The organism is Psychrobacter nivimaris, from assembly GCF_009812035.1.
GTDB classification, from domain to species: Bacteria; Pseudomonadota; Gammaproteobacteria; order Pseudomonadales; family Moraxellaceae; genus Psychrobacter; species Psychrobacter nivimaris.
In genome coordinates this window covers 1-57671 of sequence record NZ_VZIZ01000002.1, presented here as the reverse complement: position 1 = coordinate 57671, position 57671 = coordinate 1, and the positions used below count along the sequence as shown (strand labels likewise).

The following is a 57671-nucleotide window of genomic DNA, read 5'->3' as shown; positions in this document are numbered from 1 at the left end:
GTGGGTCTAAAAAGGATAAAGACGTCCACCAGTAGCCCATCATCAGACCGAAGCTGACTTGGAGCATCGGTAAAGAGATAGAGGTGCGCTTAAAAATAACAGGAAACAAGGCCCCGAGTAAAAAGGCAATCCCGCAGATTAATAAGAATAAGTTATATTTTTCAATCATAAGGTTTACGCACGTCGTTATATTTTAAGGGTCGATTTTATGAGGATAATTTTAGATATTGATGACAATTCACAGCAATAGTTGATAGTCAGTCACTGATACCCTTTATCATGACGTCAAAATAAAATAATTACCGCAAAAAATAGTTATCAAAACGACAGCTACGTTGTTTTTTGGTGAAAAAAAAGCCTGCATTGCGCAGGCTTAATACATTTTTATCAGTATGTCTAGAGCGTTGATAGCTTACAGACTAGCGCTCGACTTGGCTCACGTCACGTACGGCGCCAGTATCAGCACTGGTGGTCATAGCCGCATAAGCACGTAATGCTGGCGAGACATGACGATCACGGTTGACAGGTTTCCATGCATCACGTCCACGTGCTTCCATGGCTTCTCGGCGAGCAGCTAGGTCTGCATCACTGACTTGCATGTTGATAGTACGATTTGGGATATCGATATGAATACTATCGCCTTCTTCGACCAAACCAATCGCCCCGCCTTCAGCAGCTTCTGGGCTAGCATGACCAATTGATAGACCTGATGTACCACCAGAGAAACGACCATCGGTGAGTAGGGCGCATTCTTTACCCAATCCTTTTGACTTCAGATAAGTCGTTGGGTACAGCATCTCTTGCATACCAGGGCCGCCTTTAGGGCCTTCGTAGCGAATGATAACGACATCGCCTGCAACGATTTGATCAGCCAATACCGCAGCAACCGCATCATCTTGTGATTCAAATAGACGCGCGCGACCAGTAAAGGTCAAGATACTTTCGTCGACGCCTGCGGTTTTGACCACACAGCCCCGCTCGGCGATATTGCCATATAGTACGGCTAAGCCGCCATCTGTAGAGTAGGCGTGTTTGGCACTACGGATACAACCTGACTCACGGTTGACGTCGAGGTTTGACCACTCTTTTGATTGTGAGAATGCTTCCGTAGTACGTACGCCACCAGGTGCTGCAAGGAAGCGTGCTCGAGCTTCATGGTTGTCAGGGTTCATGATGTCCCACTTATCGATCGCTTCTTTCATCGTTGCGCTATGGATAGTTGGTACATCAGTTTTTAGTAACTCAGCGCGATCAAGTTCAGCAAGTAATGCAAAGACACCGCCAGCACGATGCACGTCTTCCATATGGTATTTCTGTGAGGCAGGGGCTACTTTTGCCAGACAAGGCACACCGCGACTCAAACGGTCAATATCAGCCATCTTAAAGTCGATCTCTGCTTCATTGGCCGCAGCAAGTAAATGCAAGATGGTATTGGTCGAACCGCCCATGGCGATATCTAAGCTCATGGCATTTTCGAAGGCGGCTTTGGTAGCGATAGAGCGTGGTAGCACAGAGTCATCATCTTGCTCGTAGCGACGCTTGGCTAATGACACAATGGTACGACCCGCTTCTAAAAATAGCTCGCGGCGCAATGAATGAGTAGCTAGTAGTGAGCCGTTACCTGGTAAAGCTAGACCTAAAGCTTCGGTCAAGCAGTTCATCGAGTTGGCGGTAAACATACCAGAGCACGAACCACAAGTAGGGCAGGCTGAAGCTTCGATAGCGGCGACGTCTTCATCACTGATGCTATCATCAGCAGCGTCCATCATCGCATCGACAAGGTCAAGCTTGCGAACAGCACTGCTGTCACTACTATCGGTATTATGGCTCTTACCAACGGTACTGGCTAAGATTTTGCCCGCTTCCATTGGACCACCTGAGATAAACACCACTGGAATGTTAAGGCGCATGGCGGCCATCAGCATACCCGGAGTGATTTTGTCACAGTTAGAAATACAAACTAGCGCATCTGCACAGTGAGCATTGACCATATATTCGACAGAATCAGCGATCAAATCACGACTTGGTAGCGAGTACAACATACCGCTATGGCCCATCGCAATACCATCATCGACCGCAATGGTATTGAACTCTTTTGCAACGCCGCCTGCTTGCTCAATCTCACGGGCGACCAGTTGTCCAAGGTCTTTTAGATGCACATGGCCGGGTACAAACTGGGTAAAAGAGTTAGCAATCGCAATGATTGGCTTGCCAAAGTCGCCGTCTGTCATGCCGGTTGCACGCCATAATGCGCGCGCGCCTGCCATATTACGACCGCCGGTAGAGGTTTTTGAGCGATAATCCATGTGATATTCCTTACAAATAGGCGGGGTTGTTAAAATGTGCACCCTCAGTTTTAATAGGGATAGTGTGCTTTTTATAGAGAGTGAGTACTAGTGAATAATACTAATTCGTTACCATACCATTAGATATGAATAACTAAAAACAATATGCTAATAACAGTGAATTAATAATAACGAATTAATAATAACGAATTAATAACCACAAGCGATGAGCAAAAAAAACAGTTATTTAAAATATCTATTCAATACGTTCTAATATGGCTTTGTCAAACCAAGGAAGATCGGCTTTGTCTGCTTCTAATTTCACAATAGTTGCAAGCGCATGAGTAGCCAGTAGCTGTTGATAATCACTACTAGCTTCAATCGTCAGCAATGATTCGGCAGGTAGTGCTTGCGTATTGGGGTTTTGCTCGTCAATACTAATTAATATTTGCTTAGTGTTTTTATACAGGACGTCTACACGACCAAAAAACTGCCAGTCTTTGAACGCCGTCGTAATTGCATCTGCAGCATCCTTGGTATATACCTGCTGCGTCTCTTTACCCGTATTGGTCCAATGTAGGCGTACAGCCAATTGCAATGCCTCACTAAATACCACCAACGAGCCGATAATTTTCACATGCCAAGGGCTGGTCAGCAGCTCCTCGTCAATGCCGATTAATTTGGCAGCTTCATGAGCCGACATGGGTGTATTAAATTGAAGCAGTAACTCAGGAGTGAGTGGGTGCGTTTGTTTGATTGCATCATCCAAACTGTCATAGTGATACAAAAAAGGCAGTGGCAAATCTTGCGTGACAGTCTTCTTTATAATTTTACAATTGTGTATCTGCCAGCTGATGGCTTTATCAGTCAATGCTTCTGCTAATATGATAGCGTTTGGATCGATAGTTTGAGTACCACTTTCCCTCTCAATATCAGAGTGTTCTTCCTGATTATCAAGGGTTGCGGTAGTGTTATCCATATTTGTTTGAGTTGGCAAAGTAGGCAAATCCATAAATATAGCGTTATTAAAATAGAGGGTTAATATAACATTTTAAGGGCATGGCCCGCCAATAAATTAGTGAGCTAGCATGGTTGGAATATGGCTTGATATTTTTCAAATTCGATTGTCATACTGACTTGTACTAAAACTATATTTCGTCCACTATATGACAGACACTTTTATCTATTTTTGATAGCTATTAAGCTATTAAGCTATTAATTAACTAATAATAAAACTCTTAAAGGAAGAAATAATGACTGAAGTAAATCCACAAACTGCTTATGATGACAATAACATTTTTGCCAAAATGTTAGATGGTGATATTCCATATCACAAAGTATATGAAGATGATAAAACGCTCGCCTTTATGGATATCATGCCACAAGCAGAAGGCCATGTATTGGTCATACCAAAACAGAAAGCCGTTGATTTGGCGGATCTTGAGCCTGAATATGCTGCTGCGGTGCTAATGACGTCTAAGAAAGTCATGCAAGCTCAGCGCCAAGTATTTGAGCGTGAAGGCGTTATCCAAATGCAGTTGAATGGCTCACAAGCAGGTCAAACAGTCTTTCATTATCATGTACATCTCATTCCATCAAGTATCCATGAATTGGGTCGTCATGCAGTAACCCAAGCTGATAATAATGATTTGGCAAATATTGCGCAGAAGTTGGCGGCAGTGATTGATGCTTAGTTAGGAAACAGATTGCTTCTGTTTAGGTACAACAAATACTGGTATTTATGAATTAGCGAGCATTTATAGATTATAAATTACCAAAGTAGAGTACATATACAATCCAAAGGCAGCTAGCAAGCTGCCTTTTTTATTTTCTTGGTAATAGTCATGTAACATTCGTTAAAGTCATGTTACGAGTTGAACGCTTGTCTAGGGTTTTGGAAAAGAGTGTGATAATTATTATAACCATTCACACACATTTTCTAATCTTTGCCTTAATTAAAAATTTTCATAAAAAGGCATCGTCAACTTTTGAGGATATTATCTTTCATGAGTAAATTACCTCGTTCGACTATTTTATTACCAGTCTTTGTACCTGCAGCCATTATTATGCTGCTATTGGTCATTGGTACGGCTATTAATCCTGAAGCAGCGGGTGCTCTGTTTAGTGATGTGCTTAGTTTTACGACTGAGACATTCGGCTGGTTTTATATGCTGGCAGTGGCACTGTTTTTGATGTTCATTATTGTACTGGCGTTTTCGTCTTATGGCAGTATCAAGCTGGGCCCTGATCATGCTGAGGCGGAGTATGGATTCCTTGAATGGTTTGCCATGCTGTTTTCGGCAGGTTACGGGATTGCGCTACTGTTTTATGGGGTAGCGGAACCAGTGATGCACTTTTCTAGTCCGCCAATGTCGGATCCGCAGACTATTGCTGCGGCAAAAGAGGCGATGCAAATTGCGTATTTTCATTGGGGTTTTCATATTTGGGCGATTTATGGTGTCGTTGGTTTATCACTGGCTTATTTTGCGTTTCGTCATGGTTTACCACTGTCAATACGCTCGACGCTATATCCGATTATTGGTGACAGGATTCATGGCCCTATCGGTCATACAGTCGATGTGTTTGCGATATTAGGTACGATGTTTGGTATTGCGACCAGTCTTGGCTTGTCGGTGTCGCAAATCAATGCGGGACTCAATTATCTATTGCCAGATATCATTCCAGTGAATACGACCGTACAGGTGATTGCCATTGCATTGGTGACAGCCGCGGCATTGGTATCGGTATTGGCAGGGATGGATAAGGGTGTAAAACGCTTATCTATTTTAAATATGCTATTGGCAACTGCGTTGATGCTGTTCGTATTTGTCGTCGGGCCGACCATTTTTATCTTGAATGCCTTTATGGAAAATACAGGCAGCTATTTGGGTAATATCGTTGAGCGTACCTTTAGCTTACAAGCGTATGAGAATAGCGATTGGATCGGTAGCTGGACCTTATTTATCTTTGCATGGACGATTGCATGGGCCCCCTTTGTCGGTCTGTTTATTGCCAAGATTAGCCGTGGTCGTACCATCCGTGAGTTTGTACTCGGTGTGATGTTGGTGCCAACGTTCTTTACGTTCTTCTGGTTTTCTGTGTTTGGTGATACCGCGCTACATATGATTATGGTCGATGGTTATACCTCATTAATCAGTGAAGTACAAAACAACCAAGCGATAGCTTTGTTTAAACTGTTAGAGAATCTACCGTTTACCGAATTTGTGTCGTCATTGACTATTTTGTTGATTATTACGTTTTTTGTGACGTCATCGGATTCTGGCTCATTGGTAATCGACTCGCTAGCGGCAGGTGGTCGCAGTGATACACCATGGTGGCAGCGTAGCTTTTGGGTAGTGACTGAAGGTGCTGTCGCAGCAGTATTGCTACTTGCAGGTGGTTTAGAAGCCCTACAGACAGCGGCTATCGTTAGTGCGTTACCTTTTGCGATTATTATTCTGATTTCTATGTTTGGTATGTGGCGTGCGTTACGTATCGAAGGACATCGTAATCAGAGCCTTGGTAATGACAACAGACTGCCGCCGCATTTACTCAAACCGTCTGCATGGCGCGAGCGTATTGATTATATGACCGATAAGCCAACGCGTGAAAAGGTTCTTAGCTATATTAAAGAAGTGGTTATGCCTTCGATGATGGAGGTGTCGTCTAAATTTGCAGAAACTGGCTGGACGACTGAGGTCAACTATGATGCGGTCAATAACCGAGCCGTATTAGAGCTACAGCGCGGTGACGATGTCGAGTTTTGGTATGAGGTACGCTTATCTGAGCATGATGCGCCTGATTATTATACTGAAGACAGCGCAGATACTTTGCCACAAGAGCACCATCATCGCGCTGAGGTGTATCTACGCCGTGGTGGTCAGACCTATGATTTATACGGCTACAAATCTGAATCAGTGATTAATGACATCATTGATCAGTTTGAGAAGTATTTACATTTCCTCAATGTATCGCCTGATAGTCTACCGTGGCGCATGCAAGAGCATGATGATGACATCACGCTAGAGCAGGGCAGTGTGCTTGATAAATAATGCATGGGATTTATTAAAAACGAGTAATGCTTATGCAAGCTATTCACGTTAATCGCTTGCATTATGTGCACGAATCCTTAGAATAACGGCTTGTTTTCTTTACAAATCAAGCCGTTTTTTATGTCTATTGATTCTCTCATTTTACCTTCGTCCTCGACTTTGTCTGATCATCCGCTATTACAGCCATTAAATATCGGTGGCCTGACGATTGAAAACCGTTTGATGGTTGCGCCGATGGCGGGCGTGACGGACAATCCTTTTCGCCGATTGTGCAAATCATTTGGCGCAGGTCATGCGGTCAGCGAGATGATCATCGCTGATACGGCACTTTATGCACGCAAAAAATCCCTATATCGTGCCAATTTCGACAATGAGATTGCGCCTATTTCTGCACAGATAGCAGGCGCAGAGCCAGACAAATTGGCTGAAGCGGCTCGTTATCAAATCGATAATGGCGCGCAGATTATCGATATCAATATGGGCTGTCCTGCCAAAAAAGTCTGTCGTAAGCTGGCAGGCTCTGCATTGTTGCAAGACGAAGATTTGGTCGCGCGTTTACTAGATGCAACGGTCAATGCCGTTGATGCACCTGTCACGCTAAAGACACGTCTAGGCTTTGAAAACGGTCGTGAAAATATCTTACGAGTCGCCAAGCGTGCTGAGCAGGCAGGCATTGCAGCGGTTGCTATTCATGGCCGTACGCGTGAAGACATGTATACAGGCAATGCACGCTATGAGCTAATACGCGAAGTCAAAGAAAGTATCAGTATTCCTGTTATTGCTAACGGTGATATAGATAGCGCGCAAAAAGCCCAACACGTCTATGAGATGACAGGCTGTGATGCGGTGATGATTGGGCGTGCTGCACAAGGGCAACCATGGATATTTCGCGATATTGAGCACTTTTTGCGTACTGGCGAGCGCCTAGAGGCACCAAGCGTCAGTGAGATAAAAGAGATCGTACTGGCCCATTTGCAAGAGCTCTATGATTTTTATGGGGAGTACTCAGGCTGCCGTATCGCTCGCAAACATATTGCATGGTATACGACAGGTATTCCAAACTCCAACGCCTTTAGACAGGCGATGTATGGCGAAGAGAGCACGGCTGGGCAATTTAAAGTGGTCGAGACTTTTTTGCAGGCGCACGAATAGCAAACGCTTAAATCTTGTTTTATAAACTCGTGCTAATCATGTCTATGCATCGCTTTTTGATGGCATTTTTGTCCAACAGCTATGTTTTATCAATTGGCACAGTATGATTGTCAGTATCAGACTGTTTATCAGGCGCAGGCTTTCTATTTTGCCAAGGGAACCGTCCTTCTAATTCAACCTGTAACGATAAGCTTAAAAAGGTTCGAATCAGTACGATAAAACCTAGCACCAGTACGCTGCGTAGCGATGGCTCGGTGACGACAGTAGCCACGATATCAGCGGCGATTAGCACCTCTAATCCTAACAATATAGACTTGCCTACGGTCTGCCTGATTTCAACATAAGTATCATTATTGAAATGCCCCGACGCTCGAAAAGCTTTATACAAGGCAAGAAATAGCCCAAAAAACATAATGAGGACGCCAATGACTTCGATCATTTTGGCAATTAAGTCGATATAGTGAGTTAGTGTTTCTATCAAAGCAGATACTCCTCATAATTGATCAAAAAAAAGCTTAGCACTTAACACTTGGTACTTAGCACTTAGCACTTAGTAATTAGTAATTAGTAATTAGTAATTAGTAATTAGTAATTAACAATAAGCTAAAAATGTATTTATAAATATTTATGTTGACGACGAAATTTGTAAAGATCCCGTCAGCTAATGCCCACTATGGTTTTGTTCACTCCATACAACATTTTTTTGCTATGCTATAACCGAATACCAATAACTATAGAATAAACGAAAAGGACTTTTTATGGCCAATCTCTCGAAAAAAGCAATCACCAAAGCCGTCAAAGGCAAGAATATTATCATCACAGGCGCTTCAAGTGGTATCGGCGAGCGTACGGCTTTTTTGCTCAGTGAATGCGGCGCGCATGTTATTTTGCTGGCCCGTACTGAAGATAAGCTAAAAATGGTCAAGGAAAATATTGAAACACTTGGCGGCGCGGCTAGCTACTATCCATGTGACCTCACCAATATGGATGAGATTGAAAAAATCAGCGAACAAATTCTTGCTGATTTTAAACATGTGGATGTATTGGTCAATAATGCTGGTCGTTCGATTCGCCGTTCGGTACATGAGTCGGTCAACCGTTTTCATGACTTTGAGCGCACCATGGAGATCAATTATTTTGGCGCGGTCAAAATTATTCTTGGTTTCTTGCCGACGATGATTAACCGCCAAACGGGTCAAGTTGTCAATATCTCTTCGATTGGGGTATTGGCCAACAGCCCTCGTTTTGCTGCGTATGTGGCGTCAAAATCTGCGTTAGATGCGTTTAGTCGTTGCTTAGCCGCGGAAGTCAAAGGCGATAATATCAAGGTCACCAATATCTTTATGCCCTTGGTACGTACCCCTATGATTGCCCCAACCAAACTATACCGTTATATGCCAGCTTTGATGCCTGATGAAGCCGCATTAATGGTCGCAAAAGCGATTGTCCATAAGCCAAACAGTATCGCCAGTAATATGGGCAAATTCGCCTCAGCGACGTACTCGTTGGTGCCAGCCTTTAACGTCGGTATTCAATCAATTGGTTATCGTATCTTCCCAAGTTCGACGGCAGCGCAAACGACTGATAGTAAGCCTAACTTTGCTCAGCGTGCCTTTGCCAGAATTCTCCCTGGTGAGCATCACTAAGATAGGTTTATTCTCAATTATTACGAAAACAAAAAAAAGGATACGATGGTATCCTTTTTTTATGCCTTAAAAATATGCTTAAGCAGTATAAAAGCCTCTTCGCTGCCATTGTGTGAAGGGCTTAGTTGTACGTTAAATAAATCCTTAAAAATTCCGCTGTTAAATTTCCTTTATATATCTAAGTTTCAGGAAGATGAATAAAATTCATCTTATGTTTAAATTGTATCGTTTTTATTCATGTTTAGATTTCGGTATGATTCACCTCATACACAGATTTGGTTTTATCTCAGATAAATAAGGTAGCGGATCACCATGAGTAAAGAATTCAATTGTTCAATTAAGCACATTCGTTTTGACGAAAACTATCAGCCTGCAGATAGCACGCGTTTGACGACTAACTTTGCAAATTTGGCACGCGGCGAGCACCGTCAAGAGAACTTACGCAAAACGTTAACCATGATTAATAATCGATTCAATGCATTGGCGCATTGGGACAATCTGACAGCAGATCGTTATTCTGTTGAAGTTGATATTATCTCTGTCGATCTAGATGTTAAAGGCAATGGTCAGACGTTTCCTATTATCGAAACGCTAAAAACCACGATTGTGGATCATAAAGAAAACAAGCGTATCGACGGTATGGTTGGCAACAGCTTCTCCTCTTATGTGCGTGATTATGACTTTAGTATTGTGTTACCAGAGCATCGCGACAAAAACCTAGCATCCATAACGCCAGATAATTTTGGTGAGTTGCATGGAAAATTATTTCAATACTTATTGAATTCAGAAGCTTACAACGCTCATTTTCAAAAAAAACCTGTGATTTGCCTGAGCGTGTCAACCAGCAAGACTTACTATCGTACTGTTAATCAACATCCTGTATTGGGCATTGAATACAAGCAAGATGAATACTCGTTGACCGACGACTATTTTCATAAAATGGGATTAACAGTACGTTATTTTAAGCCTGAAGGTAGTGCCGCGCCGCTAGCATTTTATTTTGCAGGGGACTTGCTCAGTGATTACACCGATCTTGAGCTGATTAGTGCAATCAGTACTATGGAGACCTTTCAGAAGATCTACCGTCCTGAGATTTACAACGCCAATTCAAGCGCTGGTCAAGTATATCAACCTAGCCTGAACTACCAAGACTATTCATTGACTCAAGTGGTCTATGACCGTGCCGAACGCAGTCAGATGGCAGTGACCCAAGGCAGATTTACTGAGACGCATTTTATTAAGCCGTATCAAACAATCCTTGAGGAATGGGCTGCAAGCTATGATGTAACGGGCGATACTGCTCAAAAAGAAGCTGCTGATAAAGAAACGTCTAGGAAGCAAGCCGCTTAACTGAGCATCACTCATCAACATAATAAAAAATAAATTAATTAGAAGATAAATCGTATGAAACTACTATTACCGACGTCTACCGCTGGCAGCTTACCAAAACCTTCTTGGCTAGCAGAACCCGAGAAAATTTGGTCACCTTGGGCATTAGAGGGCGAGCAGTTGCTTGAAGCCAAGCGAGATGCGCTGCGTGTATCATTGCAAGAGCAGCAGCATGCAGGGATTGATATTGTCAGTGATGGCGAGCAGACCCGTCAGCATTTTGTGACTACGTTCATCGAACACCTTGATGGTGTCGACTTTGAGAAGCGTGAGACGGTCAAAATTCGTAATCGCTATGATGCGAGCGTGCCATCAGTCGTTGGTGCGGTGAGCCGTCCGAAGTCCGTGTTTGTTGATGATGCCAAGTTTTTACGCCAGCAAACTGATCAGCCAATCAAATGGGCGTTGCCAGGGCCGATGACGATGATTGATACGTTATATGACGGTCATTATAAAAGCCGTGAAAAATTGGCTTGGGAATTTGCTAAAATCCTGAACCAAGAGGCAAAAGAATTAGAAGCGGCTGGCGTCGATATTATCCAGTTTGATGAGCCAGCATTTAATGTATTCTTTGATGATGTGAACGACTGGGGTATTGCAACTTTAGAGCGCGCCATTGAAGGCCTAAAATGTGAGACAGCTGTCCATATTTGCTACGGCTATGGCATCAAAGCCAATACCGATTGGAAAAAGACACTGGGTTCAGAGTGGCGCGAATACGAAAAAGCGTTCCCTAAATTGCAACAGTCGAAAATCGATATTGTCTCACTTGAGTGTCAAAACTCACGTGTACCTATGGATCTGATTGAATTGATTCGTGGTAAAAAAGTGATGGTCGGTGCCATTGATGTGGCAACCAACACTATCGAGACACCAGAAGAGGTAGCAGATACGCTACGCAAAGCGCTACAATTTGTCGATGCTGACAAGCTGTATCCTGCCACTAACTGCGGCATGGCACCTTTGTCTCGCCAAGTCGCACGTGGTAAGCTCGCGGCCTTAAGCGCTGGTGCTCAAATCGTTCGTCAAGAACTGACTGCTTAGAGTTGAGCCGTTTAGGAAATTCTATTTAAAGAATTTCCCTTGCAAAACTAAAATTGAAGCACAATTTTTTAACGTTATTTTTTAACGTTTCTCGGGATTGAAGCAATGATTAAAGATAGGATTGACGCGACCGACTTTAGAGATGCCATGTCTTTGCTAACGACTGCGGTCAATGTGGTGACCACAGCAGGTGCGACGGGCATGCATGGGTTTACAGCATCGGCAGTATGTAGTGTCACAGACACACCGCCGACCTTGCTTGTCTGTATGAATCAAACGTCTCGGTCACATGGCTACTTTCTGGAAAACAAGATTTTAAGTGTCAATGTGTTAGGCGCGCAACATGAGCAGCTGTCCAATGCTTTTGCCTCTAAATTGTGTTCAGAAGAACGGTTTGAATATGGTTCTTGGACACAATTACAAACAGGCGCTCCTGTACTGGAGGATGCCTTGGTCAGCTTTGATTGTGAGATTGAACAAATTCAAGAAGTCGGCACGCATAGCGTCTTTATGTGCCGCATTGTCGCCATCAATCAGGCTGAGCCACAAGGCGGCACTGATGAAGGGTTGGTTTACTTTAACCGTGCCTACTCTAGAGTGGGGCAAGTGGAACTTATTTAATCCAGTATTTATAGTCCAACACCTGAGCCTATGGGCTATTGCTCGTTCAACATTAAGCAGTCGTTTAACTATAATTATCATCTCATTAAATCTAAATAAGAAGTAACTATCCTGTGGAATTAATAACTTTTTTAGTAATAGGGGCGCTAGCAGGATTTGCTGCGGGGCTATTTGGAGTGGGCGGTGGGACTATTATCGTACCACTGCTATTTATTGTCTTTACGCAAATGGGTTACAGTCCTGACAGTATTATGCACTTGGCCTTGGGTACTTCACTGGCAACCATTATTGTCACGTCCATAAGCTCGCTCATGGCGCATAATAAGAAAGGCGCAGTCATGTGGCCTGTCTTTAAAAATCTGACGCCAGGCTTAGCAATAGGCTGCTTTTTAGGAGCAGGGATCGCAGGACAGATATCTGGTTTATATCTGCAGTTGATTGTTGGTGTGTTTTTGCTTTGGGTCGCTTATAAAATGTTTATGGGTGGTAAAAAGAAAGCAAATAGCGATGCTGGTAATGTTCATATAGCTTTGCCTTCAAAGCCTAAGCAATTAGCAGCAGGGGCGGGTATCGGTATTGCTTCTGCTATTTTTGGGATTGGCGGTGGTAGCTTAACCGTACCTTATCTCACACGTTACGGTGTGGTGATGCAAAAAGCCGTTGGAACCTCAGCCGCTTGTGGTTTACCTATCGCCATTGCAGGTGCGCTAGGATTTATGTTCTTTGGCATGCAAGCGCAAGTCGACGTGCCCAATACGATTGGCTTTGTCCATATCTATGCTTTTTTAGGCATTAGCATCATGAGCTTTTTCACCGCCAAGATAGGCGCAAAAGTCGCTCACGCATTATCGCCACAGTTGCTGAAAAAATGCTTTGCGGTACTGTTGACTGTCGTAGGCTGTTACTTCTTATATAAAGGGTTGCTCTGAGTAATTTGAGATTAATGGACGCTTGAAAGGATTCAAGGGTAGGTTTTCAATTAGCATACCGACTAGCTACATTCTTAAATTGTAGCTAGTCGGTATGCAGTTTTATAGAAGGTATGTTGATTCAGTCCTTTATTTAGCTAAATCACTTAACCAAATACTCGCCATAATATCCAAAATATTCCTATCATCAAGACAGCGATCACGAGCAATCGTTTTAGCCAATAAGGTAGTAGGGGTTTCTTATAGCCTAAGTCATTCAACTGACTATCGACACCATCTTGCAGCCCCTTAAACCCTTGACTCTGTTTGGTGGTTTTAACACGATTTTTTACCAATGGTCCAGGCTCTTCTTCCTCTTGCTCTCTATCAAAGCTGATGGCTTGATTTGGAATGCCTTGTTTACTAGCGATAGTATTGAGCTTCTGTTGTTGCTTTACTTTCAGCTGGGTCTCATAAGCATCAATTCTACTTTTGGCTTCATCCATACTGATGTTTTCGTCTGCCGCCAAAGTTTTGATGGCCATTACTAGGTTGTTTTTTTCGACCATCATAATGACGTCTTTTGGCAACTTGGTATTGACCGGTTTTGCGCTAGGGTCGGGGTTAAACATGACTGTCCTTATTACGGCGTATAAGTGCGAATGAGTTATATGCTCATTATAACCATGTTAGATAAGCAATGTTCAAGCAAAAAAAATACCGCGGCCACTATGGTGACTGCGGTATTTTATTATTTATCGTTATTGGCAGTTTTGCCAATATTTGATAATTATAGATCTTTCCAACGTTGGATAGACTCTTTGATAACTTCTTTCGCTTCTGCGACATCGCCCCAAGATTCAACAACCGTCGTACCAGCTTTTTTCAGGTCTTTGTAATGGCTGAAATGGAACTCTAACTGGTTGATTAACTGCTTTGGTAGGTCTTCTAAGCTGTTGTAAGCATTGCCTGTATCACGGTCATCAGCAGGTACGACAACGATTTTGTCATCTACTTCGCCATCATCAACAAACTTCATGACACCGATAACTTTGGCTTTTAAGAAAATACCAGTCGGTAGTGGCTGTTCAGTCAATAGCAATACGTCAAGCTCATCACCGTCTTCGTCAAGTGTTTGTGGGATGAAGCCATAGTTACAAGGTTTGGCAAAAATCTGTGGGTCAATACGGTCAAGCTCAAATACTGCTAATTCGCGATTCCACTCAATTTTATGGCTGCTACCAGCTGGGATCTCTACTACTACATTGATGATGCCGCCGTCTACGTCGCCTGCGTCCAAAATTTTGTTAAAATCTGCCATAAAATGCTCCAATTTGCTTTTGTTTTAGATGTTTGAATAAGGGGTTGAGCTAGGGATACAGCAAGGATAATTGCTGCGTCCAATTTGTACTGCATGCGATTATAGCAAGTTTGTACTGAATTTTCTCTTAATATTTAAGTCTAAGCGTGCAAGATATTATGCAAAAAAAGATTATGCAAAAATGGGCTCAAAACTTACTTGGGTGCGATAGCTCGCAACTCAATCAGTCCAGCATGGCGCTTGGCGATGTTATCGATAAGTTTTTGAGTGACTGTCTCATAGCTGAATGAATCGCTCATTTGCTGTTCGGTCTGCGCCTCTAGCTCTGTTTGCTCTGAATCTGTCTGCATGGCTACAAAGTCAGACAGTCGCAACATTTGCATGCCAGCATAGCCACAAGGATTGATAGCGTTAAATGAAGATAGGTCACAATTTAAATTAATCGCAATACCATGGTAGCTGAAGCCATGCTTAATCTTAAAGCCTAGCGAGGCCATTTTGCCCAGCATAATTTTATTATCAAGAGAACTGTCATCTGTAGCGGTGCTGTCATCTGTTGCAGCAGTATCTGCATATAGGTAGACACCTGGGGCATCGCGGCGCGCATGAGCACTGATATTGTCACTATTAGACGGTGAGCTACGCAAACAGTCATTGATGACGTCTTCTATCGCTTGCTCAGCATGGGAGACAAGATTGCGCACACTCCATTTGAGGCTGTCCAAGTCAAACAACCAATAGATAACCAGCTGTCCATGCCCGTGCCATGTCACCTGACCACCGCGATCGGTCTTGATGATAGGTGTATCAGTACGCTGTAATATGTGCTCTTCTTTACCTGCCTGTCCAAGCGTGTAGACATCGTTATGATCGACAATCCACAATTCATCAGGCGTACGCAGCCCTTGTTGTTTTTTTAGATCGATACGTTCGAGGGTGCGTGCCAGCATCGCATCGAGAGTAGGGACATAATCGGCCGCTGAGAGAGATTTGCTGACAAGCGTATCATTAAGGGGTTGTGTGTCATTTTGCATGAGAGTATCTGTCTTATTATTATCAAGTTTAAAATAAATAATGCTCATCGGTAGTGTAGCAGTTTTGGCGACTATCGCCCAAAGATATATACTGGCGCAATGTCTGTAAATGGCGTAAATGCTAATAGAAAACAGCTAGCAATTGATGATGAAATAATAGGTATAGAACAGTGGTAAGTCGCTTATAAAGGTACTGCTAGTACAGACGCAGTAGTCAACCAAAGGTGCTGTTCATTGCTCAGTCGATGCGCTACATTAAAGTGTGATGAATGGAATCTGATGAAGTTTATAGTCAGAGTAGGTTATCAAAGAGTGCACCTGACTAGAAAGAAAGATAGAGCCTCTAACCCAATATAGTATAGTGATTACAAACCTTATGACTATTATTATGATTATGACAAGGAAGACAAATGACAGATAGCAACCAAAGCGCCCATGAGCAGCCAGTGACCGAGACCGGTTTTGCGCTGCAGCGTGTGCCTGAAGCCCTAAGTACGGCGAAGACTATCGATGAGATGAAAGCGCAATTTGCACGCTTGCAAATGTTAAGCCGTACCCAGCCAATCAATGATTGGGGCACACGTACGACGCAGCTAGACAATCTAGAAGTGATGCTTAGCGATAACCAAGAGAGTTTTGCAAAGGCGATTAGTGCAGACTTTGGCTATCGTAGCCAGTCAGAGACGCAGTTTGCTGAGTTGTTTCCTAGCTTTACCGGTATCAGTCACGCCAAGAAACACGGCAAAAAGTGGATGAAAGCACATCGTGCGCCTATTTCAGCGCTATATATGCCAGCCCATAATGAAATTCAGCCGCAGCCATTGGGTGTGGTCGGTATCATGGTGCCTTGGAACTATCCATTATTTTTAGCAATTGGCCCGATGATTGATGCAATCACCGCAGGCAATCGCATTATGGTCAAGATGAGTGAAGCCGCACCGCAATTTGCTCAGACGTTTGCTGATGCCATTGCTCGTTATTTTTCGCCAGATATGATCTGTGTGGTGCTCGGTGAAGTTGAGATTGCCGCCGCCTTTAGTGAGCTACCATTTGACCATCTGCTATATACCGGATCGACTGCGGTGGGCAAAAAAGTCATGGCTGCGGCTGCGCCTAATTTAACGCCAGTGACGCTTGAGCTTGGTGGTAAATCACCAGTGATCGTACTAGATGATGCCAATCTAGAGTCTGTCGTCAATCGAGTGATGATGGGTAAGACACTAAATGCTGGGCAGACGTGTATTGCGCCAGATTATGTCTTGATTCAGCGCCAATACCATGACCAGTTTATCCAACTCGCAAAAGAGTGGATGACCAAGCATTATCCTAATATTGAAGAAAACCCAGATTACTCTCGCATTATTAATGGTGAGCAGTTCAAACGGGTAAATGGCTATCTAGATGCGCTAACAGGTGGCGAGGTACATGCGTTAACTGGCGCCGAACCCAATATAGAAACCCGTCTGATGCCGCCAGTCATCGTCAGCGAGCCTGCGCCTGATAGCGACCTTATGCAAAACGAGATTTTTGCTCCGATATTGCCGCTGATGCATTATGAGACGCTTGATGATGCCATTTACTTTGTAAATTCGCGTCCACGGCCATTGGCGCTATATGTGTTTAGTGACAACTACAGCAGTATCGAAAACGTTCGTAATAATACGGTCTCAGGTGGCTTATGTATCAACGAAGTTTTGATACATGTGGCTCAGCATGATTTGCCGTTTGGTGGTGTGGGTGACTCTGGTACTGGCGCATACCATGGTAAGGCCGGCTTTGAACGCCTCAGCCATATGAAGCCGATTTTTGTCCAAACCAAGCTCAATGGCCTGAATTTATTATTGCCGCCTTATGGTGGACTGTTTAAAAAGGCGATGGCGCTTTTTTTGAAATAACTGTTCTTGAAATAACAGTCTTTAAAATAACAATTCTTGAATTAGACATTTTATAGTAGCTATAGAAATTAATAGTGACCTTTTTTAGTCGATATCATAACCAATAGCACCTATCCAGATAGGTGCTATTTTTTTGTCTAAAATATGAATTTACAAACATAGATTTCTCAAATTAAGAGCGACGTGTCATAAGAGCTTTATCAAAATTATCGTAAATTTATCTAATGCGTTAATCGACAAATAAGCGTTTGTCATCACTTCTATAAATCGCTACACTTTGTAGTAAGTCTAAACAACAGTAGATAGTGGCTGAATGGTCTAGAGCTAGCATTGGTAAACTTGATATAGCGACGTTCAGCTATTTTTTAGTTCTATTGTTTTGATAGTGACTTCATGCCGATACAACATAATAATAGGAAAGAGTATGCGCCAATGGATTGCATTAAGCTTACTTTGGATGAGCGCGTTACTACTGCCTGTATCGGCGTCAGCGGCGTGTGAATCACCGATCAAATTTGGGGCGCTAACCTGGGAGAGTGGGCAGTTTACCTCTGGCGTACTCAGACATATCGTAGAAGATGGATACGGTTGTACGGTAGAAGAAGTGCCAGGAGCAGGGCCTGCACTTGATACAGCGCTCTCACAGAATGACATTCAGGTCATCGGGGAGCAGTGGGTTGGTCGCTCGCCAATCATGGAAAAATCCATTGAGCAAAATAAAGTAGCCATTATCGGCGATACGCTCAAAGGCGGTGCAACTCAAGGCTGGTACGTCCCGCGATACGTCTTGGAAGAGAATCCAGGACTTCGCAGCTATCAAGATTTGCCTAAATATACTGAGCTATTTAAAGACCCTGAAGATCCTGGTAAATCTCGCTTTATGAACTGCCCCTCTGGTTGGACGTGTGAGATTTTTAACACACGTTTGCTAAAAACCACCGGTCTAGACAGTCTTTTTAACAACGCACACCCTGGTACAGGTGCTGCTCTCGATGCCGAAATTGCCTCCGCTTTTGAACAGCATAAGCCACTGTTGTTTTACTACTGGCAACCCACTGGGCTAATGGCAAAATATGACCTTGCGCCATTAGAGTTTCCAGCTTATGAGGATGCTTGTTGGCAAAATCTGCTGCTCGCTGATGGTAAGATGGATTGCGTGTCAGGATTCCCAGTATCACCGTTAGGTATTGCTGTTTCTACCCCGTTTGTCGAATCCAATCCCGAACTAGCAGCTGTCTTTGAAAAGGTGCAATTTACCTCTGATGAGCTCAACGGTGCTATCTTGGAGATGAGCGAAAGCAAACGTACTGGCGATGAGCAAGCCATGGTGTTTTTGCGTGACAACCCAGAGGTTTGGCAAGCATGGTTATCCGATGAAGCCGCTACCAATCTTGCTACTAAGTTAGGCCTTAGCTCAACGGATGCTATCTCTACAAAAGCAACTGCATCTAGTATCAATGCGTCAGCGCTCGCCTCAAGCTTTCCTTCATGGTCGCTTGAGACCCCGCTTAATAATGCTTTAGCAAACGTCGTCCAAAACTATGGTGATGTATTTCGTACTATTAGCACGATGGCGCTTACTTATTTGCTACTACCTATTGAGAGATTATTAACGGTTATCCCGCCTTGGCTGATTATTGCATTTGTGACTGTGCTTGGCTGGTTTGGTGTCCGCAAGATTTGGTTCGCGCTGGCATGTGGTGCAGGGCTGTTTTTGATTGGCGCTTTTGGTTTATGGGGCGCACTGATTGATACTTTAGCGCTGCTTATCGTATCGGTACTGGTCACGGTAGTGATTGGTATTCCTATTGGTATCGCTATGTCAGGTAGCAAACTGCTACGCAAGATAGTGACGCCAGTGCTAGATATCATGCAGACCATGCCGAGTTTTGTATATCTCATACCAGTGCTGATGTTGTTTGGTATTGGTAAAGTGCCTGCGTTATTTGCGACTGTGATTTATGCACTGCCGCCCTTGATTCGTCTGACGACGTTAGGGATTACACAAGTCAATCATGAAATGGTCGAAGCAGGACGATCCTTTGGTAGTACGCATTTACAGCTACTTCTCTGGATTAAATTGCCACAAGCATTGCCCAGTATTATGGCAGGTATCAATCAGGCTGTGATGATGTCACTTGCCATGGTGGTATTGGCTTCAATGATTGGTGCTCCGGGGCTTGGTGAAGATGTATTGCAGTCTATCCAAACGCTCAATATCGGTCAGGGCCTACAAGCAGGTACGGCCATCGTTATCGTTGCTATTATCATTGACCGTATTACGCAAGCATTTGGTCAAGGTAAGCGTACCCGTCAAAAAACCATCGAAGCAGGCAGACGTCCGATTGGATAGAAAGTTGTCTAGTGGCATACGACTGAATCCATGGTAATTGACCGAAGCCCTAATGATAAAAACCACGTGAATAGTGAGAGCACCGATGAATCATATCCAATTGAAAAATATCAGTAAGATTTATAATGCCAGTAGTACGCAAGCACAGTCTGCATTGGCATTGCTGGCTGAGGGTATGGATAGCATCAAAGTAAAAGAGCAAACGGGCTATTCAGTTGGTCTTTATGATATCAATCTAGATATCAAGGCAGGCGAGTTGCATTGCATCATGGGACTGTCAGGCTCTGGCAAGTCAACGCTGATACGTCATATTAACCGCTTGATAGATCCAACCAGTGGCGAGATATGGGTAGATACTGCTTTGAATAGAGACCATGCTACCCACAAGATGGCTGATAGGCAATCAGCGACAGATAATACAAGTACGGTAGTAGAAGAGCGTTCTGCTACCGCTATTAATATTTTAGCGCTCAACGATAAGCAGTTGCAGCATTATCGTCAGCAGACCGTCAGTATGGTCTTTCAGCACTTTGGCCTCGTGCCACACATGACAGTTATGCAAAACGTCGCTTATGGTCTACGCGTGCGAAAAATGAGTACCAAAGATCGCCACGAAATTGCACGGTATTGGCTAAATGAAGTAGGTCTATCCAATTTGGAAAACAGCTACCCTGATGAGCTCTCAGGGGGAATGCAGCAGCGCGTTGGTTTGGCTCGTGCCTTAGCGACGGATAATCCAATTTTGCTAATGGATGAAGCGTTCTCTGCACTTGATCCGCTCATTCGCGCTCAGTTGCAAGACCAACTACTCGAATTACAAGATCGATTGAACAAGACCATTGTATTTATTACCCATGACATCGATGAAGCTGTCAAAGTAGGTCAGCGTATCAGTATGCTAAATGGTGGTCGACTCATACAAACGGGGACACCAAGCGAGTTGCGGCATAATCCTGCTGATGACTACGTCGAGCAGTTTATGAGTGCAAAATCATAGGTTGTGCTAACCATCTATGAATAGATTTTCAGGATAGACTTATACGATGCTTTTATGAATGGTCTGAGTAATTGTTTTATTGGAATTTCACTGTCATTTTACGGTAATCAAAAGTGAACTCTGAAATAAATACCAAACTTCGTTATACTGAACGGTTTATCGATGGCTCATAATGAATGAGCGTGTATTGTTTATCGTCCACATATGATGTCGCTTTGTCTATCAAATGACGTTTGTTTCTTATTTTGCACTTTTAAGGCCATAGCATGACCGTTTCTTATGCACCTATTATTACTTCATTGCTTGATAATGATTTGTACAAATTTACGATGTTACAAGCCATGCTGCATCAGTTCCCGCAAACCCATGGTGTTTATCGCTTTCGCTGCCGTAATAACAAAGATGCCGCCTATCCATTGGCTGATATCCAAAAAGATCTAGAGCAGCAACTAGACAGCTTATGCGAATTGCGCTTTTTGCCAGATGAGCTCGAGTACTTGCGTAGCTTACGCTTTATTCGCTCAGATTTCGTTGACTATCTAGAATTGTTTAAGCTAAAGCGTCGTTTTATTACGGTAAGTACAGACGATAAAGGTCGCCTGTTTATCGATATCGAAGGGCCGATGATTCAAGCGATGTTCTTTGAAGTATTTGTACTGGCTATTGTCAATGAGCTGTATTTTAATGCGCTATCTAATGACAGCGTGATTGAAGAAGGACAACGTCGCCTCGATGCAAAAGTGGCGCTATTACATCAGTATGCCGAAGCGCAAACCCAGTACGGTCAAGATACGCCGCCATTTATAGTCGCTGATTTTGGCACGCGTAGACGCTTTAGTCGACGCTGGCAAGCACATGTCGTAGAGACACTACATAAAGCTGAGCCAAAGATAGTCGGTGGTACATCTAACGTATATTTGGCCAAGCAACTAGGAATGACGCCAATAGGCACCATGGCGCATGAGTTTATGCAGGCGTTTCAGGCATTAGATGTGCGTCTGCGTGACTCACAAAAAGCCGCGCTTGAAGCATGGGTGCATGAGTACCGTGGTGATTTAGGTATTGCATTGACAGATGTAGTCGGCATGGATGCGTTCTTACGTGATTTCGACTTGTATTTTGCTAAGCTGTTTGATGGGTTACGTCATGATAGCGGTGACCCCTATATTTGGGGCGATAAGGCGATTGCCCATTATGAGAAGCTAAAAATAGACCCAAAAACTAAAATTCTAACTTTTAGCGATGGGTTAAATTTAGAGAAGGCGTGGGAGCTGCATCAATACTTTAAAGGTCGCATTAGAACGAGTTTCGGCATCGGCACCAATCTGACCAATGATATGGGTATTACACCGATTAATATCGTGCTTAAATTGGTAGAGTGCAATGGTCAGCCAGTTGCTAAGCTATCCGATAGCCCAGGCAAGACCATGATCAATAATGACACGTATCTTGCCTATCTGCGCCAAGTCTTTGAGGTTGATGAACCAGAGTAAACAGAATATCAAACGGTTGCGTTGCCAAATGTGCCAAATGAGATTGATGCGCTTGGCTTGGCCAAACAGCTGCTATCTAGTGGCTGTTTTTCGTTCAACTATCAACACTGCTGGTAGATTTTTCTTCATCAAAGGCGGCATCCAATGCTTGCTGTACAGCATTGATACGAGTCTCGCAAACACGATAAGCGGCAATAGATTCTTCGACCGTTGTCATTAGATTATCAATATCAGGCTCATCCTGTTGCTGTAGTTCAGCCGCATTGGTTTTTAAGATATCGTAAGCCGCCTTAAAGGTTTTTGGGGCGGCTTTTTTGCGTCGGCGAGTAGGGGTTGTCATAAAATTTCCTAATTTTTAAAGGTAAGTCGGTGAGTAATCTGTAGATATTATTATGTGGTTAAGTTAGAGCGCCTGAGGTTTCCGTTGCTTTCGTCGCTTTCTTATCCATAGTGATATCGATAATCTGCGCTTTTGCGTTGCCATCTTTTAAAATGATATTGACAGTTTGCTCAGGATACAGTTGGGTACTACTAGTGAGTATTTGCTTGTTTTGAGCATCCGTGAGCATGGTATAGCCCTGCTTGAGCACGCGAGAGGGGCGATGTAATAGCACGATGTCACGTAGATGTTCGCTATCGCGCTGTGCTTGCACAATTTGCTGCTGCGCGTTCTGCATGATTGTCTCTTGATGACTTTTGCTATTGGTAGCGGCTTTTGCGAGCTGTTGACGCGCCAAGGTTTGCGTTTGTGTGTATCGCTCAGCCGTCAGCCTGACTGCTTGCTTTACTTGGCGCTGGGCACTTTGTTGAATACTGCGCCATGCATAGTCACTGTCTTTTCGTAGAGCGGTGAGCTGCCCAATCGTTTGCGACTGTATTTGGCTTAACTGGCGTGCGGTTTGTTGCTCAGCAATATTCAATTGACGCTGAGCCGCTTGCTTGATTTGCGCTTGATATTGTAGCGTCTGAGTGACGAGCTGGGCTAAATGGCTATGGATGGCAGCAATCACCTTTGAGGGTGTGTCAAAGCTGATATGCGCCACTTCATCTAAGATGACTTTGTCACGCTCATGACCGATACCTACCCAGACAGGAATAGGCTGTTCGGCAACCAAAGCTGCTAGCTCATAATCATTGAGATAAGCCAAATCACCAACCGCACCGCCACCGCGAATAATGACCAACAAGTCTGGTAGACGCTGATAAGTATCGTAAAACTGCTGCTGGGCGCTAACGATGGCTTGACGGATTTCAGCGGGCGCATGATTACCTTGAAAAGTCGCATTATGATAGTGGAACTGACACGCACCTGCACTGGCTAAGCGATCGGCATCTGCTTGAAAATCACCCAATCCAGCCGCCTTTTCAGGAGCGATGACCAGTACATGCTCGATATCAAAAGGGGCAGGTAGCTGTTGATTAAGATGTAATAGCCCTTCACCTGTTAGGCGGTCGACCATTTCTGCATATTGCCGTGCCAAGTCGCCTAGGGTATAACTGGGGTCGATATCTTCAATGGTGATTGAAAAGCCGTACTGGGCATGAAACCCTGCTGATACTTTAAGGAGTACGGTCAAATCACGCTCAAGCGGCATGCCAGTCGCACGTTCAAACTTAGCTAATACACGAGCAGCTTTAAAGCGCCAGAGATTGCCACGGCAGCTGGCGACCACTTTGCCATCGTTATCTTTTTCTGCTAGTTCAAAGTAGTAATGACCACCTTTACTCGACAGATTACGAATTTCAGCTTTTACCCAGACACGGTGGTCAAAAGTTTGTTTGATGACCATTTCAACCGCTGATAAGTAATCACTCAGGCGTAGGACCGTATCCTCTAAATGATCTTCCTGCTCAGCGAGTTCCGCCTCTAGAGTGGCCAAATCTTTGGCAGGTGCTAATACTTTGGCCTGTTTAATATTTGAAAGATTGGGTTTGCGCATAATATTAGACCAAAGATAATGAAAATATAAAGACTGACGAGGATGTGCTGAATACGATAGCGGATAGTTTAACTTAAAAAGGAGAGCACAAAAAGCGAAGCCAACAAGCTTTGATTGATATATTATCTATATCGCAGTTTGTTGGCTGTTTAATCAGAGAACGATTGTATGTCACTTCATGTTAGCGGTTAGATCGTAAACCTGTTTGCGTCTAAAAGAGATTGTCGTGTAGAGAAAAGTAGATATATATTTTTAGCTAGATATAGTCGGTTCGAGATAATTTAGATACAAGGAAGGCAAGTAAAAGTGCTACAAATAGTAGACTGAGTGAGCCTGACACTGTATCTGATTTATATGGTATTGACGATATTTATTGGCAACGGAAGTTAATGGTGTATTCATAATCATCGCTACGTGACAAATCTGGTGTACCTGTGCCAAATATCGAGCCAACGACAGCACCTACTTGACCAACCATACGACCAGTACGCTCGTTTAAGATGCCATTATATTTTACATTATCATCCATGATAATTACTTGCTTACTTCGGCAAGTTTTTTGAGCACTATCGATCGCATTTTGTTGTGCCTTGACCTTGGTATCAGCGATACCGGTTGTCTCATAGATAGAGTTGGCACGCTGAATCACTGGTGAGGAAGGTGTACTTTGACAGGCGCTCAAAGCAAGTGCAGCCGCTAACGTTGCCGTCAAACTGGCAGTTTTATTAAAAGTATTCATAAATAATTCCTGATTTATATAAGCAGAACGTCTTAGCTATAGGCAAAGCTTTATGAATGTAGCTTATCTAGATATTACCTGTCTAGACAGTTATTGTGTGCTGTATTACCGGTATATTGCCGATGAACCTTGCCTTAGATATAAACCAGTTTAAAACCTTAAGAACAGCAATATTTCAAAACGGCAGATAACCATTATTGACCAAAAATAAAACAAGTCGCATTCGTACACAGCAAATCACTTGAAATATAAATTGTATCTAGGATAATTGAGCCATTCATTTTTTATTAATAAGTAATACTATGCAATTGATTCCTGCTCCTGCTGGCGTGCTCGAGGTTGACGCACTGTGGCAAAATGACAATCCTAATGATCCAAATACAGACATTGTGGCGATGCTGTGTCATCCCAATCCGTTGTTTGATGGTACGATGAATAACAAAGTGGTCACCACCATGTATCGCTTTGCCCGTGATAATGGTATGCATGTGGTGCGCTTTAACTTTCGCGGCGTTGGTCAATCGACAGGCGAGCACGATTATGCGGAAGGTGAAGTGGTCGATGCAATGACCGTGCTACAATGGATTGCTGAACAAACCAATGCTCGAAAGCTATGGCTGGGTGGTTTTTCTTTTGGTGGTTATGTCACGGCACGCGTTGCTGAGCAAGTGCTTGAAGCCGCGCATATATGGGGACTGGGTGACTTTGAAGTAACGAAAATTGCCCTGATCGCACCATCAGTCGAAAAAAACGACAGTACTGATATTAGTTTGCCTGCGGATAGAACTTTTGAGGTTTATGGTAATGCGGATGAAGTGATTGAACCTGATAATATGCAGGCATTTGCAGACCGATTAGGCATTGAAGTCAGCGTGGTTGATGGCGCGGGTCATTTCTTCCATGGTCGCTTATCAGAGCTCAAAGGCTTATTAGACAAGCATAGCTTTGGGTAGGATAGCTAATTTATTTGCTACCTAGCTCAGCTTGATAGCTTCTGCTTTGATATGGTTTAGCATGGCTTGCTTGGCAGCACCAGTACCGTGCTAAATTACCCTACTATTTTGATATTTATTTAATTCAACGATGAGTCGTATTATGAGTTTATCTCCATTGCAACGTTACGAGAAAGCCGTCAGTACAGATGAGTTTACTCGGGATGAGCAGCAATTTCAGGCCATGAGCTATCTTGATGAGATATACCATCAGCTCATCAATAGCGCACCGCAAAAGAAAGGTTTTTTTGGCTTTTTAAAATCTAAGCCTGTCGCGCCAACGGGTCTTTATATGTGGGGCGGTGTCGGCCGCGGTAAAACGTGGATGATGGACATGTTTTATGACTCATTGACCATCGAGCGCAAGATGCGTCTGCATTTCCATCATTTTATGCAGCGTGTCCATAGAGAGCTTAACAAACTACAAGGTGAGAGCGATCCACTCGAAAAAGTCGCTGATATTATTTATAAAGAAGCGGTTATCATCTGTTTTGATGAGTTTTTTGTTTCTAATGTCTCTGATGCCATGATATTGGGCGATTTGTTCACTATGCTGTTCAATCGCGGTATTACTTTGGTTGCGACCTCAAACATTGAGCCAGCTGGTTTGTATAAAGATGGCTTACATCGTGACCGTTTTATGCCTGCCATTGCGGAAGTTGAAAGTCATACGACGGTAATGAATATCGACTCTGGAATTGATTATCGTCTGCGCGTATTGCAACAAGCTGAGCTATACGAAGCGCCGCTTACTAAGGCGAACTACCATTGGTTAGCCAACCGTTTTGCGAGCTTGTCGAATAATCAGAAAATCAGTAAAGAGCCCATTACTATCAATGGACGAGAAGTAAAAATCAACGCTTGTACCGAAGATATCTTATTCTGTGACTTCCGTCATCTCTGTATGGCACCGCGTTCAGCCGCTGATTTTATTGAGCTTGCCAAACGCTTTAGCACCGTTTTAGTTGACTCCGTGCCAGCACTAGATGACGACTTGCGTGATCCAACGCGCCGTTTCATTTATCTCGTCGATGAATTTTATGATCGCCGTGTAAAGCTATTGGTACGGGCAGAGCAGCCGATTCTAGACTTATATCAAGGAGAGAAGTTGGCGTTTGAGATTGAACGTACTCGTTCACGTCTGCTTGAAATGCAGTCGGAGGACTATCTACGCATGGATCATCGAGTCGAAGATGTTGCGTAGTTTATCGCTGAGTTGAGACTGCCTATGTGTAGCTCTCAACTGCTCTATAGCTGTTAAAAAATAAGAAAATGATATTATAAATAATAAGTAGTGACAGATAATAATAAATTAAGGATAAAACAATGACTACAACTGACAATGTTGATAATGAAAGCCAAGAAATAGAAGACAAAAAACTGTCTGTGAAGAACGTAGCAGCGAATGATATCTCATCTACCAGTGACGAGCTGATAGGTTGGATAAATTCAAGACGCAGTATGGGCAATCTAGATGAGCCAGCACCGACGCGTGCGCAGATTGAGTCTGCCATTGAATGTGCGGCAACTGCGCCAGATCATAAAAAATTGCGTCCTTGGCGCTTCATCGTGACGCAGGGTGAGGCGCGCCATGAGTTAGGCCGTGCCTTGCTCGAAGCTGCCCAAGCAAAAGCGCTACAAGATGGCGAAGAGTTGTCTGAAAAAACCATCACTAAAACTAAAAATATGCCGCTGCGAGCGCCGCTAATCATAACGGCTGTGACTCAAATGCAAGAACACAAAAAAGTACCGCCTTTTGAGCAGATGCTCAGTGCGGGTGCTGCTGTACAAAATCTAATTTTGGCATTAAAAGCTCAAGGTTTTAGTACGGTTTGGCGCACAGGGCTGCTATGTAATGAGCCTGCAATAAAAGCGTATTTTGGCGTAGGCGCAGATGATTATGTGACCGCTTTTGTTTATACTGGCACAAGTCCCAAGGATGAGTCCAAACGCAAACCTATCGATATCGAACCGCTAGTTCGCTTCGAGTCGTAATGTAGCTCATTACTGTCTATTTATAAGATTATAATTTCACAAAGTTATAATTCAAAGATAATAAGGCCAGTAGCTGAGCACGATAGATTCTATTGATAATACGTCAGTCAACACGGATAAAAGAACATGACAAGCCCTAACAATAGTAATAAAAACAACAGCAGTGCTAATAATGAAACGGACAAAGAGTCGTCTGAAAAGCAGAACGGTATGCTTGCAGGTATTTTTGAGCGAGCAACCAAATCAGGCCTAGGCCGTAAAAAATCAAACCCTAGCCCTGTTGAATCAGCTGTGGCAAAAGATATGGCCGACATTCATAGCAATCCTACCAAGCTACGTTTGGCGTTTTTAGGTGGTGGTAGCTTTGGTACGGCAATGGCAAATTTAGCCGCACGTAATGGCTGTGATACCACGCTGTGGGTACGTAATAAGCGTACCGTAAAAGCAATGGCCAAAACACAGACCAATAAAAAGTATCTACCAGGCTATAAGCTTGATGATCGACTGAAATATAGCCATGATTTGGCGGCAAGCGTCAAAGATAAAGACATTATTTTTATTGCTGTACCAGGTTTAGCCTTTCGCGAAACGCTAAAAAACATCGCGCCTTTTATCGGTGGTCAGTCCATTGTATCGTTGACTAAAGGCATGGAAAAAGACACCTTTGCGATGATGAGCGATATCATCAAAGAAGTGTTGCCAGAAGTGAATTTCGGCGTCATGTCAGGGCCGAACCTCGCTATCGAAATCATGAAAAATATGCCGTCTGCTACGGTTATCGCAAGTGAGTCGGAACCATTACGTCATGCCGTGCAAGCAGCATTACACAGTGCCTTCTTTAGAGTATTTGCCAGTGATGATATACGCGGCGTCGAGCTTGGCGGCGCGCTAAAAAACATCTACGCAATTGCCATGGGTATGGCGGCAGCTTATGAAGTAGGTGAGAATACTAAAGCGATGATTCTTACTCGTGCCTTGGCAGAAATGAGTCGTTTTGGTGTTGAGGAAGGCGCCAATCCGCTCACTTTCTTGGGCTTATCTGGCGTAGGCGATTTATATGCTACTTGTAGCTCAGAGCTAAGTCGTAACTATCGTATCGGTAATATGCTCGGTCGTGGTATGAGTATTGATGCCGCGGTCAAAAAGCTTGGCCAAACTGCTGAAGGGGTAAATACCATTCAGCAAGTTCATGAAAAGGCGACCAAAGCGGGTATCTATATGCCAATTACCCATGCACTCTATGCAGTTATTTATGAAGACAAGGCCGCTCTAGGCGTTGCGCTACATCTGATGGAAGCTGGATTCCGTAGCGATGTTGAGTTTGTCATGGCGCATGATCATAGCAATGCAGCACTTACCGCTCATCTGAAAACCTCGGGCAGTAATACCAAAAGCAAAGACAGCGATGCTGATAAGTAAGATATATTACTAGAAGACAATATCAAGAGAGTCGAACTTAGCGCTCCAAGGAAGGTTATGAAAATTATATTAGTACGTCATGGTCAAGCAGAAGACGAAACACGTCCAGATAGCGCGCGTCAGCTGACGGACTTTGGTCAGCAGCAGGCAGCACAAACGGCAGAATATGTGACCACTCACTATAGCCCAGATCGTTTTGTGGTCAGCCCTTATACGAGAGCACAGCAAACTTTATCTGCGTTCCAGTCGCGAGCGCCGCAAGTCGCCTTATCTGTGCAGGACAATGTCACGCCATCAGATGATGCTCGCCAAGCTCTGATAGATATTGCCAATGTTGAAACTGAGTGTTTGGTCGTTGTTTGTCATATGTCTATCGTCGCTTATATCGCGGGATTGCTGACAGGAGATTATCCAGAATCGTTCTCTTTAGCAGAAGCCAGAGTGTTTGACATGGAGTTTGTGATGACTGGCATGGCAACGGAAGTTGATCGTTTTGTTCCTGATCAGCCTTATTAGACTAGATTTCTAATATTTTGCTTAGAAACGATTTGCTAGAGCAGAATTGATTAGATATGACGGATTTAAAATGGTATTGGCGAGAAGCATGCCAGCTATTAATCGTATAAAGTCATTCAGTTATTTTAAAAACCGTATCAACCTTAACAATATTTTGATAACCGCAGCAATAATTGAGGACAGGTTTAGTGTTACATGTTTGGTTACGAGCGCAGCATAGCCCGCTAGCTGTCTGGCACGAAGATATACAGCAATGGCAAATGGTTGATGGTTGGCAACAGCTACAGACAATCTATGGTAACTATAAGTCCAATAGCCAAAAGGCGCTTTGTCTATATTTTCCCTCAAGTCATGCGTTGCAAGTAGACACGGCACTTAATGCTGCTCAGCTTAAACAGCTGGGTAATGGCGGCAAGCAATACTTATTTGAAGAAACTTCATTAACACCTATTGAGCAATTAAACATCCGCCAATTGAGCCATGCTGATACGACGCAATTGTATGCACTGGCACAAAACGATATTGAGGCATGGCAGCAAAGTGTGCAGCTAGCCGGTATGAATATAGTAGCGTTACTGCCAGATTTTTTATTGTTGCCACCGCCAGAAGAGGGCGCAGGTCAGCAAGTGACTCTTTATCAAGATTCGCAGACTATGCTGCTGCGCCAATCATTGCGTCAAGGTATGGCCGTCAGCTATTTACCACTAATGTTTGAGCGTTTCCCGCATTTAAGTGAGGTAATGGTGTTGCCTTCTATTGAGGCAGCTATTGACGTATCGCTTGACTCGCTAGATTCCTCATCGACGCTAGAGTTAGTGGCGCAAACTAAAACGTTGATCGCTGATCATCAGCTATTGCTGACGACCCTGCCTACAGTACCTAAGCCAATTGACAGTCCTGAACGTCACGCGCTTAATTTCTTTATGAAATCTACTGACTCACAACTATCACCATATTTGCGAGTGGCGATGATGGTTGCGCTATCAGCGTTAGTGCTGCAAATGGCAACCGATGGTGTGCAGTGGTACAAGTATAATGAAGCAACCGCAGCAACCAATGCTGCAATTGCGGCACAGTATCAGTCTTGGTTCGCCGATGAGCCACTGAGTACGCGCACCAAACTGCAAGTACAGCTGCAACCAAAACTGCGTAGCGATAGCCAAGCGCCTGCATCACATATGGCCGCACTGTCACGCATATCACCATTAATTAAACAGTCTTCATTGCATGCACAGTCATTGGTAATGCAGCCATCAGCGCTCAGCTTTACCTTGATTGCTCCAGATCGCGGTAGTCTTGATAAATTCACAAGCACACTGGTAGCACAAGGCTTAAATGCCAAACTTGCGCAAGTGAATAGTAATGAGCAAGGTCAGTTTAGTGGTCAAGTCACTGTCAATGTGATAGAAAATAATATTGCAGAAAACAGCGACATGGCAAACAATGCGGCAGCGTCGTAACTCATCAAGGTATTGGTAATAAAGGTCAAAACATGAAACGATTACAACGCCGTACCAAACGTCATGCAGCGGTCTCTGCAACCAGTACTAAGGCTCATGTATTGTCAGAGCGTATGAATAATTATCAAAATGTACTCACGACGCGCTGGCAAGCATTACCTCCCCGTGATCAGCTAGCATTAGCTATATTGTCCGTATTTCTACTGTTGTTTATTGGCGGCTATGGTGGCTATAGCGTTCATCAAGCAGCGAGCGATAGTAAGAGTGACTATCAGGAACAAGTGGCGGATTATTTTTGGTTGCGTGCGCAAGCAGGTAATATTGATAGTAGTGCATTGAATACTGGTAACAACGCTACTGGAGAGGCTGATATGCCGCCCGCTAGTCGTATCAATGCGCTGCTCAATAACTCAGGTATAGCAGGTGCTCAGGTGGTTGCGACTGGTGATGCAGTGCAGCTGAGCTTTACGCATCCTAGTCAAGCGGTCGTTAGCACTGCACTAGGTAAGCTTGAACAGCAAGGTTGGCAATTTACACAGCTATCTATGCAGCAAGATCTGACCAATAAATCTATTCAGGTACAAGCAACGGTCACTTCTTAAAACGCATCATTTTGTGATAAATATTTTAGATACTTATATTACTGTGTGTCTAGTACTCGACACTCAATCCTCGACCGCAGAATACTGCTTTATCGTTGGTATCATTGAAAAGTCATTTATCTGGCTCCATTAAATAGTTAATCATATGACTATTGAATAAAAATATTACCAGTAAGGAAAACCTCACATAATGCGGGACAGTATGAGCAACGATAAGCGCCGTTCTTTAATTACTTATAACCACATCACTTATTTTTTATATGTGATCAGCTACTTTACTGCAGGTCTGTTATGGATTGTGCCGATTGTCATGAACTATGCTAAGCGCCATGATGCTAGTGGGTCATGGTTGGCCACGCATTTTGACTGGCAAATTAAGACCTTCTGGTACAGTATCGTTTGGTTCGTCATTGGCATTATTTTGATTACCTTTGCATTAGGCGGCTTTGGCGTTAGCGTATTGGCGGATAGTGGCAATATCGCTATTGGCTCAATATTATTGGCTGGGCTTGGTTTGCTGATTATGACCTTTACCTTTATCTGGCATTTATATCGCATTATACGTGGTTGGATTGCGTTGACTGATGGACGTCCAGTACCGTAGATGTTTAAGAGTACCTTTGTGCTATGTCTTTAGCTTAGAAAACGACAATTCATCGTTATTTAGTAGAGATTCATCAGTATTGGTTACTGCTTAAATGTAGAAATTTAGCGACTGAAACTTTGCTCTTATTTCTGTTAAGCTGATATAATCGCTGCGCCCGATTTCATTCGCATTTTTTATTCACTATTTCTTCCAAGCAGGGTCTGCCATCACTATGTCTTATGCCTTACTTCGTCCTTTTTTGTTTAATATGGATCCCGAACACGCCCATGAGATGACACTATCTTTATTGGATAAAGCGCATAAAGCGCGTGTTTTAGGCTTGGCGTATGGTCAGTCAATGCAACCAACAGACTGTATGGGTTTACAGTTCTCTAACCCAGTTGGTCTGGCAGCAGGCTTGGACAAAAACGGCGATTATATTGATGCGCTGGCTGAGTTAGGATTTGGTTTTATAGAAGTAGGAACCGTCACGCCAAGACCGCAAGTAGGCAATGACAAGCCAAGACTATTTAGAATCAAGCAAGCAGATGCGATTATCAATCGTATGGGCTTTAACAATGAAGGCGTTGATTATCTGATCGACAATGTCAAACGCTGTAAATATAAAGGCAATATTGGTATTAATATTGGTAAAAATGCCGATACGCCAGTAGAGCAAGCCGCTGATGATTATGTGTATTGCTTAGAGCGTGTGTATCCGCATGCCTCATACATTACGGTCAACATCTCATCGCCAAACACTAAAAACTTACGTGATTTGCAAAGTGGTGAAGCACTGACTCAGTTAATGGATACGATTAAAAATCGTCATAGTCAGCTGGCTACTGAATATGGTTTTTATGTCCCATTAGTGCTTAAAGTTGCTCCAGATTTAGAGCCATTACAAGTTGACTATATCTCGCAGCAATTAATAGACTTTGAAATTGATGGTTTGATTGCGACCAATACAACACTAAGCCGTGTAGGTGTCGAAGACTTGCGTGATGGCGACCAAATGGGCGGCTTATCTGGTCGTCCTGTGAGTCATATTAGTACTCAGATTTTGCAACAGTTCTCTGATCAGTTAGATGGTAAAGTCGCTTTGATAGGCGTGGGTGGTATCGATAGTGGTGCCAAAGCCGTCAAAAAAATCGAAGCAGGCGCAGACATGGTACAGCTCTATACGGGGCTTATTTATCGTGGTCCTGGGCTGGTGCAGTCTTGCATTCAGGCAATCGGTGGCTATTACGATGCCATGGAAAGCTAATCCAATAAATAAGGTAATAAGGCGTAAAGCATGAGTGGTTTAGATATTGTGATTGCTATCGTTGTCTTGATTGGCTTATGGCGCGGCTTTCAAGTAGGACTGATTAAAACAGCAATAGGCTTGGTAGGTTGGTTTATCGCCCTTATCGCTGCTACTAGACTGGCAGGAGTGGTGTCGCCCCAATTAACGGGTATCGTGCAAAACCCAGTTTTACAGATGGCTATGGCCTTTTTATTGGTAGTGATTGCCATATTGGCAATCATGCATCTGATGGCGTTTGTATTCTCAGGCGTGCTCAAAACCTTACGTTTGGGCGTCTTGGACAAAATGGCAGGCGGGGTACTGGGTGCTGCTAAAAACGTACTAATGGTCTTGGTTGTACTGAGCGTCAGTGCGCCATTGCTAGTGCAGATGCCGCAGTGGCAAACCTCCGTACTAGCGCCAGAGCTAATGCCATATGCACCGATGGGCAAGGCGTTGGTATCAGATGTATTAGGCATGGCTTGGGATCAGGTCAATCAGTCGTAATTGTTGAATTGCCTATTATTTTATCTAATTGTCTATTATTTTACTTCTTTTTATACTTCTAAATGTTTGCACGTGTCACTGATAATCAAACATAGATTATCGAAAAATCTCGTTAAGTTTCTTACAATATCATCAGGTTAGCGGCGTGCGACAGTGAATGATTTTAGCAATATACTGTCGTTAAGTTTGCCGTTATTGTCGTACTAATGTATGAGTCAAAATAGGATATAGCTATTATGTGTGGAGTCATTGGAGTTGCAGCTCACGAACCAGTCAATCAGATTCTTTATGACGGTTTGACGATGCTACAGCATCGCGGGCAAGATGCAGCAGGTATTGTCACTTTGCAAGATGGGCGACTCTATCTACGTAAAGAAAATGGCATGGTACGTGACGTATTTATGAATCGTCATATGATGAAACTGGTTGGTAAGTTTGGTATCGGTCACGTTCGTTACCCGACAGCTGGTACTTCTAGCAGCGCTGAAGCTCAGCCATTTTATGTCAACTCACCGTATGGTATTACCCTTGCGCATAATGGTAACTTGACCAATGCTGAGAGTTTGGCCAAATCTTTGTACATCGAAGATCGTCGCCACCTTAATACTGACTCAGATTCTGAAGTACTGTTAAACGTACTGGCACATGAGATGCAGAATCTAGGCAAAACACATCCAACGGCTGATGATATTTTTGAAGCAGTAAAAGCCGTCTATAAACGCTGTGAAGGTGCTTATGGCGTTGTCGCTTTAATCACGGGTCATGGCTTACTGGCGTTCCGCGATCCAAATGGTATCCGTCCACTTATCTTTGGTAAGCGTATGGCACCGAATGGCGGCACTGAGTATATGGTTGCCTCTGAATCAGTTGCATTGACAGGTTCTGGCTTTACTATCGTTCGTGATGTAAAACCAGGCGAAGCAATCTTTATCGATTTAAACCATAAGCTGCATACGCATCAGTGCGTCGAGCAAAAAGAATACACGCCTTGTATCTTTGAATATGTTTATTTTGCTCGTCCAGATTCGATTATGGACAATATCTCAGTTTATAAATCACGCCTACGTATGGGTGAAAAACTGGCAGATAAAATCCTTGCTGAATGGGGTGAGGATCATGATATCGACGTGGTCATTCCAATTCCAGACACGTCGCGTACTTCAGCGATGGAGCTGGCGCTAAAAATGAACGTCAAGTACCGTGAAGGGTTTATGAAAAACCGCTACATCGGTCGTACGTTTATTATGCCAGGTCAGCAGCAACGCAAAAAATCAGTTCGCCAGAAACTAAGTGCTGTGCCGCTAGAGTTCAAAGGCAAAAACGTGCTGTTGGTTGATGATTCTATCGTTCGTGGTACGACCTGTCATGAAATCATTCAAATGGCACGAGATGCTGGTGCTAACAAGGTGTTTTTTGCCAGTGCTGCGCCACCAGTGAAATTTCCAAACGTATACGGCATTGATATGCCCGTACGTAGCGAGCTTATTGCCTCAGGCAATAGCGTTGAAGAAGTACGTGATATCATCGGCGCAGATCGTTTGATTTTCCAAGATTTGGATGATTTGATTGACGCAGTAAAAGACACCAAACACAGCCGAGTGGAAGGTTTTGATTGTGCGGTATTTAACGGCTGCTACATCACTGGTCAGATCAATGAAGCGTATCTCGATCACCTGCAAGAGCAGCGTAACGATACTGCCAAAACGGGTAAAAAAGGCGTACAAATAGTGGCTGATACCCCAGTTGACATGATGGGTGTGGAAGAACTTTAAGTCGTATTGAAGTCATTATTTTCAGATAACAAAAAGCTAGATTCTATTTAGAATCTAGCTTTTTTATGTTTAAAGTATAGCTAAGGGTGCTGGCGTTTATATAAATGGGCGGAATTTTTAGCCTAAGAAACTGCTAAATAGCCAAAACAGACCATTGATTGCTGCTATACCGACAACCATACTGACCAAAAGCTGACGGCTGATATGATAGATAAACAATACCAAAATAAGTGCACCGACTTGTGCCATTAATAGATGTAATTCGGTATCGCTGAAAGCAACAGTCGTCGATATGTCTTGATAGGAGAGGCTAGTCAAAATAAGCAGCACCATCACTGATAATGGCAAACTCTCATTTAATCGATGTAGCCAAGGTGTATCGAGCAGCTTTCTAGGTATCAGTGCGGGTAGCGCACGAGTGATAAAGGTCACTGCTGCCATGGCAAGCGTAGCAAAAATAAGATAACTACTGGTCATAAGAGTCTCCCGTCTTTTGACGCTCTATCCAAAACCCACGTACCAAAATCATCAACATACAGATAGTGATGGCTACTAGTAGCAACCAGTCACTGGTAAATAGCGAAGCAATGATTAAGCCAAGCACGGCAATACCAATTGGGAAGTAGCGTTTGATACTTTGAAATTGCTCATAAGCGAGAATTGCAAACAGACAAACCAAAGCAAAATCTAAATTTGGCACCAAGTCACTGAGCGTACTACCAATCATTACACCAACCGTACTCGCCAGTACCCACCAGCTTTGGTTAAAGAGGCTGATAGGAAGTATGAGCGCTCGTCGCGACTCATTTGGTAAGCTGGTCATGATCGAAAAAGTCTCGTCGGTCAACGCAAACAGACAATACGTCTTGGCCAGCTTATTTTTCGGTAAATACTGTAATAACGGCATACCATAGAATACATGACGTAGATTAATCGCCGCAATATTGGTGGCGATATTGCCAATCGGTAGGCCAGCGCTCAGCATTGGCAGACAAGCGTATTGAGCTGCACCAGCATAGAGAACGATACTGAGCATAATCGTTGCCCATATCGGGATACCTGCTACCTGTGCGAGTACACCAAAGGCAATACCGGCAGGCAGATATCCCATAGCAACTGGCAAGCTTTTTTTAAAGCCCTCAGCCCAGTGGTAGCGGTTTTCATGTTGATGGCTTAATTCATTTGAATGAGTATTCACATGACATCCTAAATTTTTCTTATGATATTTTTATAAATCTATCGATATAAAAATTATTGATTCAAACGGTATTGCTGCAAAATTAAAAAGCAAAAAACGAGCTTAATAAAAATGATTTATCGAAAATTGATAGAGCAAACATAATATAAAATTAACTAAGCTTCAGGTTGTAGTTTTTCATAACTGCCAGTCTGATTGGCACGGTACAAAAACCCACCTAGAATGACTAGTCTCAATAATAATAGACACCACACGCTAAGCCAAATACCAGTCATATCCCATTGTTGATAGAGCAACCAGCTCAATGGGAAGAAAATAGTAGCCAGTATCAGCGCCGCATTACGGATCACGCTACCAGCCGTTAAACCAAAAAATATCCCATCCAACCAATAGGCTCCAACGCCGACAAGAGGCAATAATACGGCATATAAATGGTAGTCATAGGCAAGGGCAAATACCGAATCAATATTAGTCATAAATCCCAAATACGTAGGCATTGCAAGCCACCAAATGGCGCTCAACATGATAGCAAGGCCATAACTAACCACGCCTGTACGCTTCACAATAATACGAAAACGTGGCCAATCGCGACGTCCTGCAGCTTGTCCACTCAATGTTTCAGCAGAGACAGCGACGCCATCTAAAGCGAAGGCAGATATGCTTAGTACTTGCAATAAGATAGCGTTAGCAGCCAGTATGACATCACCGCTTTGAGCAGACAGTCGAGTAATCCAAGCAAAGCTTAGCGTTAAGATGAGGGTGCGTACAAAGATATCTTTGTTTAAAGAAAATAGCCTAAGCATTTTTTCTTTCGTAAAATACTGTCGATCCGCTTTGAATAATACAGTCCATGATATTTTTAAATGTTGGCGGCTCAACCATAATGCCATCAGTATTCCGAACCAAAATGCGATAGTGGTTCCTAGTGCGACACCAGCTAATCCCATCTGCATTGCAAATACAAAAAACAGAGTCAGTACGATATTAAGTACGGCAATAAAACCCTGCTGGTAAAGCATATAACGGGTCTTGCCTTGTCCTGCAAACCAACCAATAAATGCAAAATTCATCAGCTCTGCGATCACACCCCAAAAGCGTACGTCTAAATAGGTTTTCGCTGCGCGTCCACTCTCAGGATTGGCTGATAGAGCTTGTAAGCCAAAATCAATCAGCCATGGCTTTGCGAGTAGTAATATTGCTCCAATAACAAACGCCAATAGTAACGCGCGCTGTAGGATAGACAGCAAAGGCGTAGGCGCTGATACGGCTGATGTATTGCTATTATTAGCCAGTTGTCCCAATGCCTGCGCAGCAAGCCCAGATGATGCATACTGCAAAAAGTTAAAGCTAACAAGCAATAGCGACAGCAGTTGTATGGCTAGACCCATACCAGCAAGTTTCGCCGTGTCATTCATATTGCCTACAATGGCCGTATCAATCACGCTTTGCAATGGCATGGCCAAATTGGCTAGCAGTACAGGCAGCGCAATCGCGACAATACGTTTATAGCTTGTGTCAATAGGTGGCATCGCGTGAGAAGGTTCGGATTTAGCTGACATGGGTGACTCGTTTATACGTGAACGATAAAGAGATGTATTCGTTAAATGATAATAAGTTCGTAAGGCAGTACATTTAATATAAGAGACAAAATAGCTATAAAGACAAAAGCACCTAGACTCATTATTCATGAGTCAGGTGCTCTTATTTAAACATTGTAGCTGTGCACTTAGTAATTATATAGAATGTGATGACACGCTAGTTCAACGTATCAATCCATCTAATATACCTTACTAAACGTTGTCTTGCTCAAACATTTTTGGATCGTTAAAAGTAACGATTTCTTCTTCAAACTCTGGTTTTACTTTTACGATAAAGTCATCACGCGACAGACCCATGCGCAGCGGAATCGAACTGGCGATATAAGTCGATGAGTAAGTACCCGCAAGCAAACCAATAAACAGAGCTACTGAGAACCAGTATAGTCCATCACCGCCCAAGAAGAGCATAGCTAGTACGACCAATAGAACAGTTGAGATGGTCATAATCGTACGGCGTAGCGTCTCGGTCAATGACAAATCAATCGTCTGTTCTGGCGTAATTCCGCGAACACGGCGGAAGTTTTCACGAATACGGTCATAGACAACAATCGTATCGTTCAATGAATAACCAATCAATGCCAATACCGCAGCCAATACCGTCAGGTCAAATGGGAAGCCAAACAATGCAAATACACCGATGGTTACGACAGCATCATGAAATAGTGACAGTACGGCACCTAGAGACAGTTTGAACTGGAAGCGTAGGGCAACATAGCCAAGCATGCATACCAGTGCCAATACCAATGCCATGACTGAGTTTAGATAAACCTCATTACCAACTTGGCTACCGATGATATTAACGTTGCTAATCGTAGCGGTGTTGCTAGGTAGGGCCAATGCTTGCGTCAGATTTGCGCTTAGCCCATCGACGTTATCAGACTGAGGAGGCAAACGTACCAATAGCTCTTCACGAGTACCTAGATACTGTACAACTGCATCATCGAAGCCATTGTCTGCCAATGCTTGTACAACAGCAACTTGCTCAACAGGCTGCTCATAACGCACGTCTGCTGAGACACCACCAGTAAAGTCGAGTCCTAAGTTCAGACCGTTTACTGCGATAGCAATGATACTACCGATCACCATAAATAAAGATAGTAGTGCCATCGGCTTTTCTATCTTCATAAATGGAATGATACGCTGGTTGCCAACCGCTTTGATGCCACCTTCAGCAACAGCTGCGGCATCATCAGCGGCGTCACCTGATATTACGTCAGAATCAACAGCGGTAGACAGTGCTTGACTGTCTTTGGCGTTTTGACCTTTACCACCGCGACGACTAGAGCTTTTGCCTGACTTTGCGGTAGTAGGATTGTTGGTCTTGGTATTGCTACCTTTACCATCACGACGCGGTTTGTTACGGCGACGCGTACTTGCATTGGTCGTCTCACCGTTTGAGCCATTTCGATCAGGATTATTCTGCTGTTCTAAAGGGTTGTTATTATCGATCGCCATAATATTCTCCTAACCGATGCTCAGACTTTTGATGGATTTACGCTTACCATAAGCAATTTGTACCAGTGCACGTGTCACCAAAATAGCGGTGAATAGCGAACTGACAATACCAATAGCTAGCGTAATCGCAAAGCCTTTAATCGGACCAGTACCAATCGCAAATAGGATAAACGCGACCAATAAGGTTGTAATGTTGGCATCAAAAATACTGCTAAATGCGCGATCAAAACCTGCCACGATGGCTGATTTTGGCCGGACACCATTGGCAATCTCTTCTCGTATTCGCTCAAAGATCAGTACGTTGGCATCAACCGCCATACCGATGGTCAAAACGATACCTGCGATACCCGGTAGGGTAAGTGATGAACCCAAAATTGACATAATCGCAATGATAATAATAACGTTAACGGCTAGCGCAACGTTGGCAATCACCCCAAACAGGCGATAGAAGATAATCATAAACGCGAAGACTAATAGATAGCCGACCTGCGTAGAGAACAATCCTTTATCAATGTTTTCTTGACCGAGTGATGGACCAATAGTGCGCTCTTCTACGAAGTACATCGGTGCAGCAAGTGCGCCTGAACGTAGCAATAGGGCAAGCTCAGCTGCTTCAGCACTACTATCTAGACCAGTAATACGGAATGATGAACCCAATACCGCTTGAATGTTGGCGCGGTTGATGACTTTGGTTTCAGCATAAGGTGTGCGTACTTCAGTCGTCTCACCAGTCGCTGGATCTTCTTCGTAAGTGATTCTTTGTTTGTTTTCTATGAACAATACAGCCATCTGTTGGCCAACAGCTGTACGTGTAGCGTTCTGCATAAGCTTACCGCCAGCACTGTCCAAGGTAATACTTACTTCAGGTAGACCGCTTTCATCCAAGCCAGTTTGCGCGTTGGTTACTTTGTCCCCGGTGACAATCGCTTGACGATCTAACAATACAGGAGGACCATCGAGTGTTTCGAATGGGAATGCCTCTGTACCTGCTGGAGGTATGCCGCCAGTATAGGTATCGGCGTCTTCTGCCACCATACGGAACTCAAGGTTTGCAGTACGACCAAGCACACGTTTTGCTTCAGCAGTATCTTGTACACCAGGTAGCTCAACGACGATACGGCTAGCACCTTGCGACTGTACCAAAGCTTCGGTAACACCCAACTCAGCAATACGGTTACGTAAAGTCGTTAAGTTCTGGTTGACCGCGTAGCTATTGATTTCGTCAAGTGTCGCATCGTTATACGATAAAACCAATGCAGGACCTTGATCATCAATAGAAGACTGCAAGTTAAACGTATTGCTCATTGAGCCTTGTAATACGTTTTGGGCACGGTTACGAGTATCAGTATCAGCAAAATGCAATACCACGCCGCGATCTTCGGTCTTGATACCTTTAATTGCTACTCGCTCAGCACGTAGCTCACGTCGCATATCACGACTGGCACTGGTCAAACGCTGTTCAAGCGCCTTGTCCATATCGACTTCGAGTACAAAGCGTACACCACCACGCAAATCGAGACCAAGCTTCATCGGTCTTGCACCGATATCGCGTAGCCACTGCGGGGTAGTCTGTGCTAGGTTAAGGGCAACGACATAGTCTTCGCCTAAGTTTTGACGTAGCACTTCTTGCGCTTTTAGCTGATCGACTGGATTGTTGAGGCGTACCAGCGCGCTGTTTCCCTCAAACGTACCATCGTGGTTATCTAGACCTGCCTCTTCGAGTAAGCTTTGAGACTCGGTTAAGATGCCTTCAGATAGCTGAGTTCCTGCGGCTGCGCTCGTAATCTGCACAGCAGGTTCGTCAGGATAAAGGTTGGGGGCAGCATATAGACCGGCAACGAGTAGCACGACGGCAATTAGTAAGTATTTCCAAGCGGGATATTGCATAATCACTTCTTTAAGTTGATAAACGACTGGCGACGTAGGCCACAAGTTAGCAGATGGGAAGTTAGCGATAGCAACGGTCGAGTGCTATGTTCAGCAGCCGTCATCATGCACCATTGCGATCATCCGCGATGATAGTAACGCATAAAACAGTAAAGCAAATAATACAGATGTCTGTTTATCTGGTCACCAAAAATCATATGGCTGACTTGGATAAAGATAGGACATCTAAACAGTAAGCCTAATTTATATAGCAATTTTACCTTACTGTGTTAATAGCGAAAAATGACCGTAAATCATATACGGTCATTTTTTAGTCATTACATTCATTAATGTGACGACTATCGAATGTTCACTAATAAATTTTCACTAATAAAAGCTAGTGAACATTCTCATTAGACGCTTTCGATCGTGCCAGCAGGCAATACTGAAATAACAGAAGCACGTTGTACTTTCACGTCAGTATTGTTGTTTAGGCTCACAACGGCATAATCGCCTTCGATTGCTTTGATACGACCCATTAAGCCACCAGCAAAAATGATTTCACTACCAACGGTCAATGCGTTAACCATGGCACGGTGCTCTTTGGTACGCTTAGACTGCGGGCGAATGACCAAGAAGTAAAAAATCGCAAAAAACGCAACAGGCAGTAAAATCTGACCGAATAGACCTGCAGCACCTGCAGTCTCTGGTGCAGCATGGGCAGCTTGAATAAATAAGCTCATAATATCTCTCAGTAAGTCATAGACAATAATAAAATTAGACGCATAGTAACAAAAAATCCCAGACTTGGTAACTGTTAATCATAGGCTGAGCGTGTTTTTCTTAGCGTAAGGCATACTATCAGCCAACGGATAGGACAACAATGTTTTTACTACATTCAGATAACCTATATAAAGCGTCAGGCTAAATAGCTGTCATGAATTGGCTAGTAAAGATGTCGTCATACAACCGTTAATAGTAGGGCAATAAAAGTCATCAAAAAACAAAAACTTAAAAATGGTGACTTATTGTGAAATGGTATCATCAATGCTACTATCAAATGGCAATGATTGCCTGTATTTAGTATGCTATATATTGAACCATATTACGGATTTTTAAAGCATAGTATGGCTTTGAAATAGCGATTAAATCAGCTTTGAGTAACTATTTATACGATAGACAGATATCTTTTATTACTTTGTTAAAGATAATCTGAAAATCAATATAAATTGCTCATGACATTATCTTCCTTTTACTCTTTTTAGGTTACCTAACTTGTTCACCACTTTTATGTTTGTACCTCGTTTATGTCGTCCGCGCGCTCATCGTAAAGACGCATCTGCAGAACCTCCCCCGAGAATGACGACTAGTTCTCGATTTGGTTATACTTCTTTTTCAGCACTATCTGCATTAGCAATTCTTATGCTACCGCAGGCAGTATGGGCAGCTGGTGCTGTATCAACATCCAGCGAGGCGGCAGCACCAACTGCGCTTAGCGTTTCTTTATTGATATTTTTTGTTTTACTCGCTATTGGTGTATCTTTCGTCTGTTCATTAGCAGAGTCTGTTTTGCTGAGCATGACGCCATCGTTTATTGCGGATGTGCAAGAGACCAGTCCCAAAAAAGCAGAAATGCTTAAAAGTCTTAAAGTCGACAATATTGACCAGTCACTAGCTGCTATTTTAACGTTAAATACGGTTGCCCATACACTTGGCTCTATCGGTGCGGGTGCACAGGCTACGATCGTCTTTGGTAGTGCGTGGTTTGGTCTGTTTTCTGCCCTCATGACGCTTGCTATCTTATTCTTGTCTGAGATTATCCCAAAAACTTTGGGTACAGTTTACTGGCGTCAGCTAAGTGGTTTGGTTGCTTATTTCGTTCGTGGCATCATCATGCTGCTATACCCATTAATCTGGTTCTCAGAGCGTCTGACAAAACTATTGGTACGTGGTAAAGAGCCGCAAACCTTTAGCCGCCGTGAGTTTGCTGCCCTTGCTAGTATCGGTGAAGAGTCAGGTCAAATTGACCCACTAGAGTCGCGTATCATTCGTAACTTGCTCGCGTTTGGCGCGATTAAAGTCGAAGATATCATGACCCCGCGGTCAGTGATGCTTGCATTCGAAGAGAACAAAACCGTCGCTGAGCTATTGGTTGATCGTCCAAAGCTGACGTTTTCTCGCTTGCCAATCTATGATGGTGATTTGGACAATATTACAGGCTTTGTCCTAAAAACCGACATGCTACTGGCTAAAGTTAATCATGCTATGCACAAGCCGTTGACGCAATTTCAGCGCGACATCACTTTTGTTTTCTCTAAAATGAAGCTGTTTGACTTGTTAGAGTTAATGCTAAAAAACCGTATTCATATCGCCATTACGGTTGGTGAGTATGGTGAAGTTAAAGGTCTAGTCACCTTAGAAGATGTATTTGAGACATTGTTAGGTCTTGAGATTGTTGATGAAATAGACCGCGTCGAAGACATGCAAGCCTTGGCTCGCCAGATGATGGATAGACGGGTAGAGCGTTTGGGTATGAAGCTCAGTGATGATGAACAGTATGAAGACAGTAACAACGAGCTTAAGCCTTAATTAAGCCAGACTCTAACCTAGGTAGCTTAATAAGTATTAACGGTTCTAAGGGTTGATGGTGTAAAAGTTTAAAAATAGTCAATTCATTATGGGATTGACTATAAAGCTGAGCTACAGAGACTTTAACTGCTTGAGCTAGGATTTACAGCATAAAATCTTAAGAGTATTTTATTTGATAGCCTTTGTTTTTATTCGCAATAATTACACAGGGTGTCACATGGCTGTGAGAATTCGATGATAGGCTCGGCATATGATATGAGTATACTTATATAGATATATCTATACAGATACACTGCCAAAATAAATGATAAAAGAGCGTTAATCGTCAATATATGACACTAACGAAAAAAATATCGCTAAGGATTATCATGAAAAAATTATTGGGAAATAGGCTATTAGCTCTATTGGTGAAAAGCGCCAGCATCACTGCAATCGTAGCAGTAGCCAGCACCATCAGTATCAATGCACAAGCAGCAACTATGACCGAAGATTTGGTACAGAACTATGCCGCCGCAATGAAAGCATCAGCGAATAGCCAGAGCATCAATCAGGTATCGCGCCTAGTATCGGACGACGCGCTTATTTCTTTATCTAGAAAGGGAAAGTCTACCAGTTTAGATAAAGATGCGTACTTAAAGTTGCTTCAAAACAGCTGGAATGATACGTCTAATTATCGCTATGATATTTCGGTAGACAATGTGGTAATTACTGGTTCACAAGCCAAAGCCAACGTGACGACCAATGAGAGCTGGGTAAAAAATGGTCAGCAAGTATCATTTGTTACCACATCTCGTGTGACCTTGACTTTATCTACTGGTAATGCAGTGCTCTTGCGCGCTGTATCACAAGTGGCTATTAATTAAGTCATTATCGAGCAAGCAAGACTCAAAATATAATAGGTAACATAAACAATAGCTGATTGAGCTAGCTGCAATTTCGACCTATAGAAAGTCTTAGCTGGCTAACAATAGTCATTACTTAGTTTTATAGGCTACTTGAGCGTCTATTATTATCTTTTATATTAGGCTAGTCTTTGCTTTACATTGCATACTATACTATCCATCAACTTTATCTTATTAATTTCTGTCGTTAGGAAACCTCCAATATCATGTCTACTGTGCTATCACACTCTCGCTCATTTATTGCGTTGCCATTGACGCTTGCGGTATCCACTTTACTGATTAGTGCGTGTAGCAATACATCAGCGGTAAAAAACAAAGGTGCGACCAATAGCTCATCTGTCATTACCAAAAGTCCTACCAATCAAGGGGCTAATACAGGTAGTGCAGACTACTCAACTGCGTTTTTGGATGCAGAGAGTTTGGATGAGTTGGCTGACTTGTTAGAAGCTACTGACATGACCATGGTAGAAGGTAACCAGCTTGCTATTCAGCAATATGGTGATTTGTGGAATCGTCTACGCGCAGGCTACCGCATGAATGGTGGTAAGCCAATCTATAATCAGCGCATTGAAGGTCAAAAAAGCTGGTTTACCAGTAGACAGGATTATTTAAATCGTCTAACTGCACGTGCCAGTCGCTATATCTATCATACGGTACGAGAGGCAGAGCGTCGCAATATCCCAACAGAGCTTGCCTTGTTACCAGTTATCGAAAGCTCTTACGATCCAAGTGGTACGAGTAGTGCGGCAGCTGCGGGCTTATGGCAGTTTATCCCAAGTACAGGCCGTATCTATGGCTTGAATCAAAGCAGCACTTATGATGGTCGTCGCGATGTTATCGAATCGACACGTGCTGCCTATGACTTTTTGACAGCATTGCACAACCAGTTTGGTAGTTGGGAGCTAGCATTGGCTGCTTATAACGCTGGACCTGGCCGTGTACAGAAAGCAATCGATGCCAACGCAGCGCGCGGACTACCAACAGACTATTGGTCGCTTCAATTACCGACCGAAACGATGAACTATGTGCCGCGTTTCTTAGCTGTAGCCGAAATCGTCGCTAAGCCTGAGCAGTATGGTGTGTATCTACCAGCTATCGCTAACCGTCAGCATTTCCGTAGTGTACCAGTTAACTATGGTGTGAGCTTGGCAGAAGTATCGCAGTTAACTGGAGTCAGCTATGATGAGCTAGAGCGTCTAAACACTGCACTGACATCAGGCCGCGTTGATTCTTCAGGTCCACAGCGTGTCATCATTCCTAACGACGTCAGCCTCAATGCTGATGCCAAATTAAGTGGGCTCAGAGGTAACGGTACAGGCAATGTACTCGCCTCAAACAACGCAGGTAGCTCAAGCACGACAGCGACTACGCCAAGCTATAATAACAAACCCTATACTGCCTCATCACTACCGTCTACTGGTAGTGCATTGGCTGATTATGCCGCTAACGCAAGTGTACCTCAGCAGACTACCAGCTACATCTCACCATCTGCGACGCCAACTAGCAGCTCGGTATACAGTGGCAATTCTTCAGCTCGTACTGAGCCACCACTGACCACAGCAGAGACTAACAAAATCAATGCTGAGCTTAAGAGCAGTAACAGTCTACCGACTACCTCAGCTCAGATTACTCAGAACAATACGATTGTCCAAGAGCCACCGCTTAGCAAAGAAGAGCGTGATTTCATCGCCAATCAAATCCGGAGAAATACCTCTGAGACCAATGTTATCAATGCTGATGGCAACATTAATCTATCAGCCGTACAAACACAGCAGTCTATCTTAGAAGCGAGTGGTGCAGAGAAGAAACTTAGCTTTGCTAAAACCTCGGTAAGTAAGCCAAAACCTCAAGGCACTCGTACCACTTATACGGTCAAACGTGGCGATACGCTCTCGAACATTGCGAGTCGAGCAGGGGTTAGTTGGCGTGATATCGCAGAATGGAACCAGATAGATGCCAGTGCCAATTTGCTCTCTGGCAGTACGTTATATCTATATAATGCCAAGACTATCGAGCCATTGAGTACTGCTAATAACGCCGCCGCTAGTCAGCCTGACAGTTACGTCGTACAAGGCGGTGATACGCTTATCGGTACGGCTAATCGTTTTGGCTTATCGGTCACTCAGCTAGCCAGCTATAACAACCTGAGCAGCCGTGCTGATCTGCTCAGAGGTCAGAAACTATGGCTCATACCGGGTAAAGTGACTACACCTGCGACGACACCTGCAGCGCCTTCTACCAAGCCGAGTAAATCAAGCACTGCGACCAAAAACTATAAAGTAAAAGCAGGGGACGGATTAATTGCATTGGCACGTCAATTCAATGTGTCGACAGATACTTTAGCCAGTCTCAACGGTATCAACAGCACAAGTTCGCTATATGTTGGTCAGACGCTTAAAGTGCCAGCCAGTGTTGATTTCGATGCTACAAGTACGACAAGTGCTAGTAGTAGTAACAGCTCAAGCTCGGTCGCGATCACCAATTACAAAGTAAAATCAGGTGATACGCTGATTGGTATTGCGAACAGCATCGGAGTGAGTGCAACGGAACTTGCTGCGGTAAACAGCAACTTTGATGCAAAGGCTCGCTTGCAACGTGGTCAAACGATTAAAGTTCCTGCTTCTAAAGAATTGGTCGATAGTCAGTTGAATGACAAAGCGGTCAGCTACAAAGTAAAATCAGGTGATACCTTAACGGGTGTCGCCAAACGCTACAATATTGGCTTAAGTGATTTGGCATCAGCAAATAACTTAAATACCAATTCGAATCTGATACTGGGTCGTACTATCACTATCCCTGCGAGCGGTAGTGTGGCAAGCGCATCTAGTAGCAGTCAAAGCAGCAGCTCTGCTAGTAGTAACAGTAGTAGCTCAGCAAGCAGTGGAACAAAACTGAGCAACACTGAAAGCTATAAAGTTAAATCTGGCGATGGCTTAATTGCTTTGGCACGTCAGTTTGGCATCTCAGTAGAGGATTTGGCGGCGACCAATGATCTAGCGACCAATGCTCAGCTACAACGCGGCCAAACACTTAAAGTACCAAAAGCGACAGTAAGCTACACGGTTGGTTCGGGCGACAGCTTGATTGGTCTAGCACGTAAATATGGTGTCTCAACGCAAGAGCTGGCTGATATGAATAATATTGCCGCGGATACGATGTTGCAGCGTGGTCAGCGTCTGACAGTTCCAAATCGCTAATGAATAAAATATTAATGGATACCGTTTAAACGAGGCGTCATTAATATTAACCATTAATCGTATCGCACAAAAAAGCTGCTCTTTATAGGAGCAGCTTTTTTTATTTAACAAGAATAAATAACTGTGAAAGTTTAGCTTGCAAATTGCCTAGTAATATTTACAGACTAGACAGTCTGAGTTTTAATAGTCTCAAGATAGCTTCTGATGTTACTGACATAGTGCATGGCTTGACCATAGCGGCTATTCGACGCTCTATTGTCTGCTAAATAAGCATAGACATTCGCCCAGCTCTTATCATCGATACCTTGAGCTCGTAGTTCACGTTGGATTCTTTTTACCGCATTGGGACCCATGTTATAACCTGCAAGGGCAAACCAGATACGGTCAGTTTTTGGCACATCAGAGAAATCTGCTTTCACTTGCTCTAGATAGCGTGCACCGCCACCAATGCTTTGGTAAGGATCAACGCGGTCTGAGACGCCCATCGCTTTTGCAGTGTTATTGGTCAGCATCATTAACCCGCGTACGCCAGTCGGCGAGACAGCGTTGGCATCAAGGTGTGACTCTTGATAACCCATCGCGACCAGCAGTTCCCAATCGTGATTGTAATTACGTGCTTGCTCTTCAAACGAAGACTGATAGTCCGGTAACTTTTCTGTCAACGTTCTCTGGAAATGATCCTGACTATAGGCATCTTTAAGCAAGTTTTGATTGTAGAACGCGGCAAGTTTTTGTGTGTTTTGTAGCTTGATGCTATCGCACAAAAAGTAACTGGCCTTTCTTGATAGTGGGTCATTGGATGAGCTAAATGTCCAACTTACCTTAGGGTGTAGTCCGTTCTTAGTCAGACTAGAATCATAACCACAGCTGACATTGATAGACGATAGATTTAACTGGCTTTTTAGCTTGGTGCTAGCCGTGGTCAACGCCATGTCAGCATTGCCTGTTCTTAGTGCTTTTAGTGCCGCTTCTTCACTGGCATAGGCTTTTAGATTGATATCGACACCGAGCTCGTCGGCATAAGTGCGCACCAGATCAAACCCAAAACCATGTTGGAAGCCATCGGTAGCAAAGTAAGTGCTATCGCCAGGCACCGCAGCAATGGTCAAGGTGTTTTCCAGCATGACGTTGTCATAAGCTGGTACCGATGTGTTCATGGTCGTCAAACTCTCAGCGGGCAACGAGAGTAGAGCGATGCTAGAGATTTGTGCCAGCTTCTTGGTTCTGGCAAAATGATTAGACGCAATAGGGGTAACGGATGAAACGATGTTACTTTTGGTGTTCAGTAGGCGTTTAGATGGACGCAGTAAATAAGAAATACGGCGTTTGGCCCCTTGCGCAGATACTTTTACACGATAAGTAATACGCTGCATGGATGTCTCCTGATTTTAGCCATCCTTCTTACCGCAAAAACACGTATAAATATATGTGCATAATATTGACATATATCGATATCGTATTTTAAATAGAGTGGCATTTTTAATAGGATAAATGCCGCTCTATCTTGTTTGACTATAGCGCCACTAGCGTACTCTCTCTAAGAGTTAGTGGGATAGTTTGTCGTCAGCCAGCTATCGATATGTCATAAAAGCGTTCTAAACCGTATTTATAAGTACTGGTTTAAAATACTGAACGCACAACGACGCGAAGGATATAAATCAGATGATTCCTTCATCGATAACTAAATATGGCTAGTGGCCAAACAACTATATATCAAACATAGGTAAGGTCATGATTAAGTTATTGAGACAAAGACATAGCTTGAAACATTGATGTAAGGTTTTGCCAATGAGGCAAATACATTCATCTGTTTTAACTATGCTAACTTTGATGGCTGGCTATACTTTGAATCACTAATATTAAGTTACTAGTAATAGAATAGCTGGCTACTAAAGTTGTTTGTCCAGCGATGAGGGTAAGCAAAATAACCAGAATTGATAGTTTATAGCTGTCTATCAAACTGACTATGTCATACCGTCATCGCGACACCAAAAATAAAAAAATACCATGCTGCTAACATACATAGTGCAAACATAGTATTTCAATGGGTAGCGGTTTAAAATCTTATCGCTGATATAGCATGATAAAGTTTTAAACAACTACCATCATTATTTTGGTGCCATAACCGGAAGCTGTAATAATGGGAAGTTTCATGACAAAACGTTCTTTCTTACGGGTAGTAATATGCGGTTACTAATTGCATTATTCAAGTGGAGTTAAGAAAAAAGCGATAAAACTTAACAATTGAGATATAAACGGTTAATTTTCCAGATATTTGGTACATAATAATCAAAAATAGAATAACAAAGTTTAAATAGTAGTCAAACTAGACTTTATGCTTATGGTGTGACTATAGCATTAGCAAGTCTAGTTTGGCTTTTGAACTATCGTTTTCTCTAGAAGTTTTTCTCTATAAATTTTTCTCTATCAATGACCACCGTTTCAACTGGTCTGTAAGTGGCTAGTTTATGCTGGATTTTCGATATCGATGAAAGTAACTGGCAGACCAAATTTTTGAGCAACTATCTCTCCTAACGCCTGAATACCGCCACGCTCCGTTGCATGATGACCACAAGCAAAATAATCAATCCCAAGCTCACGCGCGCTATGTGTGGTACGCTCAGATATCTCTCCTGAGATAAACGCATCACAGCCCATGCTAGCCGCTTGCTCAATCATATCTTGCGCACCGCCCGTACATATACCCACACGTTCTATCAGCCTGCCATTTGTCTGAGCAGATGAGTCTGCATGATACTCAGCTGAGATATGTAATGGCGCGCGACCTAAGGCTTGAGTCATGGTGGCAATGAGATCGTCAGCAGTTTGCGGTGTACAAGTAGCGATATTGCCAACAGGATGGGATTCGGTAGGATAGAGCGCACCAGTAATCGTCATGCCGAGCATGTCAGCAAGTTTTGCGTTGTTGCCAGAGATTGGGTGTGCATCAAGCGGTAGATGATAGCCAATCATAGAAATACCGTGTTGCATCAGCTTGCGCACGCGTCGACCTTTCATCCCAGTGAGCGGTGCAGGTTCACCTTTCCAGAAGTATCCATGATGTACCATAATCGCATCGGCATTGTCAGCGATGGCAGCATCTATCAAGGCTTCACAAGCCGTGACACCAGTGACGATACGTTGAATCGGGCGTCCACCATCGATTTGTAGACCATTTGGCGCATAGTCTTTAAACGCACTGGTAGATAAGTAGTCGTCACAGAACTGTGTCAATGCCTGAGCGCTAATGCTTTGAGTATTGGATTCAGCTGTCGTATGATTTGCAGTCATTATGTTTTCCTGTCATCAATAAAATGTATGTCGTAAGGTGCTGTAGATTAACTAAGCAAAAATTATGTATTATCTGTCGCGCTTGGTAGTGTTCGGTTTTCAGCTTCTGGCTTGATGATCAATTCTCGAAATGTTGAAGTGTCGAGCATCGTAAAAGCTATTTTAACATGCCGTTGTAAGCAAGCAGACAAGCTGGATAACTGAAATGGTACACGATACGTTACTATTTACTGGTATTGCGGTTATAATTTATATACGTGAGTCTGCCTAGCTGTATAGCATTTGACCATCTGATGAATGGGTCAACACTAGCTAAGCAGTCGCCATTATCTCACATCGTTTTTCACTGTCTGTTTGCAATAAATTTATAGAGGTTTTATATGTCGTCATCCCGGAACACCAACAACAAGGCGTCTTTATTAAAATGGTTACCTTGGGTCTTATTGCTGCTAGTGTTGGCAGCGTTTATCTGGTTGTTCACGAGTATGAAATCGACGTCGGAGGCCACATGGGAGCCGCCGAGAACCCCGCCTGCGGAGCAGCAAGCAGCAGAGCCAGTGTCGGACACGCCAGCGCCTATCTCTTCTTATCATAATGCAGTGGCGCGTGCGTCGCAGTCTGTAGTCAATATCTATACGACGCAAACGATGACCGAACATCCTTATATGGATGATCCCGTACTGCGCCGATTTTTTGAATATCATGGTGGCCCATCACAAGAGCAGGGTAATACCAATTTAGGCTCTGGTGTAATCGTATCAGAAGATGGCTATATCGTGACCAATGCCCACGTGATCGAAAAGGCAGATGAGATTACCGTTGCCTTTAATGATGGTCGTAAGAGTCGCGCTAAGCTTATCGGTACCGACCCAGACAGTGATTTGGCGGTGATTCGAGTCGACATGACTGGATTGACACCGTTAGGCTTCCGTGAAGAACCTATCAAAGTGGGAGACATTGCATTAGCGATTGGTAATCCGTTCGGTGTCGGTCAAACAGTGACGCAAGGGATTATTTCAGCGACGGGTCGTACTGGACTTGGGGTCAATAAGTTTGAAGACTTTATCCAAACCGATGCCGCTATCAATCCCGGTAACTCGGGCGGCGCACTGGTTGATGCGCGCGGTGAATTGGTTGGTATTAATACGGCTATTTACTCACGCTCTGGTGGCTCGATGGGCATTGGTTTTGCTATCCCGACCGCCCTAGTTGAGCAAGTGATGAATGCTCTGATCAAAGATGGTAAGGTCAGTCGCGGCTGGCTAGGTATTGAGATACAGTCGCAGCTTCGGGATCCGACGCAGCTTGAAACCTCGACGGGTGTAGAAGTGCTAAATGTTATCGATAAAGGTCCAGCTGCCAAGAGTGGTCTGCGCGTTGGCGATATCATCCTGACGATTGATGGCGTTGAGATGACCGATGCCAACACGCTGATTCAGTATGTCGCTCGCAAACCACCCAATACTGAGCTAAACGCCCAGATATTACGCCGTGGTAAAAATGCGCAAGTGAAGATACTGTTAGAGGAGCGTCCTGTGCAAGAGCCAGTCGAGCGCCCTGTTATTATCGAAGATGAGACCATGAATGGTCTTGGTCAACCCAACATGCAAGACGGTGGACAAGAGACGCCCATGATGTCAGAAGCCGAGCGTGACCGTATGCGTGAAGAGCTGCTAAAACTGTTTGACCAAGATGGCGTGGCTCAGTAGTTTCTTGGGTCAGAATAATTGGCGCAAGGGCTCAAAAAGATTATTAGCATAAAAAAAGCGCGTTATCTTATGTAGATAGCGCGCTTTTTATTGATCTTAACGTTTTATAAATGAGAGGTTATTTCTCGACTGGTTCGTGGTTGATATAAATCACCCCTTGCACACGGCAGCAGCAGGGTAGGATCTCATCGTCCTCAATCATCGCAAGCGGAGCAAACGGGTAATCGACCGTATGCGAGCTGGCAATGCGCTTGACTCGGCAGCTACCACAGTAGCCTTCCTTGCACTGATAATTGACCTCATGTCCGGTGCGCAACAGTCCATCGAGTAGACTCTCATTATCATGCAAATAGAATTGTTTTTTACTGGTCATTACCCAAGTCATGATAAATCCTATGTAAAAAGCGTAAAGCTACTAAAGCCTAAAGCTCAAAATCATCAAAGTCACTGTCTGATAAGTCCGAATCAATCTGACCGACCAAGTACGAGCTGATTTCGGTTTCTTGCGGTGCGACCTGTACATTGTCAGACGACAACCACGTATTGATCCAAGGAATCGGATTTGATTTTGATTTCGGGAAAGCTGATGGCAAGCCCACCGCTTCCATACGCAAGTTGGTGATGTATTCGATATATTGGCACAGAATGTCTTTATTCAGACCAATCATCGAGCCGTCTTTGAACAGATAACCTGCCCATTCTTTTTCTTGCTCAGCCGCCTTGCGGAATATCTCGATGCTTTCCTCATAGCACTCTGCGGCAATTTCGACCATCTCGGGATCGTCACGACCGTTGCGCATGAGGTTTAGCATATGCTGCGTACCAGTCAAATGCAGCGCTTCATCACGAGCGATGAGTTTAATGATTTTGGCATTACCTTCCATCAGCTTACGCTCAGCAAAGGCAAACGAGCAGGCAAACGACACATAAAAGCGAATGGCTTCTAAGACGTTGACCGCCATAATGCACAGATACATTTGCTTCTTAAGTGACTTTAAGTCGACGGTGATTTCTTTACCGTTGATATTGTGCGTACCAGCACCGTACAGGCTATACAGCTGCGAATTGCGATACAGCTCGTCATAATATTGAGCGATGTCTGAAGCACGCTCTAAAATGTGCTCGTTTTGCATAATATCGTCAAACACAATACCGGGATCGTTGACGATATTACGAATGATATGGGTATAGCTGCGTGAGTGAATGGTCTCAGAGAATGACCACGTCTCAATCCATGTCTCCAGCTCAGGAATCGATACCAGCGGCAGTAGCACGACGTTTGGGCTACGACCTTGGATAGAGTCGAGTAGGGTCTGGTACTTTAGGTTACTGATAAAGATATGCTGCTCATGCGAGGATAGATTGCCGTAGTCCATACGGTCTTTTGACACATCGACTTCTTCTGGACGCCAAAAGAATGACAGCTGCTTTTCAATTAATTGCTCAAAGATGGGGTGCTTTTGTTGGTCGTAGCGGGCAATATTGACTGGCTGACCAAAGAACATCGGCTCTTTCATGGCGTCATTTGGTGTTTGGGAAAAAATCGAATAAGTCATGGGACTGCCTTTATAAGTGATACGGTTATTAATTTATATGGATTTGACTGGGTTTGCTTGGATTGGATTACAAGTTCTCTAACGATATCTGTTCTGACGTCTGTCCATCATTCATATACGCTTTAAATATCTCGCTCAGCTCCACATCATCCAATGCTTCCAATTCATCGATTGCGCTTTTGCGCAGCGCACTCAAGCCTTCATCATCTGACAGTTGCTGTATTTCTTTCTGTGCGTCTTTTTTGGTCGCTCTCTTTACTGGTTTTTTGGGTGCTTTTGCGGTGTCTTTCTTTGGTGTTTCTAGTGTTGATACAGCGCCTTCGCTTAATTGCTGACGAACTTCCTCGATGTCTACTTCTACTTGTACGATATGCGAGCCGCCATCGTTTAGGTCTGAAAATACGTTAGGGATAAACAAACCACCGTCTTTGATGATTGCGGTATATTGCACGTCTATGACCTCCGTCATTTTATTCTGTCTGTGTGTCGATTACGGCTGGCGTGTCGCAAGCGCGTCTCATATACTTTGTTATTTTCTCTTTTGCCTACTGCTAGCACGTATACAACGACGACATCATCTTTGACGATATATACCAAACGATAGCCGATGGTGCGTAGTTTGATTTTATAGGCGTCCGTATGTCCTGAAAGTTTCGACGCAGGAACACGAGGATTTAATAAGCGCTGCTGTAATTTTTTCTTAAACTGCTGCTGAATACTGGGCGCTAACTTTTTCCATTTTTTTAATGCTAAGGGATGAAACTCAAGACTATAAGTCATCCAACGTTACCTTTATCGGTATCTGCCCATCATTTAATCGTGCGCTAACGGTTTGGCTTAATGCCATATCGTCCATCGCTTCCATCATACGCTCATACATATCTGTGGAAACTAAGTAAGCGACAGGTTTATTGTGATTTAAAATAGCAATAGACTCACCATCCGACTGTTTAATCAATGCCGAAGGGTTGTTTTTTAGCTCTGAGATGCTAGCTGTCTGTGTCGCAAATATCGGTTGCATGGATTCATTCTCCACTAAAATTACGCTCTAAATATAGGGCTAATTTTAGCACGAAAATTAGGTCTTATTTGTTATTGTATTAAATTTAAATATTTTGGGTAGCTAATCACGCCTACCGCTTGTATCTGCCTAGCCATCAGCGTTGGCAGGATACCGTTTTAGAATTTACGAAAATGTAAATTCTCTTGCACTCGGACGAAGCAGTGCTTCGTTATTTCCTCGCTCAGGCTAAAAAGTCTTGTTAGGGCGTTGTTTGTCTCTCTTGATAAACCTTAAGGTTCTTGATCAATTTCTTCACCAATAACATCGAGATAAGCTTGTAAATCAATAGCTGGGATAGTACCAATAGTCTGTTGCAGGTAACGGGTTAATTGCATGAAGAAAGTGATTAGAGAGTTTTCAGGTCGACTAAAACGCAGTTCGTTGAACTCTCTGTTTTCATAATATCCATTTATCCGCTTAATGAAATCAAGTTCTTCGATATTTTCTTCACCATTATAATCGACAAAGAAGCTACCATAATCAACAACGCAACCTAAATCGATACCTTGAAGATTTTCTAAACTTTTAATATGCCTCTCGATTGTCTTATTATTACTGTTATCGTAGGTATTAGTAGTAGCTAGAATACCACCTAGGATTTTAGTTAGTGGTCTACGTGCAACAGGTGTTCCTGAGTTAATCATTGAGGTAGAAGTGCGTGTCAAGCGTCTAACACTTTCTATCTTCTCGCCTGCATAAGTTATATAGTTTCCCGAACCTTTAACACTTCCTTTAATGTCTGGTTTTACTTCAAAAACTGCATAAACACCTTCGGCAGGGACATAATGGAAACCATTTTGTGTAAAAATAAATGGAGTAAAATAATTATCATAAATAACTACATCGATTTGATGGCTTGTGTTTCCTAGATAGTCAATGATAATTGCTTTATCTACGCTATAACGGTTAGGCAGGTAACTTCTTAACCACTCAATCCATGCATTCTCTAAAGAGTCACCTTTTGAACCAGGATGATGTATGAAAGCTCTATTAGTACTTAGTTGAGCAGACATTTGCTGTTGCATGCTTGCAAACAACTCCGGTAGTGCAATCTTATTCATATAGCTCTAACCTATTGTTATTAAGAATAAAGAAATTAAAATCCCTCAAACTATTGCTAGTAATACTCAAAATAAGCAAGATAGGATTGTCAATGTTCACATCTTTTTCATGAGCAATACTAGGGTGTGTATAGAATTCAAATGAGTGGCAACCAGATAAAGACACAAGCAAGCATTACC

51 protein-coding genes (1 of these 51 running past the window's edge) are annotated in these 57671 nt (G+C 43.4%); 27 read left to right on the top strand and 24 right to left on the bottom strand.

Going from position 1 to position 57671, the window contains the following annotated elements; all coding sequences use genetic code 11:
- The 3 genes from FQV37_RS00620 to FQV37_RS00610 form a co-directional block, all read right to left on the bottom strand.
- A protein-coding gene (locus FQV37_RS00620; protein WP_160020873.1) for a cation:proton antiporter crosses the window boundary here: on the bottom strand, nucleotides 1-169 show its beginning. It extends 1073 nt beyond the left edge of the window; only the first 169 of its 1242 coding nucleotides appear in the window; it begins with the start codon at nucleotides 167-169; its stop codon lies beyond the left edge, outside the window.
- 250 nt (nucleotides 170-419) lie between these two features.
- The gene (gene ilvD / locus FQV37_RS00615) at nucleotides 420-2306 is read right to left on the bottom strand and encodes a dihydroxy-acid dehydratase (protein ID WP_057759459.1); all 1887 of its coding nucleotides are present in this window, start codon (nucleotides 2304-2306) and stop codon (nucleotides 420-422) included.
- A 235-nt stretch (nucleotides 2307-2541) separates the two neighbouring features.
- Entirely contained in the window at nucleotides 2542-3297 is a 756-nt protein-coding gene (locus FQV37_RS00610) for a hypothetical protein (RefSeq protein WP_160020872.1), read from the bottom strand.
- A 241-nt stretch (nucleotides 3298-3538) separates the two neighbouring features.
- Here FQV37_RS00610 and FQV37_RS00605 point away from each other — a divergent pair, with 241 nt between their 5' ends.
- The 3 genes from FQV37_RS00605 (at nucleotide 3539) to dusB (ending at nucleotide 7489) form a co-directional block, all read left to right on the top strand.
- Complete coding sequence (locus FQV37_RS00605) at nucleotides 3539-3979, top strand: HIT family protein (RefSeq protein WP_160020871.1); 441 nt, start codon at nucleotides 3539-3541, stop codon at nucleotides 3977-3979.
- A gap of 312 nt (nucleotides 3980-4291) precedes the next feature.
- Nucleotides 4292-6337, top strand: a complete 2046-nt coding sequence (locus tag FQV37_RS00600) for a BCCT family transporter (protein WP_160020870.1) — start codon at nucleotides 4292-4294, stop codon at nucleotides 6335-6337.
- Between the two features lie 120 nt (nucleotides 6338-6457).
- On the top strand, nucleotides 6458-7489 hold the full coding sequence (dusB, locus tag FQV37_RS00595; RefSeq protein WP_160020869.1) for a tRNA dihydrouridine synthase DusB: 1032 nt from the start codon (nucleotides 6458-6460) through the stop codon (nucleotides 7487-7489).
- Between the two features lie 79 nt (nucleotides 7490-7568).
- Here the strand turns inward: dusB and FQV37_RS00590 are convergent, their stop codons facing one another.
- Entirely contained in the window at nucleotides 7569-7970 is a 402-nt protein-coding gene (locus tag FQV37_RS00590; protein WP_205962037.1) for a DUF1622 domain-containing protein, read from the bottom strand.
- A 277-nt stretch (nucleotides 7971-8247) separates the two neighbouring features.
- Here FQV37_RS00590 and FQV37_RS00585 point away from each other — a divergent pair, with 277 nt between their 5' ends.
- The 5 genes from FQV37_RS00585 (at nucleotide 8248) to FQV37_RS00565 (ending at nucleotide 13118) form a co-directional block, all read left to right on the top strand.
- Nucleotides 8248-9135 (top strand): SDR family NAD(P)-dependent oxidoreductase, encoded by an 888-nt coding sequence (locus FQV37_RS00585; RefSeq protein ID WP_160020868.1) that lies wholly within the window; start codon nucleotides 8248-8250, stop codon nucleotides 9133-9135.
- Between the two features lie 312 nt (nucleotides 9136-9447).
- Nucleotides 9448-10485, top strand: coding sequence for a DUF1852 domain-containing protein (locus FQV37_RS00580; protein WP_160020867.1), 1038 nt, complete (start codon nucleotides 9448-9450; stop codon nucleotides 10483-10485).
- Between the two features lie 54 nt (nucleotides 10486-10539).
- The gene (locus FQV37_RS00575) at nucleotides 10540-11568 is read left to right on the top strand and encodes a methionine synthase (RefSeq protein ID WP_160020866.1); all 1029 of its coding nucleotides are present in this window, start codon (nucleotides 10540-10542) and stop codon (nucleotides 11566-11568) included.
- 105 nt (nucleotides 11569-11673) lie between these two features.
- Complete coding sequence (locus FQV37_RS00570) at nucleotides 11674-12189, top strand: flavin reductase (protein WP_160020865.1); 516 nt, start codon at nucleotides 11674-11676, stop codon at nucleotides 12187-12189.
- A 113-nt stretch (nucleotides 12190-12302) separates the two neighbouring features.
- Nucleotides 12303-13118, top strand: coding sequence for a sulfite exporter TauE/SafE family protein (locus FQV37_RS00565; RefSeq protein WP_160020864.1), 816 nt, complete (start codon nucleotides 12303-12305; stop codon nucleotides 13116-13118).
- A 146-nt stretch (nucleotides 13119-13264) separates the two neighbouring features.
- Here the strand turns inward: FQV37_RS00565 and FQV37_RS00560 are convergent, their stop codons facing one another.
- From FQV37_RS00560 to lipB, 3 genes are all read right to left on the bottom strand, one after another.
- Entirely contained in the window at nucleotides 13265-13729 is a 465-nt protein-coding gene (locus tag FQV37_RS00560) for a hypothetical protein (protein WP_057759477.1), read from the bottom strand.
- A 158-nt stretch (nucleotides 13730-13887) separates the two neighbouring features.
- Entirely contained in the window at nucleotides 13888-14418 is a 531-nt protein-coding gene (locus tag FQV37_RS00555) for an inorganic diphosphatase (RefSeq protein WP_057759479.1), read from the bottom strand.
- Between the two features lie 194 nt (nucleotides 14419-14612).
- Nucleotides 14613-15452, bottom strand: a complete 840-nt coding sequence (gene lipB, locus FQV37_RS00550; RefSeq protein WP_160020863.1) for a lipoyl(octanoyl) transferase LipB — start codon at nucleotides 15450-15452, stop codon at nucleotides 14613-14615.
- Between the two features lie 410 nt (nucleotides 15453-15862).
- Between lipB and FQV37_RS00545 the strand changes: the two genes are divergently transcribed.
- The 4 genes from FQV37_RS00545 (at nucleotide 15863) to pncB (ending at nucleotide 22190) form a co-directional block, all read left to right on the top strand.
- Nucleotides 15863-17347, top strand: a complete 1485-nt coding sequence (locus FQV37_RS00545) for a coniferyl aldehyde dehydrogenase (RefSeq protein ID WP_160020862.1) — start codon at nucleotides 15863-15865, stop codon at nucleotides 17345-17347.
- Between the two features lie 424 nt (nucleotides 17348-17771).
- Complete coding sequence (locus FQV37_RS00540) at nucleotides 17772-19700, top strand: glycine betaine ABC transporter substrate-binding protein (protein ID WP_160020861.1); 1929 nt, start codon at nucleotides 17772-17774, stop codon at nucleotides 19698-19700.
- Nucleotides 19701-19785: 85 nt separating this feature from the next.
- Nucleotides 19786-20697 (top strand): ATP-binding cassette domain-containing protein, encoded by a 912-nt coding sequence (locus tag FQV37_RS00535; protein ID WP_160020860.1) that lies wholly within the window; start codon nucleotides 19786-19788, stop codon nucleotides 20695-20697.
- A gap of 266 nt (nucleotides 20698-20963) precedes the next feature.
- A complete protein-coding gene (pncB, locus tag FQV37_RS00530; protein WP_160020859.1) occupies nucleotides 20964-22190 on the top strand; it encodes a nicotinate phosphoribosyltransferase in 1227 nt (408 codons plus the stop codon).
- A 94-nt stretch (nucleotides 22191-22284) separates the two neighbouring features.
- Here pncB and xseB read toward each other — a convergent pair whose 3' ends face one another.
- From xseB to FQV37_RS00515, 3 genes are all read right to left on the bottom strand, one after another.
- Nucleotides 22285-22530, bottom strand: a complete 246-nt coding sequence (gene xseB / locus FQV37_RS00525; protein WP_160020858.1) for an exodeoxyribonuclease VII small subunit — start codon at nucleotides 22528-22530, stop codon at nucleotides 22285-22287.
- Between the two features lie 58 nt (nucleotides 22531-22588).
- On the bottom strand, nucleotides 22589-24130 hold the full coding sequence (gene xseA, locus FQV37_RS00520) for an exodeoxyribonuclease VII large subunit (protein ID WP_160020857.1): 1542 nt from the start codon (nucleotides 24128-24130) through the stop codon (nucleotides 22589-22591).
- 370 nt (nucleotides 24131-24500) lie between these two features.
- Complete coding sequence (locus FQV37_RS00515) at nucleotides 24501-24869, bottom strand: hypothetical protein (RefSeq protein WP_160020856.1); 369 nt, start codon at nucleotides 24867-24869, stop codon at nucleotides 24501-24503.
- A gap of 302 nt (nucleotides 24870-25171) precedes the next feature.
- Between FQV37_RS00515 and FQV37_RS00510 the strand changes: the two genes are divergently transcribed.
- The 11 genes from FQV37_RS00510 to purF all read left to right on the top strand — a co-directional run bounded on the left by FQV37_RS00510 (nucleotide 25172) and on the right by purF (nucleotide 36006).
- Nucleotides 25172-25822, top strand: a complete 651-nt coding sequence (locus tag FQV37_RS00510; RefSeq protein WP_160020855.1) for an alpha/beta hydrolase — start codon at nucleotides 25172-25174, stop codon at nucleotides 25820-25822.
- A 142-nt stretch (nucleotides 25823-25964) separates the two neighbouring features.
- Entirely contained in the window at nucleotides 25965-27065 is a 1101-nt protein-coding gene (gene zapE / locus FQV37_RS00505) for a cell division protein ZapE (RefSeq protein WP_102094775.1), read from the top strand.
- A gap of 122 nt (nucleotides 27066-27187) precedes the next feature.
- Entirely contained in the window at nucleotides 27188-27856 is a 669-nt protein-coding gene (locus FQV37_RS00500) for a nitroreductase family protein (protein WP_160020854.1), read from the top strand.
- Between the two features lie 126 nt (nucleotides 27857-27982).
- Nucleotides 27983-29275, top strand: coding sequence for an NAD(P)H-dependent glycerol-3-phosphate dehydrogenase (locus tag FQV37_RS00495; protein ID WP_160020853.1), 1293 nt, complete (start codon nucleotides 27983-27985; stop codon nucleotides 29273-29275).
- A gap of 57 nt (nucleotides 29276-29332) precedes the next feature.
- Nucleotides 29333-29791, top strand: coding sequence for a phosphohistidine phosphatase SixA (sixA, locus tag FQV37_RS00490; protein ID WP_160020852.1), 459 nt, complete (start codon nucleotides 29333-29335; stop codon nucleotides 29789-29791).
- A gap of 188 nt (nucleotides 29792-29979) precedes the next feature.
- On the top strand, nucleotides 29980-31251 hold the full coding sequence (gene gspL, locus FQV37_RS00485; RefSeq protein ID WP_160020851.1) for a type II secretion system protein GspL: 1272 nt from the start codon (nucleotides 29980-29982) through the stop codon (nucleotides 31249-31251).
- 32 nt (nucleotides 31252-31283) lie between these two features.
- Nucleotides 31284-31853 carry a type II secretion system protein GspM gene (gene gspM / locus FQV37_RS00480; RefSeq protein WP_160020850.1) on the top strand — a complete coding sequence of 190 codons (570 nt, stop codon included), beginning with the start codon at nucleotides 31284-31286 and terminating at the stop codon, nucleotides 31851-31853.
- 202 nt (nucleotides 31854-32055) lie between these two features.
- Complete coding sequence (locus tag FQV37_RS00475; RefSeq protein ID WP_228707043.1) at nucleotides 32056-32457, top strand: DUF4870 family protein; 402 nt, start codon at nucleotides 32056-32058, stop codon at nucleotides 32455-32457.
- Between the two features lie 214 nt (nucleotides 32458-32671).
- Nucleotides 32672-33706 carry a quinone-dependent dihydroorotate dehydrogenase gene (locus FQV37_RS00470; protein WP_057759514.1) on the top strand — a complete coding sequence of 345 codons (1035 nt, stop codon included), beginning with the start codon at nucleotides 32672-32674 and terminating at the stop codon, nucleotides 33704-33706.
- Between the two features lie 30 nt (nucleotides 33707-33736).
- Complete coding sequence (locus FQV37_RS00465) at nucleotides 33737-34234, top strand: CvpA family protein (protein ID WP_057759516.1); 498 nt, start codon at nucleotides 33737-33739, stop codon at nucleotides 34232-34234.
- Nucleotides 34235-34470: 236 nt separating this feature from the next.
- Nucleotides 34471-36006 (top strand): amidophosphoribosyltransferase, encoded by a 1536-nt coding sequence (purF, locus tag FQV37_RS00460; RefSeq protein ID WP_101205374.1) that lies wholly within the window; start codon nucleotides 34471-34473, stop codon nucleotides 36004-36006.
- Between the two features lie 117 nt (nucleotides 36007-36123).
- Here the strand turns inward: purF and FQV37_RS00455 are convergent, their stop codons facing one another.
- From FQV37_RS00455 to yajC, 6 genes are all read right to left on the bottom strand, one after another.
- Complete coding sequence (locus tag FQV37_RS00455) at nucleotides 36124-36483, bottom strand: AzlD domain-containing protein (RefSeq protein ID WP_160020849.1); 360 nt, start codon at nucleotides 36481-36483, stop codon at nucleotides 36124-36126.
- The gene (locus FQV37_RS00450; protein ID WP_160020848.1) at nucleotides 36473-37204 is read right to left on the bottom strand and encodes an AzlC family ABC transporter permease; all 732 of its coding nucleotides are present in this window, start codon (nucleotides 37202-37204) and stop codon (nucleotides 36473-36475) included. The genes FQV37_RS00455 and FQV37_RS00450 overlap by 11 nt, the downstream gene beginning before the upstream one ends.
- Nucleotides 37205-37359: 155 nt before the next feature.
- Nucleotides 37360-38763: an MATE family efflux transporter gene (locus FQV37_RS00445; RefSeq protein ID WP_160020847.1), complete on the bottom strand. Its 1404-nt coding sequence runs from the start codon at nucleotides 38761-38763 to the stop codon at nucleotides 37360-37362.
- Nucleotides 38764-38994: 231 nt separating this feature from the next.
- Entirely contained in the window at nucleotides 38995-40257 is a 1263-nt protein-coding gene (gene secF, locus FQV37_RS00440; protein ID WP_134292521.1) for a protein translocase subunit SecF, read from the bottom strand.
- 9 nt (nucleotides 40258-40266) lie between these two features.
- Nucleotides 40267-42144 (bottom strand): protein translocase subunit SecD, encoded by a 1878-nt coding sequence (gene secD, locus FQV37_RS00435; RefSeq protein ID WP_101205370.1) that lies wholly within the window; start codon nucleotides 42142-42144, stop codon nucleotides 40267-40269.
- 392 nt (nucleotides 42145-42536) lie between these two features.
- Nucleotides 42537-42866 (bottom strand): preprotein translocase subunit YajC, encoded by a 330-nt coding sequence (gene yajC / locus FQV37_RS00430; protein WP_057759529.1) that lies wholly within the window; start codon nucleotides 42864-42866, stop codon nucleotides 42537-42539.
- A gap of 547 nt (nucleotides 42867-43413) precedes the next feature.
- Between yajC and FQV37_RS00425 the strand changes: the two genes are divergently transcribed.
- The 3 genes from FQV37_RS00425 to FQV37_RS00415 all read left to right on the top strand — a co-directional run bounded on the left by FQV37_RS00425 (nucleotide 43414) and on the right by FQV37_RS00415 (nucleotide 48811).
- Nucleotides 43414-44712 (top strand): CNNM domain-containing protein, encoded by a 1299-nt coding sequence (locus FQV37_RS00425; protein WP_160020892.1) that lies wholly within the window; start codon nucleotides 43414-43416, stop codon nucleotides 44710-44712.
- A 368-nt stretch (nucleotides 44713-45080) separates the two neighbouring features.
- Nucleotides 45081-45575 (top strand): hypothetical protein, encoded by a 495-nt coding sequence (locus FQV37_RS00420; RefSeq protein WP_101205368.1) that lies wholly within the window; start codon nucleotides 45081-45083, stop codon nucleotides 45573-45575.
- A 245-nt stretch (nucleotides 45576-45820) separates the two neighbouring features.
- Complete coding sequence (locus FQV37_RS00415; protein WP_160020846.1) at nucleotides 45821-48811, top strand: LysM peptidoglycan-binding domain-containing protein; 2991 nt, start codon at nucleotides 45821-45823, stop codon at nucleotides 48809-48811.
- 164 nt (nucleotides 48812-48975) lie between these two features.
- Here FQV37_RS00415 and FQV37_RS00410 read toward each other — a convergent pair whose 3' ends face one another.
- Both FQV37_RS00410 and FQV37_RS00405 read right to left on the bottom strand, forming a co-directional pair.
- Nucleotides 48976-50184 carry a transglycosylase SLT domain-containing protein gene (locus FQV37_RS00410; RefSeq protein WP_160020845.1) on the bottom strand — a complete coding sequence of 403 codons (1209 nt, stop codon included), beginning with the start codon at nucleotides 50182-50184 and terminating at the stop codon, nucleotides 48976-48978.
- Nucleotides 50185-51277: 1093 nt separating this feature from the next.
- The gene (locus tag FQV37_RS00405) at nucleotides 51278-52102 is read right to left on the bottom strand and encodes a Nif3-like dinuclear metal center hexameric protein (protein ID WP_160020844.1); all 825 of its coding nucleotides are present in this window, start codon (nucleotides 52100-52102) and stop codon (nucleotides 51278-51280) included.
- Nucleotides 52103-52482: 380 nt separating this feature from the next.
- Between FQV37_RS00405 and FQV37_RS00400 the strand changes: the two genes are divergently transcribed.
- Nucleotides 52483-53811, top strand: a complete 1329-nt coding sequence (locus FQV37_RS00400) for a S1C family serine protease (protein WP_160020843.1) — start codon at nucleotides 52483-52485, stop codon at nucleotides 53809-53811.
- 118 nt (nucleotides 53812-53929) lie between these two features.
- Here the strand turns inward: FQV37_RS00400 and yfaE are convergent, their stop codons facing one another.
- The 6 genes from yfaE to FQV37_RS00370 form a co-directional block, all read right to left on the bottom strand.
- Nucleotides 53930-54196, bottom strand: a complete 267-nt coding sequence (yfaE, locus tag FQV37_RS00395; RefSeq protein WP_160020842.1) for a class I ribonucleotide reductase maintenance protein YfaE — start codon at nucleotides 54194-54196, stop codon at nucleotides 53930-53932.
- Between the two features lie 37 nt (nucleotides 54197-54233).
- Nucleotides 54234-55367 (bottom strand): class Ia ribonucleoside-diphosphate reductase subunit beta, encoded by a 1134-nt coding sequence (gene nrdB, locus FQV37_RS00390; protein WP_101210999.1) that lies wholly within the window; start codon nucleotides 55365-55367, stop codon nucleotides 54234-54236.
- Nucleotides 55368-55434: 67 nt separating this feature from the next.
- A complete protein-coding gene (locus FQV37_RS00385) occupies nucleotides 55435-55818 on the bottom strand; it encodes a hypothetical protein (protein WP_101211035.1) in 384 nt (127 codons plus the stop codon).
- Nucleotides 55819-55832: 14 nt separating this feature from the next.
- Nucleotides 55833-56147, bottom strand: coding sequence for a type II toxin-antitoxin system RelE family toxin (locus FQV37_RS00380; RefSeq protein WP_160020841.1), 315 nt, complete (start codon nucleotides 56145-56147; stop codon nucleotides 55833-55835).
- On the bottom strand, nucleotides 56137-56388 hold the full coding sequence (locus tag FQV37_RS00375; protein ID WP_160020840.1) for a type II toxin-antitoxin system Phd/YefM family antitoxin: 252 nt from the start codon (nucleotides 56386-56388) through the stop codon (nucleotides 56137-56139). Before FQV37_RS00375 ends, FQV37_RS00380 begins: the two co-directional genes overlap by 11 nt.
- Nucleotides 56389-56660: 272 nt before the next feature.
- On the bottom strand, nucleotides 56661-57491 hold the full coding sequence (locus FQV37_RS00370) for a DUF6602 domain-containing protein (RefSeq protein WP_160020839.1): 831 nt from the start codon (nucleotides 57489-57491) through the stop codon (nucleotides 56661-56663).
- Nucleotides 57492-57671: the final 180 nt, after the last annotated feature.

What these genes read in the sequence shown, in the direction of transcription:
- FQV37_RS00555 (WP_057759479.1), bottom strand. Translation starts at nt 14,418, where the DNA reads ATGGCAGATTTTAACAAAATTTTGGACGCAGGCGACGTAGACGGCGGC.
- FQV37_RS00470 (WP_057759514.1), top strand. Translation starts at nt 32,672, where the DNA reads ATGTCTTATGCCTTACTTCGTCCTTTTTTGTTTAATATGGATCCCGAA.
- FQV37_RS00415 (WP_160020846.1), top strand. Translation starts at nt 45,821, where the DNA reads ATGTCTACTGTGCTATCACACTCTCGCTCATTTATTGCGTTGCCATTG.
- FQV37_RS00560 (WP_057759477.1), bottom strand. Translation starts at nt 13,729, where the DNA reads ATGTTTAACCCCGACCCTAGCGCAAAACCGGTCAATACCAAGTTGCCA.
- FQV37_RS00500 (WP_160020854.1), top strand. Translation starts at nt 27,188, where the DNA reads ATGACTACAACTGACAATGTTGATAATGAAAGCCAAGAAATAGAAGAC.
- gspM (WP_160020850.1), top strand. Translation starts at nt 31,284, where the DNA reads ATGAAACGATTACAACGCCGTACCAAACGTCATGCAGCGGTCTCTGCA.
- FQV37_RS00445 (WP_160020847.1), bottom strand. Translation starts at nt 38,763, where the DNA reads ATGTCAGCTAAATCCGAACCTTCTCACGCGATGCCACCTATTGACACA.
- nrdB (WP_101210999.1), bottom strand. Translation starts at nt 55,367, where the DNA reads ATGACTTATTCGATTTTTTCCCAAACACCAAATGACGCCATGAAAGAG.
- FQV37_RS00410 (WP_160020845.1), bottom strand. Translation starts at nt 50,184, where the DNA reads ATGCAGCGTATTACTTATCGTGTAAAAGTATCTGCGCAAGGGGCCAAA.
- xseB (WP_160020858.1), bottom strand. Translation starts at nt 22,530, where the DNA reads ATGACAACCCCTACTCGCCGACGCAAAAAAGCCGCCCCAAAAACCTTT.
- secF (WP_134292521.1), bottom strand. Translation starts at nt 40,257, where the DNA reads ATGGCGATCGATAATAACAACCCTTTAGAACAGCAGAATAATCCTGAT.
- yajC (WP_057759529.1), bottom strand. Translation starts at nt 42,866, where the DNA reads ATGAGCTTATTTATTCAAGCTGCCCATGCTGCACCAGAGACTGCAGGT.
- FQV37_RS00375 (WP_160020840.1), bottom strand. Translation starts at nt 56,388, where the DNA reads ATGCAACCGATATTTGCGACACAGACAGCTAGCATCTCAGAGCTAAAA.
- sixA (WP_160020852.1), top strand. Translation starts at nt 29,333, where the DNA reads ATGAAAATTATATTAGTACGTCATGGTCAAGCAGAAGACGAAACACGT.
- xseA (WP_160020857.1), bottom strand. Translation starts at nt 24,130, where the DNA reads ATGCGCAAACCCAATCTTTCAAATATTAAACAGGCCAAAGTATTAGCA.
- FQV37_RS00600 (WP_160020870.1), top strand. Translation starts at nt 4,292, where the DNA reads ATGAGTAAATTACCTCGTTCGACTATTTTATTACCAGTCTTTGTACCT.
- purF (WP_101205374.1), top strand. Translation starts at nt 34,471, where the DNA reads ATGTGTGGAGTCATTGGAGTTGCAGCTCACGAACCAGTCAATCAGATT.
- yfaE (WP_160020842.1), bottom strand. Translation starts at nt 54,196, where the DNA reads ATGACTTGGGTAATGACCAGTAAAAAACAATTCTATTTGCATGATAAT.
- FQV37_RS00465 (WP_057759516.1), top strand. Translation starts at nt 33,737, where the DNA reads ATGAGTGGTTTAGATATTGTGATTGCTATCGTTGTCTTGATTGGCTTA.
- pncB (WP_160020859.1), top strand. Translation starts at nt 20,964, where the DNA reads ATGACCGTTTCTTATGCACCTATTATTACTTCATTGCTTGATAATGAT.
- lipB (WP_160020863.1), bottom strand. Translation starts at nt 15,452, where the DNA reads ATGCAAAATGACACACAACCCCTTAATGATACGCTTGTCAGCAAATCT.
- FQV37_RS00570 (WP_160020865.1), top strand. Translation starts at nt 11,674, where the DNA reads ATGATTAAAGATAGGATTGACGCGACCGACTTTAGAGATGCCATGTCT.
- FQV37_RS00475 (WP_228707043.1), top strand. Translation starts at nt 32,056, where the DNA reads ATGAGCAACGATAAGCGCCGTTCTTTAATTACTTATAACCACATCACT.
- FQV37_RS00515 (WP_160020856.1), bottom strand. Translation starts at nt 24,869, where the DNA reads ATGAATACTTTTAATAAAACTGCCAGTTTGACGGCAACGTTAGCGGCT.
- FQV37_RS00535 (WP_160020860.1), top strand. Translation starts at nt 19,786, where the DNA reads ATGAATCATATCCAATTGAAAAATATCAGTAAGATTTATAATGCCAGT.
- FQV37_RS00370 (WP_160020839.1), bottom strand. Translation starts at nt 57,491, where the DNA reads ATGAATAAGATTGCACTACCGGAGTTGTTTGCAAGCATGCAACAGCAA.
- FQV37_RS00510 (WP_160020855.1), top strand. Translation starts at nt 25,172, where the DNA reads ATGCAATTGATTCCTGCTCCTGCTGGCGTGCTCGAGGTTGACGCACTG.
- FQV37_RS00425 (WP_160020892.1), top strand. Translation starts at nt 43,414, where the DNA reads ATGTTTGTACCTCGTTTATGTCGTCCGCGCGCTCATCGTAAAGACGCA.
- FQV37_RS00610 (WP_160020872.1), bottom strand. Translation starts at nt 3,297, where the DNA reads ATGGATTTGCCTACTTTGCCAACTCAAACAAATATGGATAACACTACC.
- FQV37_RS00575 (WP_160020866.1), top strand. Translation starts at nt 10,540, where the DNA reads ATGAAACTACTATTACCGACGTCTACCGCTGGCAGCTTACCAAAACCT.
- FQV37_RS00400 (WP_160020843.1), top strand. Translation starts at nt 52,483, where the DNA reads ATGTCGTCATCCCGGAACACCAACAACAAGGCGTCTTTATTAAAATGG.
- secD (WP_101205370.1), bottom strand. Translation starts at nt 42,144, where the DNA reads ATGCAATATCCCGCTTGGAAATACTTACTAATTGCCGTCGTGCTACTC.
- FQV37_RS00495 (WP_160020853.1), top strand. Translation starts at nt 27,983, where the DNA reads ATGACAAGCCCTAACAATAGTAATAAAAACAACAGCAGTGCTAATAAT.
- FQV37_RS00580 (WP_160020867.1), top strand. Translation starts at nt 9,448, where the DNA reads ATGAGTAAAGAATTCAATTGTTCAATTAAGCACATTCGTTTTGACGAA.
- FQV37_RS00380 (WP_160020841.1), bottom strand. Translation starts at nt 56,147, where the DNA reads ATGACTTATAGTCTTGAGTTTCATCCCTTAGCATTAAAAAAATGGAAA.
- FQV37_RS00420 (WP_101205368.1), top strand. Translation starts at nt 45,081, where the DNA reads ATGAAAAAATTATTGGGAAATAGGCTATTAGCTCTATTGGTGAAAAGC.
- FQV37_RS00455 (WP_160020849.1), bottom strand. Translation starts at nt 36,483, where the DNA reads ATGACCAGTAGTTATCTTATTTTTGCTACGCTTGCCATGGCAGCAGTG.
- FQV37_RS00540 (WP_160020861.1), top strand. Translation starts at nt 17,772, where the DNA reads ATGCGCCAATGGATTGCATTAAGCTTACTTTGGATGAGCGCGTTACTA.
- FQV37_RS00545 (WP_160020862.1), top strand. Translation starts at nt 15,863, where the DNA reads ATGACAGATAGCAACCAAAGCGCCCATGAGCAGCCAGTGACCGAGACC.
- ilvD (WP_057759459.1), bottom strand. Translation starts at nt 2,306, where the DNA reads ATGGATTATCGCTCAAAAACCTCTACCGGCGGTCGTAATATGGCAGGC.
- FQV37_RS00585 (WP_160020868.1), top strand. Translation starts at nt 8,248, where the DNA reads ATGGCCAATCTCTCGAAAAAAGCAATCACCAAAGCCGTCAAAGGCAAG.
- dusB (WP_160020869.1), top strand. Translation starts at nt 6,458, where the DNA reads ATGTCTATTGATTCTCTCATTTTACCTTCGTCCTCGACTTTGTCTGAT.
- FQV37_RS00605 (WP_160020871.1), top strand. Translation starts at nt 3,539, where the DNA reads ATGACTGAAGTAAATCCACAAACTGCTTATGATGACAATAACATTTTT.
- zapE (WP_102094775.1), top strand. Translation starts at nt 25,965, where the DNA reads ATGAGTTTATCTCCATTGCAACGTTACGAGAAAGCCGTCAGTACAGAT.
- FQV37_RS00405 (WP_160020844.1), bottom strand. Translation starts at nt 52,102, where the DNA reads ATGACTGCAAATCATACGACAGCTGAATCCAATACTCAAAGCATTAGC.